This is a genomic window from Salinivibrio sp. IB282 (assembly GCF_001995685.1).
Classification (GTDB): Bacteria; Pseudomonadota; Gammaproteobacteria; order Enterobacterales; family Vibrionaceae; genus Salinivibrio; species Salinivibrio kushneri.
On record NZ_MUET01000002.1, the window covers coordinates 1 to 56,707 of the forward strand.

General features: G+C 51.6%; 59 protein-coding genes, 3 tRNA genes and 1 pseudogene. 42 read left to right on the forward strand and 21 right to left on the reverse strand.

Going from position 1 to position 56,707, the window contains the following annotated elements; genetic code table 11:
- Together BZG14_RS00550 and BZG14_RS00555 are read left to right on the forward strand one after the other, a co-directional pair.
- Window positions 1–187, forward strand: a pseudogene (locus tag BZG14_RS00550) (hypothetical protein); the annotation flags it as partial.
- Between the two features lie 50 nt (window positions 188–237).
- Window positions 238–504, forward strand: coding sequence for a hypothetical protein (locus BZG14_RS00555; RefSeq protein WP_241824597.1), 267 nt, complete (start codon window positions 238–240; stop codon window positions 502–504).
- A gap of 108 nt (window positions 505–612) precedes the next feature.
- On the opposite strand, the gene kdsA is transcribed toward BZG14_RS00555, so the two are convergent.
- The 6 genes from kdsA to hemA are packed head-to-tail and all read right to left on the reverse strand — an operon-like array spanning window position 613 to window position 5,927.
- Window positions 613–1,464 (reverse strand): 3-deoxy-8-phosphooctulonate synthase, encoded by an 852-nt coding sequence (gene kdsA, locus BZG14_RS00560; RefSeq protein WP_069361079.1) that lies wholly within the window; start codon window positions 1,462–1,464, stop codon window positions 613–615.
- 31 nt (window positions 1,465–1,495) lie between these two features.
- Window positions 1,496–2,305, reverse strand: a complete 810-nt coding sequence (locus BZG14_RS00565; protein WP_077456901.1) for a SirB1 family protein — start codon at window positions 2,303–2,305, stop codon at window positions 1,496–1,498.
- Between the two features lie 2 nt (window positions 2,306–2,307).
- Window positions 2,308–2,691, reverse strand: a complete 384-nt coding sequence (locus BZG14_RS00570) for a SirB2 family protein (protein WP_069361178.1) — start codon at window positions 2,689–2,691, stop codon at window positions 2,308–2,310.
- A 31-nt stretch (window positions 2,692–2,722) separates the two neighbouring features.
- A complete protein-coding gene (prmC, locus tag BZG14_RS00575) occupies window positions 2,723–3,568 on the reverse strand; it encodes a peptide chain release factor N(5)-glutamine methyltransferase (RefSeq protein ID WP_077607687.1) in 846 nt (281 codons plus the stop codon).
- Window positions 3,568–4,656, reverse strand: coding sequence for a peptide chain release factor 1 (prfA, locus tag BZG14_RS00580; protein WP_069361082.1), 1,089 nt, complete (start codon window positions 4,654–4,656; stop codon window positions 3,568–3,570). Before prfA ends, prmC begins: the two co-directional genes overlap by 1 nt.
- An 11-nt stretch (window positions 4,657–4,667) precedes the next feature.
- A complete protein-coding gene (hemA, locus tag BZG14_RS00585) occupies window positions 4,668–5,927 on the reverse strand; it encodes a glutamyl-tRNA reductase (RefSeq protein WP_077607688.1) in 1,260 nt (419 codons plus the stop codon).
- 298 nt (window positions 5,928–6,225) lie between these two features.
- Between hemA and lolB the strand changes: the two genes are divergently transcribed.
- The 8 genes from lolB (at window position 6,226) to BZG14_RS00625 (ending at window position 11,123) form a co-directional block, all read left to right on the forward strand.
- A complete protein-coding gene (gene lolB / locus BZG14_RS00590; protein ID WP_077485390.1) occupies window positions 6,226–6,816 on the forward strand; it encodes a lipoprotein insertase outer membrane protein LolB in 591 nt (196 codons plus the stop codon).
- Complete coding sequence (gene ispE / locus BZG14_RS00595; RefSeq protein WP_077607689.1) at window positions 6,809–7,666, forward strand: 4-(cytidine 5'-diphospho)-2-C-methyl-D-erythritol kinase; 858 nt, start codon at window positions 6,809–6,811, stop codon at window positions 7,664–7,666. The genes lolB and ispE overlap by 8 nt, the downstream gene beginning before the upstream one ends.
- Before the next feature lie 32 nt (window positions 7,667–7,698).
- Window positions 7,699–8,646 carry a ribose-phosphate pyrophosphokinase gene (locus tag BZG14_RS00600; RefSeq protein ID WP_046073862.1) on the forward strand — a complete coding sequence of 316 codons (948 nt, stop codon included), beginning with the start codon at window positions 7,699–7,701 and terminating at the stop codon, window positions 8,644–8,646.
- A gap of 193 nt (window positions 8,647–8,839) precedes the next feature.
- The gene (gene pth / locus BZG14_RS00605; protein WP_077607690.1) at window positions 8,840–9,430 is read left to right on the forward strand and encodes an aminoacyl-tRNA hydrolase; all 591 of its coding nucleotides are present in this window, start codon (window positions 8,840–8,842) and stop codon (window positions 9,428–9,430) included.
- 24 nt (window positions 9,431–9,454) lie between these two features.
- The gene (gene ychF / locus BZG14_RS00610) at window positions 9,455–10,546 is read left to right on the forward strand and encodes a redox-regulated ATPase YchF (protein WP_069361086.1); all 1,092 of its coding nucleotides are present in this window, start codon (window positions 9,455–9,457) and stop codon (window positions 10,544–10,546) included.
- A 270-nt stretch (window positions 10,547–10,816) separates the two neighbouring features.
- Window positions 10,817–10,893 (forward strand) — tRNA-Met (locus tag BZG14_RS00615).
- 51 nt (window positions 10,894–10,944) lie between these two features.
- Window positions 10,945–11,031: transfer RNA gene (locus BZG14_RS00620), tRNA-Leu, on the forward strand.
- A 17-nt stretch (window positions 11,032–11,048) separates the two neighbouring features.
- Window positions 11,049–11,123, forward strand: a tRNA-Gln gene (locus BZG14_RS00625).
- Between the two features lie 61 nt (window positions 11,124–11,184).
- Here the strand turns inward: BZG14_RS00625 and BZG14_RS00630 are convergent.
- Both BZG14_RS00630 and BZG14_RS00635 read right to left on the reverse strand, forming a co-directional pair.
- Window positions 11,185–11,796: an HAD family hydrolase gene (locus BZG14_RS00630; protein ID WP_077485396.1), complete on the reverse strand. Its 612-nt coding sequence runs from the start codon at window positions 11,794–11,796 to the stop codon at window positions 11,185–11,187.
- A 21-nt stretch (window positions 11,797–11,817) separates the two neighbouring features.
- Window positions 11,818–12,978, reverse strand: a complete 1,161-nt coding sequence (locus BZG14_RS00635) for a 2-octaprenyl-3-methyl-6-methoxy-1,4-benzoquinol hydroxylase (RefSeq protein ID WP_077485398.1) — start codon at window positions 12,976–12,978, stop codon at window positions 11,818–11,820.
- A gap of 283 nt (window positions 12,979–13,261) precedes the next feature.
- Between BZG14_RS00635 and miaB the strand changes: the two genes are divergently transcribed.
- The 6 genes from miaB (at window position 13,262) to BZG14_RS00665 (ending at window position 19,388) form a co-directional block, all read left to right on the forward strand.
- Entirely contained in the window at window positions 13,262–14,686 is a 1,425-nt protein-coding gene (gene miaB, locus BZG14_RS00640) for a tRNA (N6-isopentenyl adenosine(37)-C2)-methylthiotransferase MiaB (RefSeq protein ID WP_046073700.1), read from the forward strand.
- A gap of 54 nt (window positions 14,687–14,740) precedes the next feature.
- Window positions 14,741–15,826 (forward strand): PhoH family protein, encoded by a 1,086-nt coding sequence (locus BZG14_RS00645; RefSeq protein ID WP_077485401.1) that lies wholly within the window; start codon window positions 14,741–14,743, stop codon window positions 15,824–15,826.
- Window positions 15,823–16,293 (forward strand): rRNA maturation RNase YbeY, encoded by a 471-nt coding sequence (ybeY, locus tag BZG14_RS00650; RefSeq protein WP_077456919.1) that lies wholly within the window; start codon window positions 15,823–15,825, stop codon window positions 16,291–16,293. Before BZG14_RS00645 ends, ybeY begins: the two co-directional genes overlap by 4 nt.
- A gap of 18 nt (window positions 16,294–16,311) precedes the next feature.
- Window positions 16,312–17,184, forward strand: coding sequence for a CNNM family magnesium/cobalt transport protein CorC (corC, locus tag BZG14_RS00655; protein WP_069361092.1), 873 nt, complete (start codon window positions 16,312–16,314; stop codon window positions 17,182–17,184).
- Window positions 17,171–18,736: an apolipoprotein N-acyltransferase gene (gene lnt, locus BZG14_RS00660; protein WP_077607691.1), complete on the forward strand. Its 1,566-nt coding sequence runs from the start codon at window positions 17,171–17,173 to the stop codon at window positions 18,734–18,736. The genes corC and lnt overlap by 14 nt, the downstream gene beginning before the upstream one ends.
- Before the next feature lie 73 nt (window positions 18,737–18,809).
- Complete coding sequence (locus BZG14_RS00665; protein WP_077485406.1) at window positions 18,810–19,388, forward strand: YSC84-related protein; 579 nt, start codon at window positions 18,810–18,812, stop codon at window positions 19,386–19,388.
- A gap of 96 nt (window positions 19,389–19,484) precedes the next feature.
- Here the strand turns inward: BZG14_RS00665 and BZG14_RS00670 are convergent, their stop codons facing one another.
- Complete coding sequence (locus tag BZG14_RS00670; RefSeq protein ID WP_077607692.1) at window positions 19,485–20,654, reverse strand: DUF2066 domain-containing protein; 1,170 nt, start codon at window positions 20,652–20,654, stop codon at window positions 19,485–19,487.
- A gap of 259 nt (window positions 20,655–20,913) precedes the next feature.
- Between BZG14_RS00670 and BZG14_RS00675 the strand changes: the two genes are divergently transcribed.
- Window positions 20,914–22,164, forward strand: coding sequence for a uracil-xanthine permease family protein (locus tag BZG14_RS00675; RefSeq protein ID WP_077485411.1), 1,251 nt, complete (start codon window positions 20,914–20,916; stop codon window positions 22,162–22,164).
- A gap of 72 nt (window positions 22,165–22,236) precedes the next feature.
- Here BZG14_RS00675 and gltX read toward each other — a convergent pair whose 3' ends face one another.
- The 3 genes from gltX to zipA all read right to left on the reverse strand — a co-directional run bounded on the left by gltX (window position 22,237) and on the right by zipA (window position 26,911).
- The gene (gene gltX / locus BZG14_RS00680) at window positions 22,237–23,661 is read right to left on the reverse strand and encodes a glutamate--tRNA ligase (RefSeq protein ID WP_077485413.1); all 1,425 of its coding nucleotides are present in this window, start codon (window positions 23,659–23,661) and stop codon (window positions 22,237–22,239) included.
- Between the two features lie 166 nt (window positions 23,662–23,827).
- A complete protein-coding gene (gene ligA, locus BZG14_RS00685) occupies window positions 23,828–25,837 on the reverse strand; it encodes an NAD-dependent DNA ligase LigA (RefSeq protein ID WP_077607693.1) in 2,010 nt (669 codons plus the stop codon).
- Between the two features lie 111 nt (window positions 25,838–25,948).
- Window positions 25,949–26,911 (reverse strand): cell division protein ZipA, encoded by a 963-nt coding sequence (gene zipA / locus BZG14_RS00690; protein WP_077485419.1) that lies wholly within the window; start codon window positions 26,909–26,911, stop codon window positions 25,949–25,951.
- Window positions 26,912–27,218: 307 nt separating this feature from the next.
- Here zipA and cysZ point away from each other — a divergent pair, with 307 nt between their 5' ends.
- From cysZ to crr, 5 genes are all read left to right on the forward strand, one after another.
- Window positions 27,219–27,977, forward strand: coding sequence for a sulfate transporter CysZ (gene cysZ, locus BZG14_RS00695; RefSeq protein ID WP_077485422.1), 759 nt, complete (start codon window positions 27,219–27,221; stop codon window positions 27,975–27,977).
- Window positions 27,978–28,148: 171 nt separating this feature from the next.
- Entirely contained in the window at window positions 28,149–29,117 is a 969-nt protein-coding gene (cysK, locus tag BZG14_RS00700) for a cysteine synthase A (protein ID WP_077607694.1), read from the forward strand.
- 317 nt (window positions 29,118–29,434) lie between these two features.
- Window positions 29,435–29,692 carry a phosphocarrier protein Hpr gene (ptsH, locus tag BZG14_RS00705; RefSeq protein WP_069361102.1) on the forward strand — a complete coding sequence of 86 codons (258 nt, stop codon included), beginning with the start codon at window positions 29,435–29,437 and terminating at the stop codon, window positions 29,690–29,692.
- 50 nt (window positions 29,693–29,742) lie between these two features.
- The gene (gene ptsI, locus BZG14_RS00710; protein WP_077607695.1) at window positions 29,743–31,470 is read left to right on the forward strand and encodes a phosphoenolpyruvate-protein phosphotransferase PtsI; all 1,728 of its coding nucleotides are present in this window, start codon (window positions 29,743–29,745) and stop codon (window positions 31,468–31,470) included.
- A gap of 39 nt (window positions 31,471–31,509) precedes the next feature.
- Window positions 31,510–32,019, forward strand: a complete 510-nt coding sequence (gene crr / locus BZG14_RS00715) for a PTS glucose transporter subunit IIA (protein WP_069361104.1) — start codon at window positions 31,510–31,512, stop codon at window positions 32,017–32,019.
- Between the two features lie 68 nt (window positions 32,020–32,087).
- Here crr and BZG14_RS00720 read toward each other — a convergent pair whose 3' ends face one another.
- A complete protein-coding gene (locus tag BZG14_RS00720; RefSeq protein ID WP_158011715.1) occupies window positions 32,088–32,537 on the reverse strand; it encodes a DUF2919 family protein in 450 nt (149 codons plus the stop codon).
- Between the two features lie 121 nt (window positions 32,538–32,658).
- Between BZG14_RS00720 and BZG14_RS00725 the strand changes: the two genes are divergently transcribed.
- Window positions 32,659–33,003 (forward strand): DUF2956 domain-containing protein, encoded by a 345-nt coding sequence (locus BZG14_RS00725; RefSeq protein ID WP_077485430.1) that lies wholly within the window; start codon window positions 32,659–32,661, stop codon window positions 33,001–33,003.
- A gap of 65 nt (window positions 33,004–33,068) precedes the next feature.
- Entirely contained in the window at window positions 33,069–33,449 is a 381-nt protein-coding gene (locus BZG14_RS00730) for a DUF1499 domain-containing protein (RefSeq protein ID WP_158011716.1), read from the forward strand.
- Here the strand turns inward: BZG14_RS00730 and BZG14_RS00735 are convergent.
- Window positions 33,446–33,724, reverse strand: coding sequence for a winged helix-turn-helix domain-containing protein (locus BZG14_RS00735; protein ID WP_025740011.1), 279 nt, complete (start codon window positions 33,722–33,724; stop codon window positions 33,446–33,448). The two genes, BZG14_RS00730 and BZG14_RS00735, sit on opposite strands and share 4 nt — an antisense overlap.
- Window positions 33,725–33,948: 224 nt before the next feature.
- On the opposite strand from BZG14_RS00735, the gene BZG14_RS00740 reads away from it, so the two are divergent.
- Genes BZG14_RS00740 through BZG14_RS00755 form a run of 4 tightly spaced genes read left to right on the forward strand, consistent with a single transcriptional unit; the run spans window position 33,949 to window position 36,342 of the window.
- Complete coding sequence (locus tag BZG14_RS00740) at window positions 33,949–34,293, forward strand: ArsC family reductase (RefSeq protein WP_077485435.1); 345 nt, start codon at window positions 33,949–33,951, stop codon at window positions 34,291–34,293.
- Window positions 34,294–34,331: 38 nt separating this feature from the next.
- The gene (gene dapE / locus BZG14_RS00745; protein ID WP_069361109.1) at window positions 34,332–35,465 is read left to right on the forward strand and encodes a succinyl-diaminopimelate desuccinylase; all 1,134 of its coding nucleotides are present in this window, start codon (window positions 34,332–34,334) and stop codon (window positions 35,463–35,465) included.
- A complete protein-coding gene (locus tag BZG14_RS00750; RefSeq protein WP_077485437.1) occupies window positions 35,465–36,160 on the forward strand; it encodes a M15 family metallopeptidase in 696 nt (231 codons plus the stop codon). The genes dapE and BZG14_RS00750 overlap by 1 nt, the downstream gene beginning before the upstream one ends.
- The gene (locus tag BZG14_RS00755) at window positions 36,148–36,342 is read left to right on the forward strand and encodes a DUF2897 family protein (RefSeq protein ID WP_077485440.1); all 195 of its coding nucleotides are present in this window, start codon (window positions 36,148–36,150) and stop codon (window positions 36,340–36,342) included. The genes BZG14_RS00750 and BZG14_RS00755 overlap by 13 nt, the downstream gene beginning before the upstream one ends.
- Window positions 36,343–36,411: 69 nt before the next feature.
- On the opposite strand, the gene purC is transcribed toward BZG14_RS00755, so the two are convergent.
- From purC to dapA, 3 genes are read right to left on the reverse strand one after another with little or no spacing between them, the layout of a single operon-like run.
- Window positions 36,412–37,125, reverse strand: a complete 714-nt coding sequence (gene purC, locus BZG14_RS00760; RefSeq protein ID WP_077485443.1) for a phosphoribosylaminoimidazolesuccinocarboxamide synthase — start codon at window positions 37,123–37,125, stop codon at window positions 36,412–36,414.
- A 58-nt stretch (window positions 37,126–37,183) separates the two neighbouring features.
- Complete coding sequence (bamC, locus tag BZG14_RS00765; RefSeq protein WP_077485446.1) at window positions 37,184–38,212, reverse strand: outer membrane protein assembly factor BamC; 1,029 nt, start codon at window positions 38,210–38,212, stop codon at window positions 37,184–37,186.
- 15 nt (window positions 38,213–38,227) lie between these two features.
- The gene (dapA, locus tag BZG14_RS00770) at window positions 38,228–39,106 is read right to left on the reverse strand and encodes a 4-hydroxy-tetrahydrodipicolinate synthase (protein ID WP_069361114.1); all 879 of its coding nucleotides are present in this window, start codon (window positions 39,104–39,106) and stop codon (window positions 38,228–38,230) included.
- Between the two features lie 267 nt (window positions 39,107–39,373).
- Here dapA and bcp point away from each other — a divergent pair, with 267 nt between their 5' ends.
- Window positions 39,374–39,844 carry a thioredoxin-dependent thiol peroxidase gene (bcp, locus tag BZG14_RS00775; protein WP_046073724.1) on the forward strand — a complete coding sequence of 157 codons (471 nt, stop codon included), beginning with the start codon at window positions 39,374–39,376 and terminating at the stop codon, window positions 39,842–39,844.
- Window positions 39,845–39,922: 78 nt separating this feature from the next.
- Here the strand turns inward: bcp and BZG14_RS00780 are convergent, their stop codons facing one another.
- From BZG14_RS00780 to BZG14_RS00790, 3 genes are all read right to left on the reverse strand, one after another.
- On the reverse strand, window positions 39,923–41,359 hold the full coding sequence (locus tag BZG14_RS00780; RefSeq protein WP_077485452.1) for an FAD-dependent oxidoreductase: 1,437 nt from the start codon (window positions 41,357–41,359) through the stop codon (window positions 39,923–39,925).
- Between the two features lie 106 nt (window positions 41,360–41,465).
- A complete protein-coding gene (locus BZG14_RS00785; protein ID WP_069361116.1) occupies window positions 41,466–42,545 on the reverse strand; it encodes an AI-2E family transporter in 1,080 nt (359 codons plus the stop codon).
- 10 nt (window positions 42,546–42,555) lie between these two features.
- Entirely contained in the window at window positions 42,556–42,774 is a 219-nt protein-coding gene (locus tag BZG14_RS00790) for a sulfurtransferase TusA family protein (protein ID WP_077599593.1), read from the reverse strand.
- Window positions 42,775–42,899: 125 nt separating this feature from the next.
- Here BZG14_RS00790 and BZG14_RS00795 point away from each other — a divergent pair, with 125 nt between their 5' ends.
- Genes BZG14_RS00795 through BZG14_RS00810 form a run of 4 tightly spaced genes read left to right on the forward strand, consistent with a single transcriptional unit; the run spans window position 42,900 to window position 45,816 of the window.
- Window positions 42,900–44,399: a beta-barrel assembly-enhancing protease gene (locus BZG14_RS00795; protein ID WP_077485454.1), complete on the forward strand. Its 1,500-nt coding sequence runs from the start codon at window positions 42,900–42,902 to the stop codon at window positions 44,397–44,399.
- Between the two features lie 23 nt (window positions 44,400–44,422).
- Complete coding sequence (arsC, locus tag BZG14_RS00800; protein WP_069361118.1) at window positions 44,423–44,779, forward strand: arsenate reductase (glutaredoxin); 357 nt, start codon at window positions 44,423–44,425, stop codon at window positions 44,777–44,779.
- A complete protein-coding gene (wrbA, locus tag BZG14_RS00805) occupies window positions 44,776–45,366 on the forward strand; it encodes an NAD(P)H:quinone oxidoreductase (protein ID WP_077456951.1) in 591 nt (196 codons plus the stop codon). Before arsC ends, wrbA begins: the two co-directional genes overlap by 4 nt.
- Window positions 45,367–45,402: 36 nt before the next feature.
- Window positions 45,403–45,816 carry a DUF2069 domain-containing protein gene (locus BZG14_RS00810; RefSeq protein WP_069361120.1) on the forward strand — a complete coding sequence of 138 codons (414 nt, stop codon included), beginning with the start codon at window positions 45,403–45,405 and terminating at the stop codon, window positions 45,814–45,816.
- 66 nt (window positions 45,817–45,882) lie between these two features.
- On the opposite strand, the gene BZG14_RS00815 is transcribed toward BZG14_RS00810, so the two are convergent.
- Window positions 45,883–46,368: a zinc ribbon-containing protein gene (locus BZG14_RS00815; protein ID WP_069361121.1), complete on the reverse strand. Its 486-nt coding sequence runs from the start codon at window positions 46,366–46,368 to the stop codon at window positions 45,883–45,885.
- 106 nt (window positions 46,369–46,474) lie between these two features.
- On the opposite strand from BZG14_RS00815, the gene leuS reads away from it, so the two are divergent.
- The 9 genes from leuS (at window position 46,475) to BZG14_RS00860 (ending at window position 56,664) form a co-directional block, all read left to right on the forward strand.
- Complete coding sequence (gene leuS / locus BZG14_RS00820) at window positions 46,475–49,051, forward strand: leucine--tRNA ligase (RefSeq protein WP_077607697.1); 2,577 nt, start codon at window positions 46,475–46,477, stop codon at window positions 49,049–49,051.
- A gap of 14 nt (window positions 49,052–49,065) precedes the next feature.
- Entirely contained in the window at window positions 49,066–49,689 is a 624-nt protein-coding gene (locus tag BZG14_RS00825) for an LPS-assembly lipoprotein LptE (RefSeq protein WP_241824599.1), read from the forward strand.
- Window positions 49,689–50,711: a DNA polymerase III subunit delta gene (gene holA / locus BZG14_RS00830; RefSeq protein WP_077607726.1), complete on the forward strand. Its 1,023-nt coding sequence runs from the start codon at window positions 49,689–49,691 to the stop codon at window positions 50,709–50,711. Before BZG14_RS00825 ends, holA begins: the two co-directional genes overlap by 1 nt.
- A 68-nt stretch (window positions 50,712–50,779) precedes the next feature.
- Window positions 50,780–51,097 carry a ribosome silencing factor gene (gene rsfS, locus BZG14_RS00835; protein WP_046073734.1) on the forward strand — a complete coding sequence of 106 codons (318 nt, stop codon included), beginning with the start codon at window positions 50,780–50,782 and terminating at the stop codon, window positions 51,095–51,097.
- Between the two features lie 6 nt (window positions 51,098–51,103).
- Window positions 51,104–51,574, forward strand: coding sequence for a 23S rRNA (pseudouridine(1915)-N(3))-methyltransferase RlmH (gene rlmH / locus BZG14_RS00840; RefSeq protein WP_069361124.1), 471 nt, complete (start codon window positions 51,104–51,106; stop codon window positions 51,572–51,574).
- A gap of 6 nt (window positions 51,575–51,580) precedes the next feature.
- Window positions 51,581–53,461, forward strand: coding sequence for a penicillin-binding protein 2 (mrdA, locus tag BZG14_RS00845; protein WP_077607698.1), 1,881 nt, complete (start codon window positions 51,581–51,583; stop codon window positions 53,459–53,461).
- On the forward strand, window positions 53,458–54,576 hold the full coding sequence (rodA, locus tag BZG14_RS00850; RefSeq protein ID WP_069361126.1) for a rod shape-determining protein RodA: 1,119 nt from the start codon (window positions 53,458–53,460) through the stop codon (window positions 54,574–54,576). Before mrdA ends, rodA begins: the two co-directional genes overlap by 4 nt.
- 2 nt (window positions 54,577–54,578) lie before the next feature.
- Entirely contained in the window at window positions 54,579–55,400 is an 822-nt protein-coding gene (locus BZG14_RS00855) for a septal ring lytic transglycosylase RlpA family protein (RefSeq protein ID WP_077607699.1), read from the forward strand.
- 112 nt (window positions 55,401–55,512) lie between these two features.
- The gene (locus tag BZG14_RS00860) at window positions 55,513–56,664 is read left to right on the forward strand and encodes a serine hydrolase (protein WP_369795687.1); all 1,152 of its coding nucleotides are present in this window, start codon (window positions 55,513–55,515) and stop codon (window positions 56,662–56,664) included.
- The last annotated feature ends 43 nt before the right edge of the window (window positions 56,665–56,707 follow it).

The window sequence follows — 56,707 nt, forward strand, 5'->3', positions numbered from 1 at the left end:
ATTCTATCTTGGCTATACCAAAGAAGGCCTAATCATGTTGTTAGCCTTCCTGTTTGGTTTTATCTTGCTGGGTATCCCTAGCATAATTATCGGGATTATTGCTTTTGTTGAATTCATCATTTACCTGATCAAAACAGATAAAGAGTTTGAAGCGACCTATGTAAATGCCCACAAAGGCTGGTTTTAACAGTACTCTCTGACTAAGCGTTACCTACTTTTGCAAAACCATGTTTACTAATGATCAAAAAAAGCTGCCATTTCGGCAGCTTTCTTATCGGTATCGATCGACCGCTAATTAGCGGATATCAATCTCTTCAATTCTATCTTGGCTATACCAAAGAAGGCCTAATCATGTTGTTAGCCTTCCTGTTTGGTTTTATCTTGCTGGGTATCCCTAGCATAATTATCGGGATTATTGCTTTTGTTGAATTCATCATTTACCTGATCAAAACAGATAAAGAGTTTGAAGCGACCTATGTAAATGCCCACAAAGGCTGGTTTTAACAGTACTCTCTGACTAAGCGTTACCTACTTTTGCAAAACCATGTTTACTAATGATCAAAAAAAGCTGCCATTTCGGCAGCTTTCTTATCGGTATCGATCGACCGCTAATTAGCGGATATCAATCTCTTCAAAGTTTTTAATCACATCATCCAGCGCTTTCATTTGTGCCAGGAAAGGCTCAAGCTTGTCCAGTGGTAGCGCTGACGGCCCGTCACAACGGGCATTGTCTGGGTCTGGGTGCGCTTCGATAAACAAACCGGCAATTTTGGTGCCTAAACCTGCACGGGCCAAATCAACCGTTTGCTGACGACGTCCACCAGAGGCGGCACCTTGTGGATCACGGCATTGCAACGCGTGGGTGACATCAAAAATAATCGGGCTGCCGTTTGAGGCCTTTTTCATCACATCAAAGCCGAGCATATCCACCACCAAGTTATCATAGCCATGGCAGCTACCACGTTCACACAAGATCACTTTCTCGTTGCCACACTCGGCAAATTTGTCGACGATGTTACCCACTTGTCCAGGGCTCATAAACTGAGGTTTTTTAACGTTAATAACCGCATCGGTTTTTGCCATGGCTTCAACCAAATCGGTTTGGCGCGCTAAGAAGGCAGGCAATTGAATCACATCCGCCACTTCCGCCACCGGTGCCGCTTGATATTGCTCGTGGATGTCAGTAATCACTTTGACGCCGAAGGTGCTTTTTAGCTCTTCAAAGATTTTGAGCCCCTCTTCCATGCCCGGGCCACGGTAAGAATGCACTGATGAGCGGTTCGCTTTGTCGAATGAAGCTTTGAAAACATAGGGAATGCCAAGCTTGTCGGTCACCTTGACGTAATGCTCACAAATTTGCATGGCCAAATCGCGTGATTCCAGCACGTTCATGCCAGCAAACAAGGTAAACGGGCGATCGTTGGCAACAGGAGTGTCACCAATGTGGACGGTTTTTTGCGTCATACAGGTATCCTTAGTCATGCGTGATCACGCATCAATGTAACGTCGGTTGCTCTTCGTTAAGCGCTTTTACTTGCATTTTTAGCAGCTCTGCTGCCGGGTCATCCGGGCATTGCTCAATAAAATACTCGTAATCAGTCGCCGCCACACGATCGCAATCCAGTTGTTGGAAAATATAGCCGCGGTCGCGAATCTCGTAAGGATCATCAGGGCTAAAGGTTAGCGCCAGTTCACTACAACGCAGCGCCATGGCGTATTTTTCTTCCCGTAATAGCGCACTTTTCGCCACAGTAAGCCAACGACCGATAATGGTGGGGTTGTCACTTGGCTGCAAGTGCGACGCTTCAAGCTCGGCAAGTGGGCCTTGGCTTCCTTTGAGCCAGCCACGCAAAATGCGCTCGTTAACCCGTTCGCCGTTAAACGGGTTGATGAAAACGGGGGCGTCCTCTAACTCATCAATACGCAGCACCAGCTGGCTGGGGAACGCCATTGGCTTAACCGGCAGCGACAAGCGCTCGCACAGGTATAAGAAGACAGCGCCCAATGAAGCTGGGATCCCAGTTTTACGCTCTAACACCTTATTAATAAAGACATTATCCGATGAAAAGTACTGCTCGATGTCGCCTTTAAATTGCCACTGGTGATAAAAAAGACGACACAGGCCATCCAGTCGTAATGCCATATCGGGCTCGGCACCAAGCTGGTGCTCGGCTTCGTCGGCAAGGCGATCCAGCGACGCTTTAATCTGATGCACATCGACTGACGAGTCGATGGCATGGTTCAGAGTCGCCGCCCCTTCTGCCAGTGTGAGCGTGTCTAATTGTTGATCGGTTAATGGCATCATGTTTATCCCATTACGTGAGGAACTTTGAGTAGTGCAAGGTTCGCCGCGGCATAGGCCCACCCCAATGCGCCTAGAAAGGCCACAGTGCGGAACAGTTTGCCTCGGCTGTAGTGCAAGGCGACAAAGCCCAAGGCAATGTAAGCTAAGACACAGGTCAGCTTTTCTGTCAGCCACGCGCCGGATTCGGTGAAGGGAATAAACCCGGTCACAAAAATCAGCGCCACACCGGTGCTTAGTAATAGGGTATCGACCACATGCGGGGTGACCTTGACCCATTTTTTATTCATCATCTCACTGCCACGCATCACCCAGACAAATCGAATAACGAATAACGAAAGGCTTAACACCACGGTAAGTAAGTGGGTGTGCTTAAGGGCCATGTAGATCATAACGATTCCTGCTTCCTATCAGTGTCAGTTAAAGTCGCTGTGCCAAGGTGATTCTATCGAGCCCAGCGTAATCTTGTTGGGTTTTGGCATCGGGCCAGCCGGCGTCTTTCCATGCCGCCCGGACCGCTTCGCCTTGGTTATAACCATGCTCGACCATCAACCAGCCCCCGTCGACCAGATACTTGGCCGCGGTTTGGCCGATGTGACGAATCGCGGCTAAGCCACTTTCATCAGCGACCAAAGCACTGGCGGGTTCAAAGCGGACATCGCCTTGCTGAAGGTGTGGATCATCGCCGTCAATATACGGTGGGTTACTCACAATCACCTCAAACCGATTCATATCACTGAGTGCGCTGAACCAGTCGCTTTGAATAAAGTGGGCGTTTGAGAGGTGGTTGTCGTGCGCATTTCGGCTTGCCAAGGCAACCGCTTCAGGCATCAGATCAACGCCCACAACGGTGACATCAGGCCGCTCGCTGGCAATGGCTAAAGCCACAGCCCCCGTTCCGGTGCCTAAATCCAGCACACGGCAAGGCGTGGCAGGCAACACGGCCAGCGCTTGTTCCACCAGCAGCTCGGTTTCAGGGCGCGGGATTAAAGTGGTCGGTGACACATTGAGTCGTAGCGTCCAAAAATCGCGGTAACCCAAAATATACGCCACGGGCTCGCCTTGTAGACGACGAGCAAACAACTGACGAAATTGTGCCAATTGTGCGGCGGTGAGTTTGCGCTCTGGCCAAGTGTAAAGATAACTGCTTGGTTGTCCTAACACATGGCAGAGCAACGCCCTAACGTCGACGCCTGCAGCGCCGCCCGATAAAGCGGTCAGCTCTGTGGTGCTATCGGCCAGTAATGCGCTGATCGTCGCTGTCATTATTGCTGCTCAGACAAGGCGGCAAGTTGGTCGGCTTGGTGCTCTTGAATCACAGGATCCACCAAGCTATCCAGATCACCTTGCATGACATCGTCGAGACGATACAAGGTCAGGTTGATGCGGTGATCCGATACCCGCCCTTGCGGATAATTGTAGGTGCGAATACGGTCTGAGCGATCACCCGAGCCTAACAGGTTACGGCGCGTTGACGCTTCTTCTGCGGCGCGCTTTTCTTCTTCCGCTTTAATCAAGCGTGCTGCCAGTACCGACATCGCTTTGGCGCGGTTTTTGTGTTGTGAGCGCTCATCCTGACATTCCACCACAGTGCCAGTCGGCAAGTGAGTAATACGAATGGCAGAATCTGTGGTGTTGACGTGCTGACCACCGGCACCGGATGCACGGAAGGTATCAACTTTCAGATCGGCTGGGTTAATCTCTGGCGCTTCCGCTTCTGGGATTTCTGGCAAGATCGCCACAGTACAGGCCGAGGTATGCACGCGCCCTTGTGATTCTGTTGCGGGCACGCGCTGCACGCGATGGCCGCCAGATTCAAACTTGAGCACACCATACGCACCTTCTCCGGCAACACGGGCAATCACTTCTTTAAAGCCGCCGTGCTCCCCTTCACTGGCACTAATAATTTCTAACTTCCAGCCGCGCTGCTCAGCATAACGGCTATACATGCGGAATAAATCCCCGGCAAAAATCCCGGCTTCATCCCCACCGGCACCGGCGCGAATTTCCAGGAAGCAATTGCGGTCATCGTTCGGATCTTTCGGCAATAGCAAAATCTGGAGCTGATCGGTCAGTGATTCAATGGTTTGTTCAGCCTGCGCGACTTCCTCTTGCGCCATTTCACGCATCTCTGCGTCATCTTCGTTGGCCATCTCTTGGGCAGCCGCCAAGTCTTCTTGCGCTTGCTTGAACTCAGTAAAGCACTTGATCACCTCTTCCAGCTGCGAATACTCTTTCGACAACGCGCGGAATTTGTTCTGATCATTAATGATATCTGGGGTGCCGAGCAGGTGCTGAACTTCTTCGTAGCGCTCAGATAGCGACTCTAGCTTGGCTAATATTGATGCTTTCATATATCTCTTCGTTAGTTGTCACTGTCCAGCCCCAGACAAACACGCATCACCGCCAGTTTATCCGGCTCACCATTTTGTGCAGCTTGCTGCATCGCCTGCGTGGGGGGGTGGATCAGTTTATTGGTCAGACGGTTACTCAGCTGGCGTAATACGCTTTCTGCGTCAGCGCCATTGGCTAGAGCCTGAATGCTTTGCTCCAATTCCGCCTGTTTAATGTGTTCAGACTGTGTGCGGTACTGTTTGATACTGTCTACCGCTTCGCGTGAGCGCAACCAGCGCATAAAATCAGCACTTTCTTCGGTCACAATCGCTTCGGCTTGAATCGCCGCTAACTTTCGCTGCTCGCGGTTGTGCTCCACAATCGACTGTAAGTCATCCACGCTGTATAGGTACGCATCCGCGAGACTGCCCACGTTTTCATCAATGTCACGCGGGACAGCAATATCAATCAGCAACATGGGTTGGTGCCGCCGCTTTTTCAAGGCTTTTTCGACCATCGCCTTTTCAATCAATGGCATGGGCGCGGCCGTCGAGCTAATCACGATGTCGGCCTGGCAGAGTTGCTCTGGGAGCGCCTCAAGCCCCGACACCTTGGCGCCAAATTGTTCGGCAAGTGCCTGCGCGCGTGATTGTGTGCGGTTAGCAAATATAATCTGACTGCATTGATGCTCGCTTAAATGCCTGGCCACCAGCTCAATGGTCTCACCGGCGCCCACTAACAGCGTGGTCACGTCCGATAACGACTCAAAAATTTGGCGCGCCAATGTGCAGGCGGCAAAAGCCACTGATACCGCATTACCGCCAATCTCGGTCTCGGTGCGGATCCGCTTCGCCACCGCAAAGGTTTTATGAAACAATTTCTCCAATGAGCCAGAAATCATTCCCGCGTCACCGGCACTGGCGTACGCTTGCTTGACCTGCCCCAGTATTTGCGGCTCGCCTAACACCAAGGAGTCTAACCCGCACGCGACCCGCATCAGGTGCTTCACCGCAGATTGCTCTTCATGGTAATAAATGCTGGCCATCAGGCTATCGCTACTGAGCTGATGAAAACGCGTTAGCCATTCCACCAATACCCCAACACCCGGCTGATTTAGCTCCGCATAAATCTCAGTGCGGTTGCAGGTTGAAACGATCACGCAACTGCGCACCTGTGGATGCTCGGAAAGCTGCCCTAACGCCTGCTCAAGTTGTTGCGGCGAAAAGGCGACCTTTTCCCGCAGCTCGACGGGGGCCGTTTTGTGATTAATTCCGAGAACTAACAGGCTCATGAAGCGTTGTTACCGACAGCACCAGTAAGGATTGGAGCGGAGGATTTTACTTGATGCCCCCCGCGAATTAAAGCGAACATTGTATCGCAGCATTTTCGTGGCACGGAAATGTGAAGCCTCGCGAAATCGATGTAAAGGTATACAACAGCTAACATGCCTTTATTTCCTCCACACAACCAAGCGCTTGACTGGCTTCTCTCCGTCCGGCGCTTGTGGCAAAGTAGCGTTACACAGCGATTGGAGTCGGCGAACGACAACAAGCGGTCGGTTGACGAAAACAAAAAGGATACTCGGTTTAATGTTCTCCTCTATACGCGTGAGCGTCTTGGCACTGTTTTTAACGCTACTTGCGGGGTGTGCCACTGCCCCAGCCCCAACGACTGAGTGGCAGAGTCATCGCGACGCCTTGGTATCGGTGGATAGCTACACCGCACGGGGTAAAGTCGCGTTTATTGCCCCGAGCACGCGTTTTTCTGCCAATTTGTACTGGCGGTATTCGCCCGCCCAATCTCAACTGCGGCTCACCAACTTTCTCGGCACCACCTTGCTGTCGTTAACCATGAATGAACAAGGTGCGGTCTTAATTGATGACCAAGGTGAGCGTTATCAAGATACCGACCCGGCCCGTTTGGTCGCCTATTTGACTGGTGCACACTTGCCTATCGACGCGCTTGCCCCTTGGCTCATTGGACTACCACGCGCACAAGATAGCTTTTCGCTGGGGCCAGATAACCGTGTTGCGACCCTCAACGGGGCGCAAGGCTGGGACATTGACTATCAAGACTACAGCGCTGACACGCAGCCTGCGCTCCCCACACGTATTACCCTGACCCGAGACCAGCAAACCGTTAAATTGTTGATTTCTGATTGGACGCTCGATAATGACTGAACCCACCTTTTGGCCCGCGCCTGCCAAACTAAACTTATTTCTCTACATCACCGGCCGTCGCGACAATGGCTATCATGAGCTGCAAACCCTGTTTCAGTTTCTCGACCATGGCGACACATTGGCTATTACGCCGAACGCGAGTGGTAAGATCAGCCTCAGCCCCGTGATAGAGGGGGTGAGTGAAAATGACAACTTGATTGTCAAAGCCGCGAAAGCGTTGCAGCAGCATACAGGATGCCAACAAGGCGCGCACATCGATGTGGAAAAGCGCCTTCCTATGGGCGGCGGTCTGGGCGGTGGGTCATCCGATGCGGCCACCACGCTGGTCGCACTCAATCATCTGTGGCAAACCCAAGTAAGCCAACAAACGCTGGCGCAACTCGGCCTGACGCTAGGTGCCGATGTGCCGATTTTCATTTATGGGCAGGCGGCAGTCGCAGAAGGCATTGGAGAAGTCTTTACGCCCGTTGCGCCACGCGAGAAATACTACTTGGTGGTGAAGCCTGACGTGTCTATTTCCACCGCAGCCATTTTCACTCACCCTCAGTTGCAACGAAACACGCCAAAGCGCACAGTTTCTGCGCTTATGGCACAAAAATACGAAAACGATTGCGAAAAGATAGCCCGTAAACAATTCCCCGAGGTTGATAAGGCTGTTTCGTGGCTGCTAGAATACGCGCCGTCTAGGATGACTGGGACAGGCGCGTGCGTGTTTGCCGAGTTTGACACTGCACAAGATGCCCAGGCCACACTCGACACTATGCCTAACTGGCTGACAGGGTTTGTTGCACGTGGGTTGAATCGTTCACCCCTACTTGATGCGCTGCAGCAACAAACCGTCGGTCAGTGACTACTAAATGGATGCAACCCGAGGTTTCCACCGTGCCTGATATGAAGCTGTTCGCTGGTAACGCGACACCCGTTCTCGCCCAACGTATCGCAAACCGTCTTTACATGTCACTGGGTGACGCCACTGTAGGCCGTTTTTCTGACGGTGAAGTGTGCGTTCAGATTAACGAGAATGTGCGCGGTAGTGACGTGTTCGTCCTCCAGTCCACCTGCGCCCCGACCAATGACAACTTAATGGAACTGGTCGTCATGATAGACGCGTTTCGACGTGCATCGGCTGGCCGCATAACCGCTGTTATCCCCTACTTTGGTTATGCTCGTCAAGATCGCCGCGTCCGCTCCTCTCGTGTTCCTATCACCGCAAAAGTCATTGCAGATTTCCTTTCTAACGTGGGTGTTGACCGCGTCCTGACCGTTGATCTCCACGCTGAACAAATCCAAGGCTTCTTCGACGTGCCGGTCGATAACATCTTTGGTACCCCTGTTCTGCTTGAAGACATGCTGGCGAAGAACCTGGAAGACCCTGTGGTTGTGTCTCCTGACATTGGCGGCGTGGTCCGCGCGCGTGCCACTGCGAAGCTGCTGGATGACACTGACATCGCGATTATCGATAAGCGCCGTCCACGTGCCAACGTCTCACAGGTTATGCACTTGATTGGCGATGTTGAAGGGCGTGACTGCATCATCGTTGATGACATGATTGATACCGGTGGCACCCTGTGTAAAGCGGCCGAAGCGTTGAAAAACCGCGGCGCTAAGCGCGTCTTCGCTTACGCGACTCACCCCGTTTTCTCTGGCGATGCTCCGAAGAATATCGCTGAGTCTGTGATTGATGAAATCGTGGTGACGGACTCTACCCCACTGAGCGCCGAGATCCAGGCCACTGGCCGCGTATCGCAATTAACGCTCTCTGGCATGCTGGCCGAAGCGATTCGCCGCATCAGCAACGAAGAGTCTATCTCTGCGATGTTTAACTCGTAAGTTAGCCACCAGGCATTGAGTTAGCCACAGCAACCGCGCCTAAGCGCCCTGCCTTTGTGCAGGGTGTTTTTTTATCGGCCATTTACCGGTGCTGGCTCGACCCTTTAGTCACAACAATGGTAGGATATGTCGCCTTTTTGCGTGGGCGCGATGCTCACCGGCTACGATGAGTAGACAGATAGCGAGAAACGTCGTGAGTAATCAGATCCGCTTACTAGTTGGATTGGCCAATCCAGGGCCAGAATATGCCCAAACACGCCACAACGCGGGCGCTTGGGTCGTGCAAGAGCTTGCGCGGATCCACAATGCACCGTTAAAAGAAGAAAAAAAATTCTTTGGTTTGACGGGCCGTATCAATGTCCACGGGCAAGATCTGCGTTTGTTGATCCCAACCACGTATATGAATTTGTCCGGGAAGGCCGTGCAAGCACTGGCGAACTTTTACAATATTCCCGTCGACGCCATCATGGTGGCGCATGACGAACTAGACTTACCACCCGGTGTGGCCAAGTTTAAACAAGATGGTGGGCACGGTGGCCATAATGGCCTGCGTGACATCATCAGCAAACTGGCAAATGATAAATCATTTTATCGACTTCGGATTGGTGTTGGCCATCCGGGTCACAAGGATAAGGTGGCGGGATATGTGCTTACCAAAGCCCCCGCCAATGAGCAGAGTCTGTTAGAACAGGCCACTGATGAGGCGGTTCGCAGCCTTGAAATACTGCTCAAAGACGATCTTGCTAAAGCGCAAAATCGTTTACATACCTTCAAAGCACAGTAATTTTGATTAAAGGGTTACCATCTCATGGGTTTTAAATGTGGCATCGTGGGCCTACCAAACGTAGGTAAATCCACACTATTTAACGCACTGACCAAAGCGGGCATTGACGCCGCTAACTTTCCATTTTGTACCATCGAGCCAAACACGGGCGTGGTGCCTGTGCCTGACTTACGCTTGGATGCGTTAGCCAAGATTGTGAACCCACAAAAAGTGCTACCGACCACCATGGAGTTTGTCGATATCGCCGGTTTGGTCGCGGGTGCATCACGCGGTGAAGGCCTGGGTAACAAATTCCTGGCCAACATCCGTGAAACCGACGCCATTGGCCATGTGGTGCGCTGTTTTGAGAATGACAATATTGTCCATGTGTCGGGCAAAGTCGATCCTGCTGATGACATTGCCGTGATTAACACCGAACTGGCGCTCGCCGATTTGGAAAGCTGTGAGCGCGCGATGCAGCGCAACGCTAAAAAAGCCAAAGGCGGCGACAAAGACGCCAAGTTTGAGCTGACGGTATTGGAAAAACTGCTGCCTGTACTAGAAGAAGGCAACATGTTGCGCTCGGTCGAGTTGAGCAAAGAAGAAGAAGCGGCGGTGCAATACCTCAACTTCTTGACGCTCAAGCCCACCATGTACATTGCCAACGTCAACGACGATGGCTTTGAAAATAACCCGTACTTGGATCAAGTGCGCGACATCGCCGCTAAAGAAGGCGCGACCGTGGTGGCTGTGTGCGCCGAAATTGAAGGCGAAATTGCCGAACTGGACGCCGAAGAAGCGGCCGCGTTCTTAGATGAAATGGGTCTAGAAGAGCCGGGCCTAAACCGCGTCATTCGCGCCGGTTACGAGCTGCTAACCTTGCATACCTATTTCACCGCAGGGGTGAAAGAAGTGCGTGCTTGGACGGTGCCGATCGGCTCTACCGCGCCACAAGCGGCAGGTAAAATCCACACCGACTTTGAAAAAGGCTTTATCCGCGCCGAAGTGGTTGGCTATGATGATTACATTGCTAACAATGGCGAAAGCGGTGCCAAAGATGCCGGTAAGTGGCGTCTGGAAGGCAAAGAGTACATTGTTAAAGACGGCGATGTCATTCACTTCCGTTTCAACGTTTAACGCGCAAGCGTTAAGCCCCCATGGGTGTGTTGTCGAGACCCCACCCTATTGATTTTGAGCCAGCCTGCGGGCTGGCTTTTTTTTATTTGAATCGCGCTAACCACAGGCTAAGCGTCAGTCTTGGGCGCATATTGTTGGCAAAACCAGCACAAACTGGTGATTATTGCAGCCAACGAGATGAAAATAATAAAAAAATGGCCAGCCATACTTGACGCTCTAGCTCTCTATCCGCATAATCCGTTTCGTCTTAAGGCTTTCGCCTTACAGCGTGGCTACGTAGCTCAGTTGGTTAGAGCACATCACTCATAATGATGGGGTCACAGGTTCGAATCCCGTCGTAGCCACCATTTATTTTTGTAATTTGGCAGCGTTTTTTATTGCCGAGTTACCCACCTTTTGCGGAGGTGGCGGAATTGGTAGACGCGCTAGCTTCAGGTGCTAGTGTCCGAAAGGACGTGAGGGTTCAAGTCCCTCTCTCCGCACCAAGTTAGGCAACGCCTACTGGGGTATCGCCAAGCGGTAAGGCAACGGGTTTTGATCTCGTCATTCCCAGGTTCGAATCCTGGTACCCCAGCCATATTAAAAAGCCCACATCATGTGGGCTTTTTTGCGTTTAGCGTTCATGTTTACCGCATCCACTACACCACGACCCCCATCTTGGCCAGTTCTGCGCGACCTTGCTGTGCATCGGTAAAGGGGATGCCCGCCATGCCGAGTGCTTTCGCGCCCTCGACGTTCGCCGTCCTGTCATCCAAAAACACACATGAAACTGGGTCAAGGTGATAATCATCCAACAAGCGTTGATAAATAGCAGGTTCGGGTTTCAAACAGCCCACTTCCGCTGACACAATCGCACCATCAAACAGCGACCAAAACGCGTAGCGCTGTTTTAAGAACGCCACGATTTCGCGCACATTATCGGTTAACGCATAAACCCCGTATCCGGCCTCTTTGGCCGATCGAAGCAAATCCACACTGCCGTAAAGACAAATTTGAGTCTGTTTGATGTAATAAAACAGCACTTCAAGCTGCGCGAGGCTTAGCGCCGTGTCATCGGCAAAACGCTGCTTGGCTTGCGCCTCGGTGAGCGTGCCACGATTCAGCGCTTGCCAGGTATCGCTCTGGAAGATTTGATTGGCATGCGCGTGGGCATCCGCCGCGTCCCCTAAGGTTAAGCGGATAATTTCTTCTGGTGACCAACGCACGATCACATTGCCAATATCAAAAATAATGTTCTGGTAGCCCGTCATGTCAACTCCTTGTCACCAAGACTAAAGCCCTAGTGCATACTTCAACACCTGCTTTTTCACCGGACCACTGTGTTCAGCCAGTTTAAACACCGCATTACGTGCCAGTTTTAAAGGCGTCACTTGGTTACTGAACGCGGTATAAAACACATCCATACCCGTTTGCATCATCATGTTATCGGTGCGGCGTGCTTTTTCGTATGCCGCTAACGTTGACTCCGCTTGCCATTCTGCGCCCGCATCGGCACAGGCATCCAGCAATGCGGCGACATCTTTAAAGCCTAAGTTCACCCCTTGCCCTGCCAGCGGGTTGATGGTGTGGGCGGCATCACCAATCACCACGACCCCATTACGATGGTACTGCTGAGCATGACGGCGTGTTAGTGGAAACGCGCCCCAATTGATGGGAGTGACGTCGCCCACTTGTGGTGGGAAATGGCTCACTATCTCGGCTTTGAGCTGTTCGGCATTGAGCTGGCACAACTGTTTAACTCGCGCTGGGCTGTCGTACCACACTAGCGAGGCGTTGTGGCCACAAAGCGGCAACAGCGAGCGTGGCCCAGTGTGGAAAAACTGCTGCCAGGTAATGTCTTGTTGGGGGGCGGCCGTTTCAACATGGATGAGCATGCAGTGCTGGCGATAATCCCAGCTGGTAAGGCCGATTTGCGCGTAATCTCTCACTTTGGAGTGGGCACCGTCTGCGCCGATAAGCCAAGGAGCACTCAGAGTATCACCACTGTCTAATTGGACTTGATGCAGCTCGCCCGCCTGCGTCATACCCGTGATCGAGGCCGGTGAGACGAGGTGCAAATTGTCAAAACGAGCAAACTGTTGCCACAGACCAAGTTGAATCAAGCGGTTCTCGACCATATATCCTAATTGTGGCAAGTCGAGTTGGTCAGCACTGAAACACACACGGCTGTCTTCCGCTTCCCAAGTTTCTAGGCGGCGGTACGGGCAAACACGCATGGCTTCAACACTGGCCCACGCACCGAGATCCTTGAGCAAGCTCACCGATGCCTGAGAAATCGCCGAAACGCGCAAATCCATCGGTTGTGAAGGTTCAAAAGGCTCTGGCGGCTGGCGCTCAATTAACGCCACCTGGCGGCCTTGGCGAGCAAGCCCAAGTGCCGCCGCAGCGCCAACCATGCCACCGCCGACTATAATAACTTCAAATTGATTCATGACCGTCTCTTTGTGCCGTTGATGCAAGCATTCTACTGAAGGTAAACGAGAATTCGATATCAATCCGATCAAAGTGAGGGCAAATTCGCTTTTCCGAGCGGGCCTTTGTCGCGTCCGCTCAAACGTTTAGCCGGATCGACGTGATTTCTCCGAACCTGTGATCTGGTCAGCGATATTGGAAAGCAGTACAATACGCGGCTTGCCAAGCTGATTGACTGATTAAAAACCATACAGCTTGAAAGGGTAATGTCGTCCATAAGATTAACAATGAGCGTGAAGTTACATGGCTAAGAAACTGCTGATCAAAACCTGGGGTTGCCAAATGAATGAGTATGACTCATCCAAAATGGCAGATCTGCTCAATTCTGCCGGTGGCTATGAGCTGACCGAACAACCAGAAGACGCAGACGTTCTCCTTCTCAATACTTGCTCGATTCGAGAAAAGGCACAAGAAAAGGTATTCCATCAACTCGGGCGTTGGAAAACCCTCAAAGACAAAAACCCAGAGCTGGTGATCGGTGTCGGTGGCTGTGTGGCAACTCAAGAAGGCGACCATATTCGTGAGCGTGCGCCTTATGTGGATGTAATTTTTGGCCCGCAGACCTTGCACCGCCTACCGGAGATGATCAAGCAGTCACGCTCGGATCATGCGCCAGTGATGGACATTACCTTCCCAGAGATCGAAAAATTCGATCGTCTGCCTGAGCCTCGTGCAGAAGGGCCGACCGCCTTCGTCTCGATCATGGAAGGCTGCTCCAAATACTGTACGTTCTGCGTGGTGCCTTACACCCGTGGCGAAGAAGTCAGCCGCCCGCTGGATGACGTATTGTTCGAAATTGCACAGCTGGCTGAACAAGGTGTGCGTGAAGTTAACTTGTTGGGACAAAACGTAAACGCCTACCGCGGCGACACTCACGACGGTGATGTGTGCACGTTTGCAGAGTTGCTGCGTTATGTCGCGGCCATTGACGGTATTGACCGTATCCGTTACACCACCAGCCATCCGGTGGAATTTACCGATGATATTATTGAGGTGTATCGTGATACCCCTGAGGTTGCAAGCTTCTTGCACCTGCCGGTACAAAGCGGCTCAGACCGGATYTTGACCATGATGAAACGCCCGCACACGGCGATTGAGTACAAATCAAAAATCCGTAAGTTGCGTCAGGCGCGTCCTGATATCACTATCAGTTCTGACTTTATCGTCGGCTTTCCTGGCGAAACCGAGCAAGATTTTGAAGCGACCATGAAATTGATTAAAGATGTCGATTTCGATATGAGCTTTAGCTTTGTTTACTCATCTCGTCCAGGCACACCGGCTGCCGATATGCCTGACGATACGCCAGAGCAAGTGAAAAAAGAGCGCTTGTACCGCTTGCAACAACAAGTGAATAGCCAAGCCATGCGCTACTCGCGCATGATGCTAGATACCGAACAACGTATCTTGGTTGAAGGCCCATCACGCAAAAACCTGATGGAGTTGCGTGGTCGTACCGAGAACAACCGAGTGGTCAACTTTGAAGGCTCWGTCGATTTGATTGGCCAATTTGTTGACGTCAAAATAACTGAAGTGATGCCAAACTCGCTGCGCGGCGAGCTGGTTCGTACCGAAAAAGATATGGACTTGCGTGTCGCCGTCTCGCCAACCGAAATCATGGCGAAGACGCGCAATGAAAACGAGCTTGGTGTTGGTGTTTTCACGCCATAACGCGTTCATCAATTCAACGGCGCCGGGTAACTGGCGCCGAAAGCGAGGATAATCTTGTCTAAAATCATCTCTCTTGACCTGAACCTAGAACCTGCCGACAACACCCGTCTTGCCAACTTATGTGGCCCGTTTGACGATAATATCAAACAGCTTGAGCGCCGCTTGGGGGTGGAAATTAGCCACCGCCATAATGCATTTACTGTGATGGGTAAGCCCCATACAGCCAATGCCGCGGTTGATATTTTAAAACGCTTATACGTTGACACCGCCCCGGTGCGAGGCAGCTCTCCAGACATTGAGCCAGAAGCGATTCATTTGGCGATCAAAGAGTCGGGCGTGTTGGAGCAAAACACCGAGTCGAGCATTCCTTACGGTAAAGAAATCAACATCAAGACCAAAAAAGGGGTGATTAAACCGCGTACGCCCAACCAAGCGCAGTACATCGCCAACATGGTCAACCATGACATCACCTTTGGTATCGGCCCTGCGGGGACGGGGAAAACCTACCTTGCTGTCGCGGCGGCGGTGGATGCGCTTGAGCGTCAAGAGATCCGTCGTATCCTCCTGACCCGTCCTGCGGTTGAAGCTGGTGAGAAGCTAGGCTTTTTGCCTGGTGACTTGAGCCAAAAGGTCGACCCTTACTTGCGTCCGCTTTACGATGCGCTATTTGAAATGCTCGGCTTTGAACGGGTCGAGAAATTGATCGATCGTAACGTGATCGAGGTGGCACCTCTTGCTTATATGCGTGGCCGAACCTTGAACGATGCCTTTATTATCTTGGATGAGAGCCAGAACACCACAGTCGAGCAGATGAAAATGTTCTTGACGCGGATTGGCTTTAATTCACGGGCAGTGATCACCGGTGACGTGACTCAGGTCGACTTACCGCGCAATGCGCGCTCAGGCCTGCGCCATGCGATTGAGGTACTCGCGGACGTGAACGAAATTAGCTTCCACTTTTTCCAAGCCGATGATGTCGTCCGCCACCATGTGGTCACCCGCATTGTTCAAGCCTACGATAAGTGGGAAGCGGAAGACGCCAAAGCGCGAAAAGAAGCCGAGGCACGTCGTCGAGAAGCGCGTGAAGCCCAGCAAGTGGCTGCGCAGCCTGCCACCACTGACTCACAGGATCCGTCATGAGCTACTATGTCGATGTGCAAATTGCCTGTGAAAGCGAACAAGGCTTGCCCAGTGACGATCAGCTCCAAGCTTGGTTTGAGCAGGCGGTGCGCACCGCTCGGCCCCAAGCAGAAGTGACGATACGCATCGTCGATGAGGGCGAGAGCCAAAGCCTTAATCGCGATTATCGCGGCAAAGATAAACCCACAAATGTGTTATCTTTTCCGTTTGATGCCCCTCCTGGGGTGGAGATTGATTTACTCGGTGATTTGGTCGTGTGTCGCCAAGTTGTTGAACAAGAAGCACAACAACAAGGCAAAGCACTAATGGATCATTGGGCACATATGGTTGTCCATGGTAGCTTACACTTACTGGGTTACGACCATATTGAGGATGATGAAGCCGAGCAAATGGAGGCGCTGGAGCGAGAGCTTCTCGCCGCTATGGGGGTCAGTGACCCTTATGCTAACGACTTCATCGAGCGTTAACCAACTGAATGAAATTGAATGAACGACGATAATTCGCAAAACTCAGACGGTCCGAGTAGGAAGACCTTCTTCGAGCGGCTGGGTCAGTTTTTCCAAGCTGACCCAAAAGACAGACAAGAACTGGTGGACTTGTTTCGAGACTCAGAGCAAAACGCCCTGATCGATCATGACACTCGGGACATGCTGGAAGGTGTAATGCAAATCTCTGACATGCGTGTGAGAGATATCATGATACCCCGTTCGCAGATGGTAATCGTTGAACGATCGCAGTCATTGGAAGCGATCATTAATATTATTATTGATGCCCAACACTCTCGTTATCCTGTGATCAGTGATGACAAAGATCATGTTGAAGGCATTTTGCTTGCGAAAGATTTGTTGCGCTACCTGCGCCCAGATGCCGAAGACTTTGACATCGAAAAAGTGTTACGCCCCGTGGTGGTGGTACCTGAGAGTAAACGCGTGGATCGTTTGCTCAAAGAGTTCCAAGAAGAGCGCTATCACATGGCGATTGTCATTGACGAGTTTGGGGGCGTGTCAGGGGTCGTAACCATTGAAGACATTCTCGAAGAGATCGTCGGTGAGATCGAAGACGAGTACGACGACGAAGACGAGCAGGAAATTCGCCAGCTCAGCCGTCATACATTCTCGGTCAAAGCCCTGACGACCCTGGAAGACTTTAATGAGCATTTCGGTGCTCAATTCCAAGACGATGTGGTAGACACCATCGGTGGTCTGGTGATGACCAGCTTTGGTCATCTCCCTGATCGCGGTGAAGAAGTCGACATTGGTGATTATCACTTTAAAGTGACGGCCGCCGATAGTCGTCGTATCATTCAGCTACAAGTCACTATCCCAGACAGTAGCGAAGTTAACAGTGAAAACGCCTAACCGTTTATACCAAAGCGGGCAGTCATTACTGGCTGCCGCTTTTGGTGCCTCCGCCACCCTCGCTTTTTCTCCCTTCTCGTACTGGCCATTGATGCTGGTTGCTTTGTGGGGCTTATTCACCCTGCTACAAAACGCCTCGCCTAAGCGCAGTGCGTGGTTGGGATTTTGCTGGGGACTGGGCCAATTTACCACCGGCGTTAGCTGGGTTTACGTCAGCATCGATCATTTTGGTGGCATGCCTGCCATCGCCGGCTTGTCGTTGATGGCACTGCTGATTGCTTATCTATCCCTCTACCCAGCATTATTCGGGGCATTGGTCAACAAACTGCCCATTCGTCAGCCCGGTATCAAGTGGTTAATCCTCGCCCCCGCCTTATGGCTGGTGATTGATTGGCTTCGAGGCTGGGTGTTTACCGGCTTTCCTTGGTTATGGCCTGGCTACAGCCAAATCGACAGCCCACTGGCTGGCATTGCTCCTGTGCTCGGGGTACAGGGGATCACACTCGTCTTGGTCGTACTGGCTGGCCTGCTCGCACTCATCACGCCTCGCTGGGGTCACTGGCAAGGACAAGCACGTTATGGTGCCGTCGCCGCGGGGTTAGGGCTGGTCGCGGTCAGCTATGGCCTCGGCAGCATTAACTGGGTCACAAAAACCGACCAACAACAGCAAATTTCGTTAATTCAAGGCAATGTGCCGCAAGCGCTGAAATGGCGCCCCGATCAGCGCTGGCCAACGTTGATGAAGTACTTGGATTTAACCCGCCAGCATTGGGACAGTGATGTCATTATTTGGCCAGAGGCCGCCGTTCCCGCTCTAGAGCGCGAACTGCCCCGTTTTTTCTCCCAGCTTGATCAAGCCGCCAAGCATAATCAAACCACGGTGATCACTGGCGCGCTCGACCAAAATGAGCAGGGCGCGTACTTTAACAATGTACTGGCTCTGGGCGCAGGGACGCCAGCGTATCGCTACCCGGCCCCCACCCAATACAGCAAGCATCACTTGCTACCGTTTGGCGAGTTTGTGCCCTTTGAGGGGCTATTACGCCCGCTCGCGCCGCTGTTTAACCTGCCAATGTCATCATTTTCACCAGGTGAGCCGGTTCAGCCCGCCCTGCCCGCCAACGGCTGGGACTACATTACCGCGCTTTGCTATGAAATAGCCTTTCCCGCGCAAATCCGCGACAACTTGAACACGGACAGCGACGCAATTATTACGCTATCGAATGATGCGTGGTTTGGTCGCTCAATTGGCCCTTGGCAACACCTTGAAATTGCTCGAATGCGCGCACTTGAATTTGGCCTACCAGTGATACGGGCCACCAACAACGGTGTCACGGCCTTGGTGGATGAGCACGGCAAGCTTGAAGCGACGCTGCCTCAGTTTGAAACCCAGGTGCTGACCACGCAGATAACCGGGACGGAAGGCATCACGCCTTACCGCCAATGGGGCAATACGCCGCTGTGGCTTTGGGTCATGATCAGTGGCTGTTTGGGCGTAATGGTTTGGCGTCGCGATACCCGTAAACCAAGTAAAATCTCAACAAACCTCTGACATTGGCAGCAAGAGACTGACGTAACCTGATTGTGCTTTTGGTCATTTAGATTAACGCCATAAGGAGATAACCATGTTACGTCGTTCTCATCGCTGGTTTGCATTGGTCATTGTCGCACTGACGGCATTGACCGGTTGCGCGACCAGCTCGCAGCAAGACCAGGTGCGTCAAGCCAACCTCGCACGCGAACAATTTAAGCAGTACCCACAAACCCAACCTTTTTTTGATAACGCCTACGGCTATGCCGTCTTTCCTTCTGTCGGCAAAGGGGGTTTTTGGGTAGGTGGTGCCTATGGTAAGGGCGTCGTTTATCGTCAAGATGCGCCGGTCAGTGCCGCGGCGCTCAAACAGGTATCGGTCGGGCTGACCTTTGGTGGCCAAGCATTCAGTGAAATTGTTTTCTTTAAAGACAAACCAGCGTATGACCGCTTTATGCAAGGGCAAGTGGAACTCGGCGCGCAAGCGTCTGCCACCGCATTGACCGAGGGGGCATCGGCGCAAACCGGTACCTCTGGCACCTCAGCCTCCACCAGTAACCGTCAGTCGAAAGCCTATTACGTCAATGGCCTGACTGTCTTTACCCATGCAAAGGGAGGACTGATGGTAGAAGCCGCCCTCGCCGGTCAACAATTTACTCCTACCAACTGGTAGTCACTGACGCGTACAGAGCGTAAAACGCCTTATCTGCGCATCAAAAAGGCTAGCCGTGTTGGCTAGCCTTTTTAGCTTGGCGTTGCCAGTACATCGTTACGGCTGCCAAACAAACCACAGACGCTTTTCCGCCGACGGTTGTGGCTCGGGAGCAAGCGTTTGTGTGCTATCGCTCTCCCCCTGTTCGAGCGCCTGATCACCTTGTTCCAGCTCAACAGCCGGCTCGGTATTTGCCGCCTCGCTGGCGGTTGGCGATGTGCTTGCCGTATAAGCCTCTTGCTCCTGCATAGTCATTAACCGCACTTCTCGGTTGGCGGTTAGCTCTTTAATCAGAGCTTGCTGTGACGCGGCCAACTGCGCATCGAATACTAGGGTGTCATCATTAAGCTTGCGTAAATGTACACCTTGTACCGCATTCAAGTTTACCAGTGTTTTCTCGAGTGCGACGTAATCATCTCCGCTCTCAATGCCGCCAATCGCAATAACCACAGACGCACTGTCTTCGTCTTGATCCAGGATGACGCCGGTTTGCTGCGCGTAATAGTCGGCCAATGAATGAATCATTGCGCTGGCATCGCTTGCCTGGCCGCGCGTTTGATTGGTTTGCATTTGGTTTGCTTCAGGAAAAAGCTGCCAGCGAACCCCCTGGTCGGTCAGTTTGGCAATAACGATACCGTCTGGTTGGTAACGCTCACTGGCCTGTTCAACGGGCTGAATAAACCCGCCCCACAAATCACTGCTCGAAATCGCCATCAGGTCATCAAAATCGCCCACAGGAATAAGTACAGGCAACCCACGTAATGCCGCCGCTTGGCGCAGCTCATCTATCACTGGTCGCTCACTTTGCTCCCAAATAATTTGCCGTTCAAGGCCGCGATCATCCACCAGCCACACCAGCACCGACGGGCGCGGACTTCCCCACAAAGGGAGCCCCGCTTGACGCAATATTTCGCGCACCTGCTGGCTATCAAACCCAACTTCTAACGTGCGCTGCGTCGCGCCATCCGCCCCTTGCTCATGTTCACCATAACCAAGCTGGGTGATTAGGCTATCTACCTCTTGCAGCGCTTGTTTAACCGCTGGGTTGTCAGACAAGTTCCGCTGACCGGACACCTTAGTCAGAACGGCACTTAACCCTTGTTTTTTTGCCGCTTGTTGGGAGGTTTGCGCGCCATTATCAAGCGGAATGCTGGCGTGATAAAGGTCGTTTGCCAGCGCGCTAGGCAACCATAAACAGGCAATGAAGGCCAACACAAATCGATTCATAGTCTTTCCACATGGATAAATGGGAGTCCAGCGATCATAAGCTGACAGCTCTAGGTTCAGCAATCCTCATTTGTAAAAAAGATAGAGCAAACGCGATATAGTGATAGGTGCCACTGTAAAACGGTCTATTTCACGATTCCGTTCGATCAATGAAATCCGTTACATCATTTATTTGCTATCGGTCTCACATTTAAAAACATGACAGGAATCACAGAAACGCTTTGTGCTAACATTGCGCGATTTTTTTGGAGGTGAGATCATGATGCAAGTTTTACAAGGGGCACAAATGCTGTTCGTCGCATTTGGAGCCTTGGTGTTAGTCCCGCTTTTAACCGGGCTTGACCCAAACGTCGCACTTTTTGGTGCCGGAATCGGTACCCTAATCTTTCAAGTTATTACCCGCCGCTCTGTTCCTATTTTTCTCGCCTCTTCTTTTGCCTTTATTGCTCCCATTCTGTACGGCGTTAACAATTTCGGTATTCCCGCCACCATGGGTGGACTAATGGCCGCCGGGGTTATCTACCTCATCATGGGGGGAATTATTCGCCTCAAAGGCGTAGACATTATTCACAAATTGCTTCCTCCCGTGGTGGTAGGCCCTGTGATTATGGTGATTGGGCTTGGTTTGGCCCCTACCGCCGTCAATATGGCGCTGGGTAAAAGTGGCGACGGCAGTGAGCAACTCATCGCCGGTGATATCGCTATCTGGATTTCCCTGCTTTCATTACTCACCACCATTGCGGTCAGTGTCTTTGCCAAGGGCTTTTTCAAATTGGTCCCCATTATGGCCGGTATTGCGGTTGGCTATGTGGCCAGCCTAGTGATGGGCATTGTCGACTTTACCCAAGTAGCCAATGCCAGCTGGTTGATGATGCCTGCCTTTACCTTGCCAGAATTTAACATCAACGCCATTTTATTTATGATTCCCGTAGCCATCGCCCCCGCGGTGGAGCATGTGGGCGATATGCTGGCAATTTCCAATGTCACCCGTAAAGACTACCTGAAAAAGCCCGGTTTGCACCGCACCATGGCAGGTGACGGCGCGGCGACGATCGCCGCCTCCATGTTTGGTGCTCCGCCCAATACCACCTACAGTGAAGTCACCGGCGCGGTGATGCTCACCAAAGCATTTAATCCTAAAATAATGACCTACGCGGCGATCACCGCCATTGTGCTGGCGTTCGTGGGTAAACTGGGAGCCCTACTACTGACCATTCCTTTGCCGGTGATGGGCGGCATTATGATCCTACTGTTTGGCTCTATCGCTACCGTGGGTCTGAATACTTTGATTCGCAATCAAGTTGACCTTCACGACTCGCGCAACCTCGCGATTGTCGGGGTCACCTTGGTCTTTGGGATTGGCGGGATGGCCTTTGGCATTGGCGATTTCAGCTTACAAGGCATCAGCTTGTGTGGCTTGGTCGCCATCGTGCTTAACTGGGTGCTGCCTCGTCAAATGGGCGAGAACCACATCGTTGATAGCGCGCAGATGGAAGAAGAGTCGCATTAAGACAGGCGATGACACACTTAAAAAGGGCGCCGCAGCGCCCTTTTTTGATTGTGCCGCGGTTTGGCGACTTTTTTAACTTTGTGCGGCTCGAGCTTCAACCACTTTGATGGCTTGTTCGATACGCGCCAATACGCGGTCTTTACCAATCAGGTGCATCACCGCATCCACTGAGGGTGATTGACCACCGCCAGTGACTGCAACACGCAATGGCATACCGACTTTACCCATACCAACATCGAGATCGGCACAGGTATCCGCGATCACAGCTTTTAGGGCATCTACTGTCCACTCATCCAATGCTTCAATCTTGCCTTTGGCTACTTGCAATGGCTCAAGCGCGACTGGACGCAGGTGCTTCTTGGCGGCGGTTGCCTCAATCTCATCAAAGTCTTGATAGAAGTAACGGCTTTGCTCGGCCAGTTCCACCAAGGTGTCACAACGCTCACCCACCAGCTGGATCACGTCAGTCAGAGCCGGTCCTGTGGACGCATCAATACCCTGTTGATCCAGGTGCCACTGCAAGTGTGACGCGACCTCAGCCGGATCACCATTTTTGATGTAATGGTTGTTCAGCCAACGCAATTTTTCCGTATTAAAGGCAGAGGCTGACTTACTGATCGCTTCTAGGGAGAAGAAATCAATCATCTCCTCCATCGAGAAGATTTCTTGGTCGCCGTGAGACCAGCCCAGACGCACTAAATAATTACGCAGTGCTTGTGGCAAGAAACCTTGATCGCGGTATTGCATGACGCTCACTGCACCATGACGTTTAGACAGCTTGGCACCATCATCGCCGAGGATCATCGAGCAATGGGCAAACTCAGGGACAGGCGCGCCCAGCGCTTCATAAATATTAATCTGACGCGGGGTGTTGTTAATGTGGTCTTCGCCACGCACCACTTGGGTGATCCCCATATCCCAATCATCAACCACCACACAGAAGTTGTAGGTTGGGCTGCCGTCGGTACGGCGGATGATCAAGTCATCAAGCTCGCTGTTCGCAATTTCAATCCGACCGCGGATCTTATCGTCAAACACCACCTTGCCCTCTTTGGGGTTGCGGAAGCGGATCACGTGTGGGTCGTCAGCGTTGGCTTGGCTGTTGGCCGCCATCACTTTAGGATGATTGGCATCGTAGCGTGCTTTCAAGCCATTCGCTTTTTGCTCTTCACGAATTTCTTCTAGCAGCTCTTTGGGGGCATAACACTTGTAGGCTTTGTCTTCTGCCAACAGCTGATCAACAAGCTCGTTATAGCGATCAAAGCGTTTCGTTTGGTAGTACGGCCCTTCATCCCAATCAAGGCCCAGCCACTTCATGCCTTCTAGAATGGCATCAATGGCTTCTTGGGTTGAACGTTCGATATCTGTATCTTCAATACGCAACACAAATTGACCACCTTGGCTGCGTGCTGCCAGCCAAGAGTAAAGTGCGGTACGCGCGCCACCAACATGCAAAAAGCCGGTTGGGCTGGGGGCAAAGCGGGTTTTAATCGTCATTAGGATCCCTATCCCAGTGCTGAGAATAATATGTAACGGTTAGTTTACCAGTACAGGTAAATTCCACAATCCGGCCATGCTCAGACACGGAACATGGCCATGTAAACTATTGCACCTGTGCGCGATGATTCGCTCGAGTCGCTCGCACACAGCGTGATGGATAAAGTTACTGATTAAGCATGGCAATCATTTGATCTTCATCGAGTACAGTGACGCCCAGATCTTGCGCTTTGGTGAGTTTGGAGCCTGCGGCCTCCCCCGCCACTAACATGTCGGTTTTTGCCGAGACACTGCCCGTCACTTTCGCGCCCAACGCCTGTAACGCCGCTTTGGCATCACTGCGAGACATTTGMGATAAGGTGCCCGTCAGGACAATGGTTTTACCCGCCAACGGTTGCGCATCTGGCTCTGACGGCGCGCTGATTTCGGGCCAGTGGATCCCAGTTGCCAGTAGGGCTTCTAGCACATTCTGGTTGTGCGGCTCGGCAAAGAAGCGAACGATGTGGCCTGCGACAATCGCCCCCACGTCCGGCACGTTAATGAGAGCCTCTTCATCGGCCGCGCGCAACGCGTCGAGGGTATGAAAGTGCAAAGCGAGATTTTGCGCGGTCGCCTCGCCCACTTCACGAATGCCCAACGAATAAATAAAGCGTGGCAAGGTGGTGGCTTTGGCTTTTTCCAGTGCATCAACCAAGTTTTGCGCTGATTTTGGCCCCATTCTGTCGAGCTTCGTCACCCGACCGGGCGTCAAGGTAAAGAGATCGGCTGGCGTCTCAATCAGTTCTTTTTCGATTAACTGCTCGACGATTTTATCGCCCAAGCCATCAATATCCATGGCTTTACGAGACGCAAAGTGTTTAATCGCTTCTTTGCGCTGTGCCAGACAAATTAATCCGCCGGTGCAGCGTGCGACCGCTTCCCCATCGATACGGGTCACCGCTGAGTCACAGACCGGACACGCAWCGGGAAACACTATTGGTTGTGCCTGCTCAGGACGCCGACTTTCCACCACGCCAACAACCTGAGGGATGACGTCACCGGCACGGCGGATCACCACGGTGTCACCAATATGAACGCCTAACCGTTCGATTTCATCACCGTTGTGCAAGGTGGCATTACTGACCGTGACGCCGCCCACGAACACAGGCTCAAGCTTGGCAACTGGCGTAATGGCCCCAGTGCGGCCCACTTGGAACTCCACATCGTTGACAGTGGTGATTTCTTCTTGCGCCGGGAATTTGTAAGCTATCGCCCAACGCGGCGCGCGCGCGACAAACCCTAACCGTTCTTGGCTGGCAATGCTGTCAACTTTGATGACGACACCGTCTATTTCGTAGGGCAGTGCATCACGGCGCGCCATAATGTCTTGGTAGTAGGCTTTCACGCCGTCTAGCCCTTCCACCCGTTTCACTTCTGGGCTGAGCGCTAGGCCCCACTGCTTGAGCTTCTGTAAGCGCTCACTTTGCCCTTGGCCGAAGGGGGTCGACATCACGCCCACCGCATAGGCATAGAAACTCAATGGTCGGTTAGCGGCGATTTTGGGGTCAAGTTGACGCAGGCTGCCTGCCGCCGCATTGCGCGGGTTGGCAAAGGTTTTATCGCCTTTTTTAAGCGCGGCCTCGTTAAGTGCCTCGAAGCCCGCTTTCGGCATGAAGACCTCACCACGCACTTCGAGCCGCGTTGGCCAATCCCCTTTCTGTAAGGTAAGGGGGACGTTGCGAATGGTTTTGACGTTGTGGGTGATGTTCTCGCCGGTGGTGCCATCTCCCCGCGTCGCAGCTTGAACCAGCTCACCATTTTCGTAAATCAGGCTCACCGCTAAGCCATCGAGCTTGGGCTCACAGGTGTAGGTGACCGGCTCGCCATCACCAAGTCTATCTTTAACACGGCGTTCAAAGTCAGCCAGATCGTCATCACTGAAGGCATTCCCCAAAGATAACATCGCCAACTCGTGGGTGACCGTTTCAAACGCGCTAAGCGGTGCGCCACCGACTCGCTGACTCGGTGAGTCGCTGGTTACCCATTCAGGGTGTGCCGCCTCAATGGCCAATAAGTCTTGCATCAGGCGGTCGTACTCGGCATCGGGCAGCTCTGGGCTGTCTTCGACGTAGTACCGGTAGGCGTGATAGTTAAGCTGGTGCTTTAAATCATCGAGTTGTTGTTTGCTGTAAGCCATGTTTGATTCGTCGTCTGAGCGGAGTCGGTTGCGGGCAAGTATATCGATAAATCACAGACAGCGGGAGCCATGTCCCGCTGTATGCTTAAACCGTGGTCGCGTTAGCGCAGGCTATTTGGCCATAAAGGCTTTGACGCGCTCGCGATATTCATCCAATCGTGACGGGGTCATCATGGTGCGTGAATCATCCAGCACTAATCCGCCCAGCTCGTCCGCAATTTGCTGGGCCGTTTGCAGCATAAGCTTAAAGTTTTGCTCTGGCTCACCGTAACACGGCAGGGTCATGAAAAAGCTAATACCCGGCGTTTCAAAGCTTTCGCTATGGCTTACATCGAAGGTACCGGGTTTGACCATATTGGCCACACTGAATAAGACTTTTCCACTCCCCGATAGATCAGAGTGGCGATGATAAATACCCATATCACCAAAACGGAGGCCGTATTGCTCAAGGATCGGGATCAGTTCAAGGCCAGTGAATACGTCACTATTGTTCGCGTGCACATGCAAAACCAGCACTTCTGTCTCATCCGCGGCTTCATCCGCCTGTGGCGATTCATCACTGTGTTGCGACTCGCCCTGCTCAACCGTCTCTGTATCACCTTGACGCGCGCTTTGCGCTGGCGCTAATGGCTCATCATCAGACATGGTCGCGTGTGCCTGCGGCATCTCTGGTTCTTCATTATCGTGATTTGCCGCTTGCGGGGTGGCGGCTGAAAACGAAGGCTCATCGTCAGTGGCGGACATTGAAGGATACAGGGGTTGTTCAGGTTCAGACTGGGGGCCAGGTTGCCCAGCGAACAAGGGGTCGACGTCAGGTTTCTCCCCAAAGTTCATCGCTGGCTCTTGGCGCACAGGTTTGTCGCTTTCGCTTTTAGCGCGACTGACGACTCTGACGGCGCCAATACCATCTTGGTCAAACTTTTGATCGTCACTGTCGTCATCCAGCTTTCCCAACGGCTTTTCACCAAACTTGGTCGTCTTTTCTTTCTTGTTTGTCCAGAGGCCATGCAAAAGCAAAGCTGCGATTGCTAGTGCCCCCAACACAATCAGTACAAGGCGCAATTCCTGCATCATCGATTCTCAAATCTATCTATGTTCAGCGTTTTGATTCGCTTATGTCACAACGCCAACCAGGTTGCAAAGGTTAGTGCGATCATAAGCGGGGCCTGTTGGCTGACGCAATGCGTTAATGGTCAACTTAGTTAACTGTATCAAAAGTTGGGGAGAATTTAACGAATCAAGACACACAAATCGTTAAACTTTCCCATTATTGGGTCGTTGTCATCGCAATGATTCCCCCCGTAATATAGCGCACACCGTTATTTTTGTATCGACCGCATATGCGGCTTGTTGTGACCGACATTGTTCTCAAGGAGATATCATGGCGAATTATGCTCGCCCTCGCCCCCAAAGTGGTGCTGGTTATCTGTTCCAAGGCTTTTCTCTGATGATGGCACCCGGCTTACGCCGGTTTGTGATCATTCCTATTTTGATCAATGTGTTGCTGCTGGGCGGCGCGTTCATCTATTTGCTTTCGCAGGTGGGTGACTGGATCGACCATTGGATGGCCAGTCTACCTGAGTGGTTGTCCTGGCTCTCTTTTTTGATTTGGCCTTTAGTGGTGATTGCTATCTTGGTCGTGTTCTCCTACGTTTTCAGCACACTGGCAAACTGGATCGCCGCGCCCTTTAATGGCTTCCTGGCCGAGCATGTGGAGGCAAAGCTGTCAGGCACACGGGCACCGGATGATGGCTTGGCTGGTATCATTAAAGATATCCCGCGGGTGATGAAACGAGAGTGGCAAAAACTCGCCTACTACATCCCCAGAGCATTAGGCTTTTTACTGCTGCTATGGATCCCCGCGGTTGGACAAACCGTGGGGCCAGTGATCTGGTTTTTGTTTAGCGCGTGGATGATGGCGATTCAATACTGTGATTATCCGTTCGATAATCACAAGGTGTCGTTTCCCGCCATGCGCCAGACGTTAAACCAACAACGGGGCGCATCGCTTAGCTTTGGCGCAATAGTCATGCTGTTTACCATGACTCCTTTTCTCAACCTACTGGTGATGCCTGCGGCAGTATGCGGCGCAACCGCTATGTGGGTGGATAAACACAAATCCTCATTGGGGCGCAATTAATCTGTGATCGTCTACGCGAAAGCTCACATCCACAATGTGGGCTTTTTTCGTTTAACCAATCAGTTATTGGTTAATGTCACAATAAGATATAACCAACCGATCCTTTCAAAACCAAGCAGCAGAGATATGCTTGGAGGGTGATTAAAATCGGTGTCATGAAGGAACGATACAATGGGCAAGATTTACGAAGACAATACACAAACCATCGGAAACACACCGCTAGTTCGCCTAAACCGCGTGGCGAAGACAAACGTGCTGGCCAAAGTTGAAGCACGCAACCCAAGCTTTAGCGTCAAGTGCCGTATCGGTGCCAATATGATCTGGGATGCAGAGAAAAAAGGCACCCTCAAACCCGGTATCGAATTGATTGAGCCGACCAGTGGTAACACGGGTATCGCGCTTGCCTATGTCGCGGCAGCACGTGGTTATAAGCTGACCCTAACCATGCCGGAGTCAATGAGCCTTGAGCGCCGTAAACTGCTCAAAGCCATGGGCGCGAAGCTGGTGCTGACCGAAGCGCCAAAAGGCATGAAAGGCGCGATTGCCAAAGCGGAAGAAATCATGGCAGCAGAGCCAGGTAAATATCTGATGCTGCAACAGTTCGACAACCCCGCCAACCCTGAAATCCATGAAAAGACCACTGGGCCTGAAATCTGGGAAGACACTGACGGCGAAATCGATGTGTTTGTATCCGGTGTTGGCACTGGTGGCACCCTAACTGGTGTCAGCCGCTACATTAAAAACACCCAAGGCAAAGCCATTACCACAGTCGCCGTCGAGCCTGCCGAGTCGCCAGTGATTGCGCAAACCATCGCGGGACAAGACGTGCAACCTGCCCCTCACAAAATCCAAGGTATTGGCGCGGGCTTTGTGCCGAAAAACTTGGATGTCACGCTTGTTGACCAAGTGGTGTCTGTCAGCTCAGACGAAGCCATTGCCATGGCTCGCCGCCTGATGGAAGAAGAAGGCATCTTGGGCGGGATTTCTTCAGGTGCCGCAGTGGTTGCGGCTAACAAAATTGCCGAGCTTCCCGATTTTGCAAATAAGAAGATCGTCACAATTTTGCCAAGTGCAGCAGAGCGTTATCTCAGCTCGCCACTGTTTGCTGGCATGTTCACCGAGCTGGAAACTGAGCAGTAACAGCAGGTTAGCCAACAAGCCTTTACAACCCCCTATTCGCAAAGGCCCAAATTGGGCCTTTTTTGTTTGATTTTTATATTAAGCTTTAGTAAAACACATCTGCCTTTTTATTTTCCGCATCAAAATAAAAGCCCTCGCGCCTAATGAGTGGAAGGTCAAAAATGGCAAAAAGATGACACGAAATTGACATGGATTAAGCTATCAGGTCGATTTCTTGGTTAGGTTAGCGTCAACGGATAGCGAAGTCGCCCGTTAGCGGTTAAGCTAACCTTATATTTAATACATAGATTTAAAAAAATACAGAAACGGGGTGAATCATGTATCAGAAGCAAGTTGAGATTACTGCAGAAAACGGCCTACACACTCGTCCAGCGGCGCAGTTCGTTAAAGAAGCGAAAAGCTACGACGCTGACATCACTGTTGAATCTAACGGTAAGAGCGCGAGCGCAAAAAGCCTATTTAAACTTCAAACCCTTGGCTTGACCAAAGGCACTATGGTGACTATTTCTGCTGAAGGTGCGCAAGCACAACAAGCCGTTGATCACCTAGTAAAACTGATGGACGAGCTGGAGTAATCCGGCTCTTTTTCTATCGGTTTTAAGTTGGATAAACGTAAGGTAAAGCTATGATTTCAGGCATCCTGGCATCACCTGGTATTGCTTTTGGTAAAGCACTGCTGCTGCAAGAAGAAGACGTTGTTATCAGTAAAGATAAGATTGCTGCGTCTCAAATCGATCAAGAAATTCAGCGCGTATTGGATGCTCGCGAACAGTCTAAGACGCAACTCGAAGCGATCAAGGACAAAGCAAGGGAGACCTTCGGCGAAGAGAAAGAAGCTATCTTCGAGGGTCATATCATGCTACTTGAAGATGAAGAACTCGAAGAAGAGATCGTCAGCTTCATCAAGTCAAACCTAGCGACCGCCGATAACGCTATCTATAGCGTTATCGAAGAACAAGCGGTCACGCTTGAGTCACTCGACGACGATTATCTGAAAGAGCGTGCCGCGGATATCCGTGACATCGGTTCACGCTTCGTCAAAAACGCACTTGGCATCAATATGGTGTCGTTGAGCGCTATCAACGAAGAAGTGATCCTGGTTGCAAACGACCTGACGCCTTCAGAAACAGCACAGGTTGACCTGAATTATGTGCTTGGTTTCATCACCGACATTGGTGGTCGCACTTCACACTCCTCAATCATGGCACGCTCGCTTGAGTTGCCAGCGATTGTAGGCACCAATGATGCGACCAACAAAATACAAAATGGCGACATGCTGGTGCTTGATGCGATTAACAACCAAATCGTTGTCAACCCTTCAGACGAAGAACTCAGCAAATTCAAAGTGATTCGTGACCAACACATCGCCGAGAAAGCGGAACTGGCGAAGCTTAAAGATCTGCCAGCCATTACGCTTGACGGTCACCAAGTCGAAGTGTGCGGTAACGTAGGCACGGTCAAAGACTGTGACGGCGTAAACCGTAACGGCGGTGAAGGTGTGGGGCTTTATCGCACCGAGTTCCTGTTTATGGACCGCGACGCGCTTCCGACTGAAGAAGAGCAATACCAAGCTTACAAAGCGGTAGCGAAAGCGATTGATGGCCATCCTGTGATCATCCGCACCATGGATATCGGCGGTGACAAAGATCTGCCTTATATGAACTTGCCGGAAGAAATGAACCCATTCTTGGGTTGGCGTGCAGTTCGTATTAGCCTCGATCGTCGCGAAATTCTTCGCGATCAGCTTCGTGCTATTCTTCGTGCTTCGGCGCACGGTAAAATCCGTGTGATGTTCCCGATGATCATTTCTGTCGAAGAAATCCGAGAGCTGAAAGAAGCGATCGAGACCTACAAAGCAGAACTGCGCCAAGAAGGTCACGACTTCGACGCCGATCTGGAAATCGGTGTAATGGTTGAGACGCCAGCCGCGGCTGCGATCGCTCACCACCTCGCGAAAGAAGTGGAATTCTTCAGCATTGGCACCAACGATTTGACTCAGTATACCTTGGCGGTCGATCGTGGTAATGAGCTGATTTCGCACCTGTATAACCCTCTGTCTCCTGCTGTATTGACGGTTATCAAGCAAGTGATTGATGCCTCACATGCGGAAGGTAAATGGACCGGGATGTGCGGAGAGCTTGCAGGTGACGAGAAAGCAACGTTACTATTGATGGGAATGGGTTTGGATGAGTTTAGTATGAGTGCCATCTCTATCCCTCGCATCAAGAAGATTATCCGTAATGCCAACTTTGCTGATGTGAAAGCGATGGCCGACAAAGCACTCACTTTGCCAACTGCGGCAGAAATCGAGGCCTATGTCGAAAAATTTATTGCGGAAAAAACCGCTTGCTAATATACAATCAGCAAAGAATCACTGCTTAGGAGCAACACTATGGGTCTGTTCGACAAACTGAAGAAGTTGGTGTCTGAAGACGGCAACGACGCAAGTGCCATTGAAATTATCGCCCCATTGTCGGGTGAGATCGTCAACATCGAAGACGTACCTGACGTTGTGTTTGCTGAGAAAATCGTCGGTGATGGTGTTGCGATTAAACCATCAGGCGACAAGATGGTTGCGCCAGTTAACGGCACTATCGGTAAGATTTTCGAAACCAACCACGCTTTTTCAATTGAGTCAGATGACGGCGTTGAGCTGTTCGTACACTTTGGTATCGACACCGTCGAGCTAAAAGGCGAAGGTTTCAAACGCATTGCGGAAGAAGGTCAAACGGTGAAAGCCGGTGATACCGTGATCGAATTTGATTTAGGCATGCTCGAAGAGAAAGCCAAATCAACACTGACACCAGTGGTTATCTCTAACATGGACGAAATCAAAGAGCTAACTAAGCTCTCTGGTGCCGTCACTGTGGGCGAAACCTCTGTATTGCGCGTCACTAAGTAATTCAGATTTCTTAGTGAAGAAAAACGCAGCCTCGTGCTGCGTTTTTTTATGCCCGATGCTTGTCCTGTTTATGTGAACTGGTAAAAAAAGCGCTTCACCCGCCGGCTTCTCAGCCAATAAAGACTCGCCCACACTAACCAAAGCCCATGCAAGGCAAGCAACCAATCAAACCGTCCCCCCGTCATCGTGAGCGTATGCGCCACTTGATAGGCTTCCCACGTCCACAACAGCCATACCCACCAATAACCCAAGTGCCAATGCTGTGTTAACCATTCAGGCGCCTTGTCGCAGTTTCCCACCAACAGTAATAGCGCAAGCGACACTAAACCAATCACTAAGCTGAGATAAAACGCAGACGTGTCAGGATAAACCAGCGCGAGCAGCTCGCTGCCCTGCTCTCGGCTCACTCCAGCCATCGCCAGTAGCCACCATGCGCGACTTAACAGTAGTAGGCACAACACGGCGATCTGGGGCGCTTTGATGTACCCTTTGTCGTCGAAATGATCAAACGTGTCCATAAGATTTTTGATTGAGAAGTCACGCATTTACCATGGCGACATGCGATAAAAACTGCAAGCGCAAAAGCAAAATTTGTTATCCTAGGGGCGAGCCATTTATTTAGCGTTATATGGAGCCTTCATGGCCAAAGCAAAAGCAACGATTTCGCCCGAGACGCAACAAGACGCCATGCGCGTTGCCAAAGCCACGCAAAAGCCCGGACAAACCAAGGCTCAGACAAAACTGATCGCTCAGGGGATTGAGAAAGGGATTGCGCAGTACAAAAAAGAACAAAAGGTAAAGGCGCGAGCACAGGATAAAGCACGAAAGAAACAGCAAAAGGCGACACCGGCGGTCGAGCAACCTCGCGAGCCTGCGCCTTCCTCTCAGCCACCCGCACAGGATAAAGGCTACCGCCATTTACCTTGGCTTTTACTCGTCGTAAGCTGGATAGGATTTATTGGTTACGCACTCGTGGGGGCATAATGGGAAAAAATCTGCTCGGCCTCATTGTCGTTTTTACGCTGTTCGGCTGCTCAAAAGGAGGCCCCATGGCAAAACAACCGCCTGTCACTGCCTGTGGTGACAGCCCTAATTGTGTTTCAACAGAAGACACGCGCGCGACGTTTCAGTTAGCGCCTTTGCGGCTGGCTAACACCGACGTTGCCTTGGCTAACATTGTCGAGAAAATTGCCTCAATGCCCCATGCAGAACTCGTTTCAGCCCAAGACAACTACGCACACTTACGCTTCACCACCCGGGTGCTGCGCTTTGTCGATGATGTTGAAGTCTCACTCAACGGAGACCAGATTGCGCTTCGCTCTGCCTCTCGTGTCGGCTATTACGACTTTGGCGCAAACCGTCGGCGTGCAGATGCTATTCGCCGTACACTCATTGAGGCGAAATTAGTCACACCCTCTGGTACGTATTAGTTGATATAAGAGCGAATATCTCGCTTTTTATCCTCGACCCAATCGCGACGAAACGGGCCCCAGTCTTTTAGCTGGTAATAACCATCGTTATGGCGCTTGCCATCTTGGATAAATGTCATATCAATGCCTAGCCCTGACAACGATTTGAGCACATCCTGGATCGTGCGGCGTGGCCAGCCTGTTGCCTCAATCAAACGCGGCACGTTTGGGCGCTCCATCTCTTCTACCAGTGCGGCGAGATACAAGCGCCGAGCAAATACCGGGTTGAGTTCCATATGAACCTCCAACAATTACGAATGATCCCATTATTCATGGTGCCTACTAAGAGGCTTTGCGTTTGATCAAAACGCCATCAAATCGACGTGCTGCAGGCGCATTTACCTACGCATTTCACATATTCTTGGGCCATCAAATGACGCACATGCCTGCCGCGCTAGGTGTTGCGTTCATTAACCAGCAGTGTCACTCTTAAACCTTTGCCAACAAGCACGATAAGACCATGACAACTGTATTTGGGATCAAAAACTGCGACACCCTAAAAAAAGCCCTAAAGTGGTTGGATAACCAAGGTATCGACTATCAATATCACGACTATCGAAAAGATGGCCTAGACGCACAAATGCTGCAGACGTTTGTCTCAGCACTCGGCTGGGAAGCGCTAGTCAACAAACGTGGCACCACCTACCGCCAATTGAGTGATGAGCAAAAAGCCAATTTAGATCAAACCCGCGCAATCGCGATCATGCTTGATAATCCAGCGATCATTAAGCGCCCATTGCTCGTACACAACGGTAGCTATTATCTCGGCTTCAAAGAGAATCAATACGCTGATATTTTCGCGTAATGTGATAGCCGATTCATTTTTGTTGTAAGGAAACCCTGATGACTGACTCTGCCACGCTGGCTTTAGCGAAAGATCTGATAAACCGAGAATCGGTCACGCCGGAAGATGCCGGCTGCCAAGATCAAATGATTGCGCGATTAGAAGCCTTGGGCTTCACCATTGAGACCATGGTGTTTGAAGATACCACTAATCTGTGGGCCAGACGGGGAACGGAAGGCCCTCTTTTTGCTTTTGCCGGCCACACCGATGTGGTTCCCTCAGGGCCGCACGAACAATGGCACACACCGCCGTTTGAAGCGACGGTGATTGATGATCATCTCCACGGACGTGGCGCCGCCGACATGAAAGGCTCACTGGCCGCCATGGTTGTGGCCGTTGAACGTTTTATTGCCGAGCACCCAGACCACTCTGGCTCACTGGCGTTTTTAATCACCTCTGATGAAGAAGGCCCGTTTATCAATGGCACTACCCGTGTGGTCGATACTCTAATGGCGCGCGGCGAAAAGATTGACATGTGTATTGTCGGTGAGCCGTCCAGCACCCACCATGTCGGTGATGTAGTGAAAAACGGCCGTCGCGGATCCATCACAGGGGATCTCTACGTCAAAGGCACACAAGGGCATGTTGCCTACCCTCACCTTGCGACTAACCCGGTGCATCAGGCGATGCCAGCACTCACCGAGCTTGCGCAAACACTGTGGGATAAAGGCAATGCGTTTTTCCCGCCCACAAGCTTTCAAATCCCCAACATCAAGGCCGGCACGGGCGCGGCCAATGTCATTCCGGGGGAGTGCCATGCACAGTTTAACTTCCGCTTTAGTACAGAGTTGGACAGTGAAACCATCAAAAAGCGGGTTTACTCGATTTTAGACGCCCATGGGCTCGACTATACCCTTGAGTGGACGCACAGTGGTGACCCTTTCCTAACCGATAAAGGCACGTTACTGGATGCAGTGGTGGCTGCGGTGGAAGAGGTGAACCATCAAACACCAGAATTGCTGACCACTGGCGGCACCTCCGACGGACGTTTTATTGCGCAAATGGGGGCGCAAGTGATTGAGCTGGGTCCGGTGAATGCCACTATCCACAAGGTCAATGAGTGTGTGAGCATCCCAGATTTAGAAAAGCTGACTGACATGTATCAAAAGGTCTTGGAGAAAGCACTCCCTTGATGCCGACACCCGCACAGCTCACAGGGCAAGACGCCTCCGCGCTAACACCGATTAACAGCCGACCTAATGCGCCCTGCTTGCACCAAGCGGTACTCGCCGACTTTGCCGCCTTACAACAGGCGGCATCGCAAGCGGGGTTCGCGCTCATGATTGCCAGCGGCTATCGCTCGTTTGCGCACCAGTTAGCCATTTGGAACGGTAAATTTAATGGCGAAAAGCCAGTGTTAGATACTGAGAGTCGACCGTTAGATGTGTCAACATTGTCAGAGGCAGCGCGGGTCAAAGCGATACTGCGCTGGTCAGCCTTGCCAGGGGCAAGCCGCCACCATTGGGGCACAGACATAGACGTGTATGACAAGCGCGCACTGGGGCCGGATCAAAGGTTGGCGCTAACTCCACCAGAATATGATGATGGCCCTCAAGCGGCCTTCTCACAATGGCTCAAAGTGCATGCCCCCAATTGGGGGTTCTTCCTGCCTTATGCCGAAGATAAAGGTGGGGTTGCGAGAGAGCCTTGGCATATCAGCCATATCGCCACCAGCGCCGCCCTCTTGTCAGCATTGAGCCAAGACATGCTTGCCAGCGCGATCAGCAATGCGCCTATTTGTGGTAAAGAGACTATTCTTGAGCAGTTGGATTGGATATATTCAACCTACGTCACTAACTTGTGCGAGGTGGAACAATGGAATGGCTAACCAACCCTTATGTCATTATTGCCATCGTGGTTGCCGTGGTGGTCAGCAATATCATGGCGCTCAAATATACCGCCAACGCAAAATTTGGCCTTAAGTATAAAGACAAGCCAGACAAAACCGCGTCATCCAAGGAACACGATGCGGATAGCAAGCCATCGCTGTCTGATGAACACAAAGACTAAAATAGCGCCACGTTAATGGCGCTATTTTTCTCACTCAAAAAGCAAACGTTTGCTTTTTGAGTCCAAAAATTACAGGGTAAGGCCGATACGCTTTGCCACCTCGATGTAAGCATCCACAACACCACCTAGGCCTTGGCGGAAGCGGTCTTTATCCAGTTTTTCTCGGGTATTGGCATCCCACAATCGACAACCGTCGGGGCTAAACTCGTCACCCAGAACAATATTGCCTTGATGATCAACACCAAACTCAAGTTTGTAATCGACCAGCAATAAGTCACCGTCGGCAAACAAGGCTTTGAGAACATCATTCACCTTATAGGTCAGTGATTTCATCGTCGCCAGCTGTGCTTGTGTCGCGTAGCCCAAAGACTCACACAGGGATTCATTGACCATAGGATCGTGCAGTGCGTCGTTTTTTAAAAACAGTTCAAAGGTCGGTGGCGTCAATGCCGTACCTTCTTCGACGCCGAGGCGACGGCAAAGCGATCCGGCCGCGATGTTGCGCACCACACACTCTACTGGGATCATATCTAGCTTTTTCACCACGCACTCGGTATCGGACAATAATTGGTCCATTTGGGTGGGGATGCCCGCCTGCTCAAGCTTTTGCATGATGAAGTGATTAAATTTGTTATTCACTTCACCTTTTCGCTCAAGCTGCTCGACATGTTCGCCATCAAACGCAGACGTGTCATTGCGAAAGTGCAGAACAAAGCGGTGCTCATCCTCTGTGGCATAGACAGATTTTGCCTTACCGCGATACAACTCAGCACGTTTTTCCATTACCTATACTCTCCATTAGGCGCTAAAAGTAAGGGACGCTCACCGCGTCCCTATAAAATTACTCTGATACTTGACTCACTTGGGCAATGACCGCTTTTAGCGCTGGACTCAGCGCTTCTAACGTCGCCTCATCAACGGGTTTGCCATCGCTGTTGGTGACGTTAAGTGATGTGCGGTTGCCGAGATCGCCTAGCAACAAGGTATAGCTGTTGTCTGGGAACGAAATCGGATCAACGCCAAGAGATTGCCAACGCTCATCACTTGGCGCAACGTGACGGGTTTTTACCGTGCCCTGCGACTGGTTACGACCTTCTACCGTGAACCCTAAAGGCTTAATGATGGCTGGCAGCTTTTCCCACACTACATCATAGGGCGCACGAGCAATAATCACTGGCAGGCCACTGCGATCGGTACCAAAGCTAATCGGAATATCTGCTTGACGTTGCTCGGCCAGACGGCGCGCTTCGGCACGCAAGGCCGCATCGTGACTGACCGTGATAAGGTTGGTCATCAAGGTGTTGTAGCGCTCACGCAACGCAGGCGTGAGTGGCTCATCGCTGGCTTTCGCGCGCGAGTCAATCATATTCACCCCTAGCGCAAAACGGCGACCTTGCTCAAGACGCGATAGACGGAAGCGTGCTTGATGGGCGCTGTCTTCTTTTTCCCAAGCAATCCAACCGGTTTCTACTTGGTCTGCGGTTTGTGAGGCCACTGGAATGGTCTGCTCGCTGACCAAACGCTCCACCGTTTGCCACACTTTATCGAGTTGCTTTTCATTGGCAACCGCAAGGGTGACACCGCGGCTATCACGTTGTATCCGTGCGCCCGGGATTAAGTCCAGCACTTGGCGCGGCGGACGAATATCAACGTTCTGACCCACTTCACCATTAAAGTCTTGTGTCGGGATCTGATAATTGGTGGAAAAATACGGCGCTTGATCCGGCAAGGTTTGCCATGGCGACAACGGGGTTGTTTGCAAGTAGCCAAAGTCATCTTTGGCTTGACGACGCTGCTCGACGCCACCACTGCAGGCCACCACACTGGTGGCCATGATGGCACAAAGGCCGAGCTTAAATACTGGTTTCATTGACACTCCAACGGCTTACACCGCACCTGCTACACGCAGTGCTTCTCGCACATCTGGACGCAAGTGCTCGCTTAATTCAGTTAATGGCAGACGAAGGTGTCCATCCGCAATCAAGCCCATTTCGCGGACTGCCCACTTCACTGGGATCGGATTGGCTTCGTCAAACAGGTGGCGATGTAGGGGGATCAAGGTTTCGTTGATGGCATGTGCTTGCTCTGCGTCACCCGCGCGCGCCAGTTTGATCATTTTCGCCATTTGCGCCGCTGCCACATTATTGGTCACAGAGATAACGCCATGCCCCCCAGCCAAGACAAAATCTAGGCCCGTTAAATCATCGCCACTGAATAAGAGGAAATCATCGCCACAAAGTTCCCGATGGATCGCGACTCGGCTTACATCAGCCGTGGCATCTTTAAGACCAATAATATTGTCAAACTCAGCCAATCGCGCCACTGTCTCCGGTTGAATATCGACCGCCGTACGCCCGGGGACATTATATAAAATTTGCGGCAGGTCAGTGGCTTCAGCAATGGCTTTGTAATGCTGGAACAAGCCTTCCTGAGTCGGTTTGTTGTAATAAGGGGTCACGCTTAGACAGGCCGCCACGCCCGAGCCAGCAAACATTTTACTGAAAGTGATGGCTTCGTGGGTGGCATTAGCACCGGTTCCCGCGATAACCGGAATACGTCCATTAGCAAATTCCAAGGTTTTTAGCACAATTTTAATGTGCTCATCCACGGTTACTGTCGACGACTCACCCGTCGTGCCCACTGCGACAATCGCATCAGTGCCCGATTGGATATGAAACTCGACCAGTTTTTCCAGGCTAACGTAATCAACTTCGCCGTGTGCATCCATTGGTGTGACGAGCGCCACAATGCTTCCAGAAACCATGTTCGTCTCCCTTATTAGTGATGCTTGCAATGTTACTTTTGGCGCTGGGCAAACACAAGAATAACCCTGCGTCTAGGCATGTCTTAATCGACATTTTTTCATCGATAGACAATGTGTCTTAACGTTATAATCGAAGAAGGAGGGAGCCTGCTTCAATGGGCAGTCAAATCCTGTCAAGTCAGTGATCCTATTATCAAAAACTTGCGTAATCTCGAGCACCCTCTATCATCGTGGATTCGGTTGACCGACAAAAAGGAAACGCAGCGCATGCAAACAATCACCGAAGGCGCCCAAGCGCCCGATTTTTCACTGCAAGACCAAAATGGCGACACCGTCACGCTTAGCCAATTCAAAGGCGACAAACGTGTTCTGGTTTATTTCTACCCAAAGGCGATGACACCGGGCTGTACAACGCAGGCCTGCTCATTACGCGATACCAAAGCTGAGTTGGATGCACTTGACACCGTGGTGCTTGGCATAAGCCCCGATCCGGTGAAAAAACTGGCCCGCTTTGTTGAACGTGATGCACTTAACTTCACGCTGTTGAGCGATGAAGATCATGCCGTCGCCGATGCGTTCGGTGTCTGGGGACCGAAAAAATTCATGGGCAAAGAATACGATGGGATTCATCGTCTAAGCTTTTTGGTCGGCAAAGACGGTAAGATAGAACATGTGTTCAATAAGTTTAAAACCAAGGACCACCACCAAGTGGTACTTGATTACTTAAACCAAGCGTAACGTCAGTCCACGTTAGCGTCGGGGGCAGAGCAGCCTACAGACTAGAAGCGCACGGCCACCGTGCGCTTTTTTGTATGATTAACCGACAGGCTTTGCCAACGCCTCCGGATATCCGCGGCGTATCGCAAGCTCGCAAGCGGTATCGATTATTTTCGCGGTGTTGGGGCGCGACAGTGGCTGATAAGAGGTAGGCGAGATCCAACCCGCATCTTCAAATTGCGCCAGTACTTTATTGATGGCCGTCAGCGCCGACGACGCTTTAACAATTTCAAAGCGTGCATAACGCTCACCATCAAACGACACATCCGAGGCACGTAAGGAAGGATCATCCCCGGGGATTTGCTGCGCACCACACAAGGGTTTGCCGCCGACTTCCGCCTGTTTAAATGCCGGTAACCACTGGCCAAAGTGGTCAATCGCGCGATCAGTGCGTTCACACACTTCTTGCCAGTCCCAGCCTTTATCGATGTTTTTCACATAACGTGCATCGACAGTCGGTTGCGCCGACTCCGCAGAGCTTTTCACTAAACCACGCTCAAACAAGGTAACATCTTGGGTCATGCCATGGAGTTGGAAAAAACCATCCGGGTAAGGGGTCAATTGTGCCATCCCTTGTGGCGTGCCCCGCTGGCCATGGACAATAATCTCTGGCCATTGATATTCGGTGCTTGTCCAGTGCGCGATATACGCGGCTTTGTATTCCACCAAACGCTTGCGACCAAACCCGGCCATATCATCGATCGTGCCCGTACGGAATCCAGCCGCATTGATCAGATAATCAACCTCAGTGCTTTGTATCTGGCCAGTCTGGTCTTGATAGGTTACCCGCCACCCTGACGAGATGGGCTGAGTATCCATCACTTTGTGATTGAAATTAAGCTGACAATGCGGCGCGTCAGCAAGGGTCAATTGCGCTTCCGCTGCTAGGCGAAAGACGCTAAGCCCGTATTCTTGCACCAGCACCAGAGGGTATTTCATTGCACTTAAATCGAGCGATTGCGCGACAGGCCACATCCACTGGTCCGCGGCATCGGTCACGCTTTGATAGTTTTGAGCGCGCAGTGCTTCCAATTCCTCTTGCTGATACAAACGGAAATAATCGCTCGGCTCGCCCATGACTTTATTATCGCTATCCAGTTCAACCAATTGCGCGTAGCGCTCGCGCAGGGTTTCTAAACGTGCAATCACACTGTCGAGCGAGCCTGGGTCTTGCTGAGGAACAGCAAGGACTGTCGGTCGACGATTAACCGAATGCGGATACATGCGCACCGTGGCTACCGACTGTTCAAGTAAGATCAGGCATTGATCGAGCGAGATTTCACGATACAAATTGCCGCCCGCGTGCAGATGACAAATCGGCGGCCCACTGACCAAGCCGGTGCCCGCTTCAAACACCTGGGTATCCACGCCGCGCTCAGCCAAGCGCATTGCTGCTGTGGTTCCTGCAACACCGCCACCTATCACCGCGACGCGAAACTTTTCTACTTGCGTTTTTTCTTGCCTGTGTTCTGCCATGCCAACCCTGTTCTCATTACTACTTCTATGGGCCAAACTGATCACGGCGTGTCGATGTTTACCTGCCGCTCAGCCCCTTTAATTAGGGGCGTGAAAACAAGATGGATCACTCAATCTCTGCCTTGGGATCGTCATCCAGCTCAATCACCGGCAGCGCTTGCCACACCGCTTTCACTAAGGTCGCCAATGGAATAGCAAAAAATACGCCCCAAAAGCCCCAGAGTCCACCGAAAACCAGTACGGCTATTATGATGGCGACGGGATGTAAATTCACCGCTTCTGAAAAAAGCACGGGGACGAGCACATTGCCATCCAGCGCTTGGATAACACCATAGGCGATCATCACATACCAAAAGCCAGGCTCGAGTCCCCACTGGAACAAAGCAACAATCGCTATCGGGAGGGTGACAATCGCCGCGCCAATATAAGGCACCAGCACAGAAAAGCCCGTCGCCACACTGAGTAGCACCGCGTAGCGAAGATCTAACAGGCTAAAGGTCAAGTAGCTGGTCACCCCGACGATAATGATTTCAGTCACTTTGCCGCGGATATAGTTGGAGATCTGTTGATTCATCTCATGCCCGACTCGAGAGGCAAGACGACGATTACGCGGCAACAAGCCTTTAAACATCGCCAGCATTTGCGCTTTGTCTTTGAGCAAAAAGAACACCAGCAGCGGCACCAAAATCAGGTATACCGCTACCGCGACTAAGTTGACCAAAGACGCCAATGAACCTTTTACCAGTGTTTCACCAAGGTTAAGCACTTTATTTTGCAAGGTGTCGACAAAGGTGTTGACCATATGCGGATTAATCAGCTCTGGGTAGCGTTCTGGCAAACTCAGCATCAGTGCTTGCATATTGTTAAACATATTTGGCACATCAGCGACCAAACTGACCCCTTGGTTCCATATGGTCGGCACCAACCCAAATAATGCCATCAAGGTTAAGCTGACAAACACAGTCAATACCACCAGCACTGACAACACGCGGGGCAACCCCAACCGACAGAGACGATTGACCGGCCAATCGAGTAGATAGGCCATCACGATCGCCACCAGCAATGGGGCGAGCAAATTGCCAAAAAAGTAGATGGTAATAAAACCAAAAAGGAGGATCGCCACCAGGCTTACCGCATGTGGGTCAGAAAAACGTCGCCGATACCAGCGATGTAACATATCAAACATAAAAAGCCCGCTATTTCTTTGTGATGAGTAGCCGCGAAGCTGGCGTGTCTAACCACTGCATGCTGAAGCCTTCGCGTTTAAAATACTTGGGGATATCGTCTTTCGCCCCTTGATCACCGAGTAAAATCACCAATTGCTCACCTGACGACAATAACGCGGCGGCGCGCTTTGCCAGCAATAGCGCCATTGGGCAAACATGTTCTCGCAAATCAAGTGTTTGAGATTCCATTCTGGCTCACCGGTCGGTATTATCGTCAGTATTGTAATGGACATTAGATAGAACGCCAACGAAACCCTAACGGGTTTTATCGGTCTGTACCTAAGTACACCCTGCATTTAAAGGTCATCATACTTATGTCATCACGCGCACTTGGCTCTCACAAAGGCAGCAAGGCTCGCCGCCTGCTCTGTTATGCATTAGCGGGGGTGTTAGCGAGCGCGCCTGTGTCTGCCCGCGTTGAGTCATACCAAAGTGATTTACCGGATATCGGTACCGCTGCCGTCAGTACCTTATCGGTGGCCAAAGAGAAAGAGTTTGGTGATGCCTATATGCGGATGCTAAGAGCCAGCAAGCCCATCATCAGCGATCCTTTGCTCAACGAGTATATTAACGGCTTAGGTCATCGACTGGTGGCAAATGCCAACGATGTTCGTACACCCTTTCGATTTATTTTAATCGATAATCAGGCAATCAACGCCTTTGCCTTTTTCGGTGGCTACGTGGCCATGCACTCCGGCCTGTTCCTCCATGCAAAAACGGAAAGCGAGCTGGCATCGGTGATGGCCCACGAAATCGCCCATGTCACCCAACGTCATTTGGCGAGAAGCATGGAGGAGCAAGCGCAAACCTCGCCGCTGACCGTCGCCGCCTTAGTGGGGTCATTGATGCTCGCGATTGCAGCGCCTGAAGCAGGGATTGCCGCAGCTCATGCAGCAACGGCGGGGAGTATGCAAAACCAAATCAATTTCACTCGTCGCAATGAAGAAGAAGCCGATCGGATCGGCATTGAAACCCTCGCACGTGCTGATTTTGATGTGCAAGCCATGCCGCGATTTTTCTCACGGCTGGCGGATGAGTACCGTTACGCCAGCCAAATGCCCGAGTACTTCAGCACCCACCCTTTACCGGCTTCACGGATCACTGACTCTCGCGCTCGTGCCCGCCAATACCCACAAAAACGGGTACCTGTCTCGCCCGATTATCAACTTGCGCGCGCGCGGATCGTCGCGCGATATAGTGGCATCGCCAGTCGCTCGGCCATGGACTGGTTTGAACGGCGTCATAAAGAGGCCTCGCCGGCCGAAAAGCAAAGCCTCAACTACGGGATGGCGTTGCTTGATATTGATGCCCGTCGTTTTGACGATGCGCGAGAAAAATTAACCCCACTTATCAAGGCGCAACCTAATAATCGATTTTTCCTTGATGCGATGACCGATTTAAACATCGGTGAGAAACAGTACGACAAGGCATTGACGCGCCTTGAAAACGCATTGAACCATCAGCCTAATAACCGCGTATTATTGCTCAATCGTGCCTATACCCTCGTCAAAGCCAAGCGAGGAGGTGAGGCAATCTCCATGCTGGAGCGATATACACACCAGCATCCAGATGACAGCAACGGTTGGTTTTTGTTACAACAAGCGTACGAAAGTACCGGTACGCATCGAGACGGTGAGCTGGCCGCCCAAGGTGAGCGTTATGCCTTACGCGGACAATGGGACAAAGCCATTCGCAATTATACCCAAGCCGCCCAGCTCGCTGAGTTAGGTAGCTTGGCGCAGGCACGGTATGATGCGCGTCTTGATCAACTACGTCGCCAACAAGCCCGCTTTAAAGCGCTTAGCGACCGTTAATTCACTCAAAAAGGATCATTGTTGTGACCGCTATAACTCTCTACCACAACCCCCGTTGCTCCAAAAGCCGTGAAACTCTCAAGTTGTTGGAGTCCAACGGTGTGACGCCGACTATTATCAAGTATCTCGACAACCCGCTTTCTGCTGAAGCCTTATCGATGTTAAAACAGCAACTCGGGCTCAGCTCGTTTCGGGAGATGATGCGAACCAAAGAAGCGGACTACAAAGCGGCGAACTTGGGCGATGCGTCAGTAGACGAGGCGCAACTACTCGACGCCATGGTCAACAATCCCAAATTGGTCGAACGTCCCATTGCAGTAAAAGGGGAAAAGGCGGTGATTGGTCGTCCCCCTGAGAACGTACTCGCGCTGATAAAATGACAAAGGTATTAGTGCTTTACTACAGTCGATCGGGGAATACACGCAAGCTCGCCCAACAAGTCGCGCGGGGCATCGAAGCACAAGGTGTGGAAGCCGTGTTGCGCACGGTGCCCGAGCTACCCGCTTACCCTGATGGTCAAACCCCGGCCTCGACGGCGAAAGACCCTTTTGTCACCCGGCAAGACTTGTTGGATTGCCACGGTTTGGCGCTTGGCAGCCCGGTGCGCTTTGGTAATATGGCCGCGCCCTTAAAGCAGTTTATCGACAGTACCAGTGGTGAGTGGCTATCAGGTGCACTGATTGATAAACCTGCCGCGGTATTTGGCGCTGGCTCTATGTTGCATGGTGGGCAAGAAACCACCCTGCTCACCATGACGGTGCCGCTGCTTCATCATGGCATGATGCTGCTCGGTGTCCCGCATAGCGAGCGCGCATTACACACCACAGAAGGCGGTGGTTCACCTTATGGTGCGTCGAGTGTGGCTGATGCAAACCAGCCTTTAATCGCCGACGAAAAACAAATCGCCAAAACCTTAGGCCAACGTCTCGCACGTTTTGCACAAACCGTTCACCATCACTTGGGATAAAAGGATAGAATTGTGACTGACTCTCGGCTTGCATTAATGCGTAAGCTTTCGTTGTTGAGTAACCTCGGCCTGATTGCCTGGGTGGTCATCTGGCACGCATCATTGTCGCCCCACCCTCACCTCAATGCCTTGGCGGTGACCATCGGCTGGACGATTCCTCTGCTACTCCCGCTGCCTGGGATCGTGAAAGGCAAGCCCTTTACCCACGCGTGGGCCAACTTTATTTTGATGTTTTACTTTTTGCACGCATTGACTCTTATTTATGTTGATGAAGGGGAGCGCTGGCTCGCCGCGACCGAGCTGGTTTTAGTGACCTTTGCGTTCGCCAGTAACATTGTCTTTGCGCGTTGGATGGGAAAATCACAAGGGCTGAAGCTGCCGCGTCTGTCTCAAGTGGAACGTGAAGAACGCCAACGTTTTGAAGGCAAGGATAACGCCTCGTCTGACTAAGAACTGGCCTTTATCCTCGCCCTTGGTCTGTTGATCTCCTCGGCTAAGCCAAGCCCCGCGCTTGGCTTACACCGGATAAGGGCGGCGAGAAAAGTATCGATGGCCACACTTGCTGCAAGGGGCAATCACATCCACTCGGCTATGGCGTGACTGGTGTTGGCACTGCTCACATTGCAATACGCCCAGCCCCACAATTTCACCCGCTTCATACACACCATGATGCTGAAGGTCATCGAAGACTTCACGCCACTCTAGCTGCGTACGATCAGTGATTTCTGCCAGTTGTTCCCAAATCGAGTTGGCAATCAGGTCGTTAAACACCTGACTGTCCATTTCTTCGGTTTGAGATTTATCATACTGCTCACCAAAGGCTTTCACATCCCGCTTGAAGTACGCCTCAATCAGCGCCCACTCATCTTTGGTCAGATCCGCGGCTGCTTTGAGGTATTGATCAGACAACTCGACCCAGCGAGACAAAGCCTCTGGACTGTTTTCCAGTGCCTCTTTTACCCGCTCAATGATACTTTGTTGCGGTTCTTTCTCTTTATTCATGGTTCCGTCCTGATTCAAGTGTTGTTGCGGTCTCTGCCTTTCGTTATTCTATGACGATATTTCTCTTTCAGGTTTTACCTTTCTCACAGAATCTCGGAAGCCATCGATGCAAGAACAATATAGCCCGCAAGATATTGAACAAAAAGTTCAAGCCCATTGGGATGACAATAAAACCTTTGTGGCTCATGAAGACCCTAACAAAGAAAAGTTTTACTGTCTTTCTATGTTCCCTTACCCCAGTGGTCGACTTCACATGGGGCATGTACGTAATTATACCATCGGTGATGTGATCTCGCGTTATCAGCGCCTGCAAGGCAAGAATGTGATGCAACCTATTGGTTGGGACGCATTTGGTTTGCCAGCCGAAGGGGCCGCTATCAAGAACARAACCGCCCCTGCGCCTTGGACTTACGAAAACATTGATTACATGAAAGGCCAGCTGAAAATGCTGGGCTTCGGTTACGACTGGGATCGCGAAATCGCCACCTGTAGCCCAGATTACTACCGCTGGGAGCAAGAATTCTTCACCACGCTATACAACAAAGGCTTGGTCTACAAAAAGACCTCCTCGGTCAACTGGTGTCCGAATGACCAAACCGTGCTGGCGAACGAGCAGGTGCACGAAGGGTGCTGCTGGCGTTGTGACACCCCGGTTGAGCAAAAAGAAATTCCACAGTGGTTTATTAAAATCACCGATTATGCAGACGAGTTACTGCAAGGCATCGACAAACTGGATGGTTGGCCAGAAATGGTGAAAACCATGCAACGTAACTGGATTGGCCGCTCGGAAGGGGTGGAGCTGACCTTTGACGTGGAAGGTGAGCACCCGGCACTGGATGTGTACACCACCCGTCCCGACACCTTGATGGGTGTCACCTATGTCGGTATTGCGGCTGGCCACCCACTGGCCGATGCCGCGGCCAAAAACAACCCAGCCTTGGCTGAATTTGTCCAAGAGTGCCGTAACACCAAGGTAGCGGAAGCCGAGCTTGCCACCATGGAGAAAAAAGGCATGGCGACGGGCTTGTACGCCATGCATCCATTAAACGGCCGCCGCGTACCTATTTTTGTCGCCAACTTTGTACTGATGGACTACGGTACTGGTGCGGTCATGGCCGTGCCTGCCCACGACCAACGCGATTTTGAATTTGCCAGTAACTACGGCCTCGATATTGAGCCGGTGATCCTGGATGAAAACGGCCATGCGCCTGATTTGTCCGAGCAAGCCTATACAGAAACAGGCAAGCTCTTTAACTCGGGTGAATTTGATGGTTTGGACTTTGATGCCGCGTTTGATGCGATTGCCGCCAAGCTCGAGTCTTTGGGCAAAGGCAAGAAAACCGTTAACTTCCGTCTTCGTGATTGGGGCGTGTCACGCCAACGCTATTGGGGCGCGCCTATCCCCATGCTGAACACCGAAGACGGGGAAGTGGTGCCAGTCCCGACGGATGAGCTGCCCGTGATCCTGCCAGAAGATGTGGTGATGGACGGGGTACAAAGCCCGATAAAAGCAGACAAACAGTGGGCACAAACCCAATACCAAGGCAAGCCTGCACTGCGTGAAACCGACACCTTCGATACCTTTATGGAGTCGTCTTGGTACTATGCGCGCTATTGCTCGCCGCAGGCCGATCAAATGCTCGATCCAAGTGCTGCCAACTACTGGCTGCCTGTGGATCAGTATATCGGCGGCATTGAGCACGCTTGTATGCACCTTCTCTACTCGCGCTTCTTCCACAAGTTGTTGCGTGATGAAAATATGGTTGATAGTGATGAGCCGTTTAAGCAACTACTGTGTCAAGGCATGGTACTGGCTGATGCCTTCTACTATACCGATGACAAAGGCGTGCGCGTGTGGGTATCACCAACCGAGGTGACCGTCGAACGTGACAGTAAAGGGCAAATTGTTAATGCGGTAGACCGCCAAGGCAATGCCGTGGTCCATGCGGGCATGACCAAGATGTCGAAGTCGAAAAACAACGGCATTGATCCGCAGCTTATGGTTGAGAAGTACGGCGCCGACACGGTACGCCTGTTCATGATGTTCGCCGCACCTGCTGATATGACCCTAGAGTGGAAAGAATCAGGGGTTGAGGGCTCACACCGCTTCTTGCGTCGCGTGTGGAAGCTGGTTTACGAGCACAGCCAAAAAGGGCCTGTGGTGGCACTGGATGCAAATGCACTCAACAATGAGCAAAAAGCGGTGCGCCGCGAGGTGCATAAAGCCATTGCCAAAGTCAGTGATGACATGGGACGCCGTCAGACCTTTAACACTGCTATCGCGGCGATTATGGAGCTGATGAACCGATTGGTGAAAGCCCCACAACAAAGCGAGCRAGACCGTGCGGTACTTGATGAAGCCCTCAAAGCTGTGGTGCTCATGCTTTATCCGATCACCCCGCATATCTGCTTTAGCATGTGGCAGGCACTCGGTGAGACTCACATTGATGACGCGGCGTGGCCACAGGCCGACGAAGCAGCCATGGTTGAGGATGAGAAACTGATTATCGTCCAAGTCAACGGTAAACTGCGTGCCAAGATCACCGTCGCTGCAGATGCGGAGAAAGAGGCCGTAGAAGCCCAAGCGATGGCAGATGAAAACGTGGTGAAATTTACCGAAGACAAAACCGTGCGCAAGGTGATTTACGTGCCTGGCAAGCTGGTTAACATTGTTGCCAACTAACAAGGAGCGATGGAGTGAATCTGTTTAAGACAATGCTTCGCTCCCTGCTTGTCGCGATGGTCTGTTTGACCATCGCGTCTTGCGGGTTTGCCTTGCGCGGCAGCTACAATCTGCCCGATGAAGTGGATAAGGTCTCATTGACCAGCTTTGACCCTTATGGCGAGTTAACCCGACAAATGCGAAATGCCTTGCGTCAACACAAGGTCGATCTTGTCTCCCCTTCCCAGGAGGTGGCTAATATCCACTTGCTCGGGGAAAGCAATAGCGAACAAACGCTATCGCTTTATCAAAACAGCCGTGTGGCGGAGAAAGAATTTCGCTATGTCGCCCGTTATCGCGTCACCGTACCCGATAAAGGCAGTTATACCTATAACACCACCTTGAGTCGTAACTTCCTTGATAACCCACTGACAGCGTTGGCAAAGTCTGTAGAGGAAGATAAGTTAGTCGCGGAGATGCGTACAGAAGCCACTCGGCAAATTATGCGTCAGCTTTCCCAATTAAAAGGCGATATCGCCGAGTTTGAGCGCCAACAGGCCGAACAAGCGGCAATGGAGACACTCGAGCAAGGTGAAACACCGACTAAGCCTGATGTTATCATTGAAACGCGACAAACCGAGACGAACACCGCGCAATGATGAGAACCTATCCCGACCAATTGGCGCAGCAGCTCAACCAACCGCTGCGCCAAACTTATTTGGTTTTTGGCTCCGACCCATTACTTAAACTCGAAGCACGCGATGCCATTGCACACGCGGCGCGCGCCCAAGGTTTTGAAGAGCATCATAAATTTGTCATTGATGGTCAGCTCGATTGGCAAGAAGTCATCGATTGCTGTCAAGCACTTAGCTTGTTTGCGTCTCGGCAAATTATTGAACTTACCTGCCCTGACAATGGCCTCACCAGCACGCAAGCCAAGCAGCTTACTGAGCTGGCCGCTTATCTGCATCCTGATATCCTCTTATTGGTGCAAGGGGAGWGGCTCAACAAAAAGCAAGAAAGCGCCAAATGGTTTTCAGCGCTCGCCCAACACGGCTTATACGTGGTGTGTAACACCCCGGAAGCTCGTCACTTACCACGCTTTATTGAGCAACGCTGTCGTCACTTGGGACTAAAGCCTGATCAACCTGCGCTACAGCTATTAGCACAATGGCATGAAGGAAACCTCCTCGCCTTAGTGCAAAGTCTGCATATCTTGCAGCTACTTTATCCCGATGGTGCACTCACCTTGCCTCGTATTGAAAGTTCGCTGTCACGCCATCATCACTTTACCCCCTTCCAGCTCACCGATGCGCTGCTAGCCGGGAAGGCACAACGCGCGCAGCGGATACTCGACCAGCTTCGCGCTGAAGGGGAAGAGCCAACACTTCTGTTGCGACTGATTCAAAAAGAGCTTAAGCAGCTGTACAGCATTCAAGAGCAAGGACAAAAAGGCAGGCCGTTGAATGCCATCTTTGATCAGTTCCGTGTGTGGCAAACCCGTCGTCCCATGCTCACAGCCGCTCTCAATCGACTCAATAAAGCCCGGTTAACCACACTGCTACGCCGCTTGGCGCAGATAGAAATCAGGCTAAAAACGGACTTTGGTAGCGATCCTTGGCCGGATCTGCAGTATTTTTGTGCACTCATGACCCAAGCGTCCGAACCACTCACGCCCTAGCGTGTCCAAAGCGGTAGCAAGTGGTATACTGCCCAGATAAAACCAAGAGCAAAACACAGAGGTTTTCTTTGCAAGCGAACGAGTTAAAACAGTTTGTGACCGATAAGGTCGATGAGTTAAAAGCCAGCGATATTGTGACCCTGGATGTCCGCGACAAATCATGCATTACCGACTTTTTAGTGCTGTGCACCGGCAACTCTCGCCGTCATGTCGCCTCTATTGCCGAGCATGTGTGTGAACAAGCCCAAGCAGTGGATATCGACTCGCTCGGCACGGAAGGCCAAGATGACAGCGAATGGGTGGTCGTCGATTTAGGTGACGTCATGGTGCACGTCATGCAAGAGGAGCAACGCCAACTCTATCAATTGGAAAAGCTCTGGAACTAAACCATCATGAAAATCCAACTGATTGCGGTCGGCAATAAAATGCCCAAATGGGTAGAGCAAGGCTTTGAGGAGTATCAACGCCGCTTTCCAAAAGACATGCCACTCGAGCTAATAGAGGTCCCTGCTGGCAAGCGCAGCAAAAATGCCGATATCGCCCGCATCTTGCAAAAAGAAGGGGACGCCATGTTGGCGGCCGTCAGCCGGGGTAGTCGCATTGTGACACTCGATATTCCCGGCAAGCCTTGGGACACACCACAATTGGCTAATCAGTTGGAAAAGTGGAAACTTGATGGCCGCGATGTCGCTATTTTGATCGGTGGGCCAGAGGGGCTTGCGCCACAGTGTAAGGCTGCTGCGGAGCAAAGCTGGTCGCTGTCACCACTGACTCTGCCTCACCCATTAGTTCGGGTTATCATGGCGGAGAGCCTTTACCGCGCGTGGAGTGTCACCACCAATCATCCGTACCATCGAGAATAAGTTGAGATGAAGCGCCAACGAGTTGAAATACGAGACCACAGCGCCGAGGCGGCCTTGTTTGTGCGTCGCGCTATCGTCTGCTTTGTCGGTATTATGGCGTTGGTCGGGGTGCTGCTGACTAACCTTTATCATATTCAGGTGACCGAGCACCAAGACTACCAAACCCGCTCGAACGATAACCGTATCAAGGTCGTTCCCGTCGCCCCTAACCGTGGCCTTATTTATGATCGCAATGGAAAGTTACTAGCGGAAAATCGTCCCGTTTATCACCTAGAAGTGACCCCTGAGCAAGTCGATGATATGCCGGCGACCCTCGCCCAGCTAAAAGACTTACTTTCATTGACCGACAAAGACATTGCCCGCTTTCAAAAAGAGCGTCGCCGCTCGCGACGGTTTAATGCCGTCGCACTAAAAACTCAGCTCACCGATAAAGAAGTTGCCATTTTTTCCGCGCACCAGCATCAGTTTTCTGGGGTGGAAATAAAAGCCTACTTAAAACGCCATTACCCTTACGGCGATGCACTGACCCATGTGCTCGGCTATGTCGCCAAAATCAATGATCGCGATATTGCCAAGCTAAGACAAAAAGGGGTGCTGAACAACTACAAAGCAACCCGAGACATCGGCAAGCTGGGGATCGAGAAGTACTACGAGTCAACGCTGCATGGTAAAGCCGGCTACCAAGAAGTTGAGGTGAACAGCCGTGGCCGCGTGATACGCACGCTCAAATATGTGCCCCCGCAGCCAGGCAAAGACCTTATCCTCAACCTCGATATTGATCTGCAGCTCTATGTGCGTGGGATCCTTGGTGACCGACGAGGCGCGGTGGTGGTGGTCGATCCTGACACCTCAGGCGTACTGGCGATGGTCTCTACCCCAAGCTATGACCCTAACTTATTTGTCCATGGCATCTCTGGCAAGCAATACCGGCAGCTGCTCAATGATAAAGATCGTCCCTTGGTCAATCGCGCCACTCTCGGTATTTATCCCCCCGCCTCGACGGTGAAGCCTTTCATTGCCGTTGCCGCGCTCGAAGAAGGCGTGATCACCACCAAGACCACGCGTAACGACCCGGGTTATTGGCGGATCCCCAACTCGGATACGCGCCCCTTCCGCGATTGGCTCCCTTGGGGGCACGGACGGGTCAACATCGTGCAATCGATCGAGGAGTCGGTCGATACCTTCTTCTATCAAATCGCTTATGACATGGGGATCGATAAACTCTCTATGTGGATGGAAAAATTTGGCTTTGGCCAATACACGGGCATCGACATTCAAGAAGAAAGTAGCGCTAATATGCCTAACCGCGAATGGAAAATGAGTCGCTACCGCCAACCCTGGTATAAAGGTGACACGATTCCCGTCGGGATTGGGCAAGGTTATTGGACCGCCACCCCGATGCAAATCGTCAAAGCCTTGACCGTGCTACTCAACCGTGGCGACGTCAAAGCACCCAAACTATTAAACAAAACGCGCGATGAACATGGCACCCACAAACCCGACGCCGAGCCATTTCCACCGATTAAAGGAGTCGACGATAAATATTGGGATGTCGGCCTTAAAGGTATGCAACTGGTTAACCACGGTCGCAAAGGAACCGCGCGCCGTTCATTCCGTTCTGCAGAGTATTTGTCTGGCGGAAAATCAGGGACCGCTCAGGTATTTGGGCTGGGTGAAGACGAAGAATACAACGCGGATGAAATTGCTGAACATCTACGTGATCACGCACTTTTCATGGGCTTTGCGCCCTTTGAAAACCCAGAAGTCGCTGTCTCTATGGTACTGGAAAACGCAGGCGGTGGCTCGAGCAACGGCGGCCCTATTGCCCGTCGCATCTTCGACCATATTTTGTTAGAAGACAAAGAGACAAACGAGGCCAAACAATGAGTTCACTTGCCCAAGTTAGCGCGAAACGCTCTTTGTTCGATCGCTTACACCTCGACCTGCCGATGCTGGTTGGCATTTTGTTACTGATGGGCTTCGGCCTTGTGGTGATGTATAGCGCCAGTGGTCAAAGTATGGTGATGATGGAACGTCAGGCGATCCGCATGCTGTTGGCGCTCGCGGTCATGTTTGCCCTCGCTCAAGTACCACCTCGCCATTATGAGTTCTGGGCGCCCTATTTGTATGCCGTGGGCGTGGTCTTACTAGCAGCCGTTCTATTGGTTGGCGAAACCGCAAAGGGTGCTCAGCGCTGGCTCGATCTCGGGGTGGTGACCTTCCAGCCATCAGAAATCATAAAACTTGCGGTACCGCTCATGCTGGCCCGCTATATTGGCAAAGATCCGCTTCCTCCCAAATTCACCCACTTACTCATCGCTCTGGTGTTACTGTTTGTCCCCACCATTATGATTGCTAAGCAACCCGATTTAGGCACATCCATACTGATTGCCGCCTCTGGAGTGTTTGTACTGTTTTTGGCCGGGATCAGTTGGAAAATTATTATTGCTGCCGTCGTCGCGCTCGCCAGTTTTGTCCCTGTACTCTGGTTTTTCCTAATGCATGATTATCAGCGTACCCGCGTGCTGACCTTGTTTAACCCAGAATCCGATCCCTTGGGCGCAGGCTATCACATCATTCAATCTAAAATTGCCATTGGCTCTGGTGGCTTAAGCGGCAAAGGCTGGCTGCAAGGGACACAGTCCCAATTGGAGTTTCTCCCTGAGCGACACACAGACTTTATTTTCGCCGTTATCGCTGAAGAATGGGGGTTGATCGGTGTCTGTGTACTGCTGGCCCTGTACCTCTTTTTGATTGGCCGCGGGCTAATGCTCGCCAGCCGTGCCCAAACGGCGTTTGGCCGGATGATGGCTGGCAGCATCGTGTTAAGCTTTTTTGTTTATGTATTTGTCAATATTGGCATGGTCAGCGGCATTCTTCCTGTGGTTGGGGTACCCTTACCACTTATCAGTTATGGCGGCACCTCGATGGTCACACTGATGGCCGGTTTTGGCATTCTGATGTCTATTCACACTCATCGTAAAATGTTATCCAGGGCATAAACATGCGAGCTATTATCGTTTCTAGCGCTATCGTCTTATTWAGTGCATGCAGCAGCCAGCAAGGCCGCTACGACATGCACAGTGATAAAGCACCCGAGACGGTGCCACCGGTTATTCACGCAGAAAACGCGCAACCCAGATATGAGCCCTACAGCCTCGCGGGTAACAAAGATTACACGTTAAAGGGTCAGCGCTATCAAATTTTACGCGATCCAAAAGGCTACCAAGAAGCRGGCATTGCTTCATGGTACGGGGAAAAATTTCATGGCCATCGCACCTCTAATGGCGAAGTGTACGATATGTACTCTATGTCAGCCGCGCACAAAACCCTTCCCCTGCCCAGTTACGTGGAAGTGACCAACCAAAATAATGGTAAAAAAGCCATTGTGCGCGTCAATGATCGCGGCCCCTTTCACAATCAACGCTTGATAGACCTAAGCTACGCTGCCGCCAAAAAACTAGATGTATTAAAAACAGGCACAGCGCCCGTATCACTGCGTCTACTCTCACCGAGTAAGCCTGCGGATGACGAGTGGCACTCCGCGCGCCATCATGCTTATTATGTACAACTCGCCGCGCTATCTGATGGCCTTAAAGCCAATCAAAAAGCGGAACAATTGGCGAAGGCCCATGGTCTACCGACACATATCGCCCGCCGTGATACCGTGTATCGTGTTCGCTTTGGACCTTTTTACGATAGAGACCAAGCACAGCAAGCGATGCGCACGGCAAAGCAGCATCAGTTGCCAGGGGCATTTATCGTTACCGAAGCACTTGTGAATGGTGACACATCTGTCACAGGTGCTAAAACAAACAATCAATAAGTTAAAGAAATCGAGCCTGTCCCTCTATCCGCAATTTGGTATAGTGAGGGCACAGTATCGACATCGATAACCGACATAAGTACTAACAATGATGAATAAAACCGTTTTCCGCATGCGTACACTGCTTTCTGCAGCCCTGTTCGCCTCTGCGACTGCTCAAGCCGCGCCTGCTGTTGTGCCTGATGCGCCGCAAATTGCCGCCAAAGGCTACGTATTGATGGATTATCATTCCGGCGAGGTGCTGGCGGAAAATAACGCCTATCAACGCCTTAATCCTGCGAGTTTGACCAAAATGATGACCAGTTACGTGATTGGTCAGGAAGTTGAGCGTGGCAATATCTCGATGGATGATGACGTTGTCATTAGTGAGAATGCGTGGGCCAAAAACTTCCCCGGCTCCTCGAAGATGTTTATCGAAGTCGGCACCACGGTCAAAGCGGCAGATCTCAATCGTGGCATTATTATCCAGTCAGGCAACGATGCCTGTGTGGCGATGGCTGAACATGTTGCCGGCTCAGAAGACGCCTTTGTCGATCTGATGAACCGCTGGGGCGAAACCCTGGGCATGGACAGCTCTCACTTTTCTAATGTTCACGGTTTGGACTCCAAAGATCTTTACACCACGCCGTACGATATGGCGCTACTCGGCCAAGCCCTTATTCGTGATGTACCGGCGGAATACCGTATTTATAAAGAGAAAGCCTTCACCTATAACGGCATCACGCAATACAACCGTAATGGTTTGCTGTGGGATAAGAGCCTCAACGTCGATGGTATTAAAACCGGCCACACTGACGGTGCTGGCTACAACCTTGTCACCTCTGCCACCGAGGGCGACATGCGTCTTATCTCGGTGGTCATGGGCACCAAAAGCGCCAATGCCCGCAAAGCAGAGAGCAAGAAACTACTCAACTATGGTTTCCGCTTCTTTGAAACCGTCGCGCCTCACAAAGCCAACGAAACCTTTGTGACTGAGAAGGTCTGGATGGGTGATACAGACGAAGTCGCGCTGGGCGTGACAGAAGACACCTTTGTCACGCTTCCCCGTGGCAAGGCGCAAGATCTGAAAGCCAGTTTTGTCCTCGACAACACCTTGGAAGCCCCGATCAGTAAAGGTGATGTTGTGGGTAAACTTTTCTATCAAGTAGATGATGAGGATGTGGCGGAATACCCACTTGTCGCTCTAAACGATGTTGAAAAAGGTGGGCTTTTTAGTCGCTTAATAGATTACATCGTGATGATGTTTAAAAACCTCGTCGGTTAATCCCTCTCTGTGCCGCCCACCAACTTGGTGGGCGGCTTGTTTT

Excerpts from the sequence above, each read along its gene's own strand:
- BZG14_RS00555 (WP_241824597.1), top strand. The coding sequence starts at position 238 with ATGATCAAAAAAAGCTGCCATTTCGGCAGCTTTCTTATCGGTATCGAT.
- kdsA (WP_069361079.1), bottom strand. The coding sequence starts at position 1,464 with ATGACGCAAAAAACCGTCCACATTGGTGACACTCCTGTTGCCAACGAT.
- BZG14_RS00565 (WP_077456901.1), bottom strand. The coding sequence starts at position 2,305 with ATGATGCCATTAACCGATCAACAATTAGACACGCTCACACTGGCAGAA.
- prmC (WP_077607687.1), bottom strand. The coding sequence starts at position 3,568 with ATGACAGCGACGATCAGCGCATTACTGGCCGATAGCACCACAGAGCTG.
- prfA (WP_069361082.1), bottom strand. The coding sequence starts at position 4,656 with ATGAAAGCATCAATATTAGCCAAGCTAGAGTCGCTATCTGAGCGCTAC.
- hemA (WP_077607688.1), bottom strand. The coding sequence starts at position 5,927 with ATGAGCCTGTTAGTTCTCGGAATTAATCACAAAACGGCCCCCGTCGAG.
- lolB (WP_077485390.1), top strand. The coding sequence starts at position 6,226 with ATGTTCTCCTCTATACGCGTGAGCGTCTTGGCACTGTTTTTAACGCTA.
- ispE (WP_077607689.1), top strand. The coding sequence starts at position 6,809 with ATGACTGAACCCACCTTTTGGCCCGCGCCTGCCAAACTAAACTTATTT.
- ychF (WP_069361086.1), top strand. The coding sequence starts at position 9,455 with ATGGGTTTTAAATGTGGCATCGTGGGCCTACCAAACGTAGGTAAATCC.
- BZG14_RS00630 (WP_077485396.1), bottom strand. The coding sequence starts at position 11,796 with ATGACGGGCTACCAGAACATTATTTTTGATATTGGCAATGTGATCGTG.
- BZG14_RS00635 (WP_077485398.1), bottom strand. The coding sequence starts at position 12,978 with ATGAATCAATTTGAAGTTATTATAGTCGGCGGTGGCATGGTTGGCGCT.
- ybeY (WP_077456919.1), top strand. The coding sequence starts at position 15,823 with ATGAGCTACTATGTCGATGTGCAAATTGCCTGTGAAAGCGAACAAGGC.
- corC (WP_069361092.1), top strand. The coding sequence starts at position 16,312 with ATGAACGACGATAATTCGCAAAACTCAGACGGTCCGAGTAGGAAGACC.
- BZG14_RS00665 (WP_077485406.1), top strand. The coding sequence starts at position 18,810 with ATGTTACGTCGTTCTCATCGCTGGTTTGCATTGGTCATTGTCGCACTG.
- BZG14_RS00670 (WP_077607692.1), bottom strand. The coding sequence starts at position 20,654 with ATGAATCGATTTGTGTTGGCCTTCATTGCCTGTTTATGGTTGCCTAGC.
- BZG14_RS00675 (WP_077485411.1), top strand. The coding sequence starts at position 20,914 with ATGATGCAAGTTTTACAAGGGGCACAAATGCTGTTCGTCGCATTTGGA.
- gltX (WP_077485413.1), bottom strand. The coding sequence starts at position 23,661 with ATGACGATTAAAACCCGCTTTGCCCCCAGCCCAACCGGCTTTTTGCAT.
- zipA (WP_077485419.1), bottom strand. The coding sequence starts at position 26,911 with ATGATGCAGGAATTGCGCCTTGTACTGATTGTGTTGGGGGCACTAGCA.
- cysZ (WP_077485422.1), top strand. The coding sequence starts at position 27,219 with ATGGCGAATTATGCTCGCCCTCGCCCCCAAAGTGGTGCTGGTTATCTG.
- cysK (WP_077607694.1), top strand. The coding sequence starts at position 28,149 with ATGGGCAAGATTTACGAAGACAATACACAAACCATCGGAAACACACCG.
- ptsH (WP_069361102.1), top strand. The coding sequence starts at position 29,435 with ATGTATCAGAAGCAAGTTGAGATTACTGCAGAAAACGGCCTACACACT.
- ptsI (WP_077607695.1), top strand. The coding sequence starts at position 29,743 with ATGATTTCAGGCATCCTGGCATCACCTGGTATTGCTTTTGGTAAAGCA.
- crr (WP_069361104.1), top strand. The coding sequence starts at position 31,510 with ATGGGTCTGTTCGACAAACTGAAGAAGTTGGTGTCTGAAGACGGCAAC.
- BZG14_RS00720 (WP_158011715.1), bottom strand. The coding sequence starts at position 32,537 with ATGGACACGTTTGATCATTTCGACGACAAAGGGTACATCAAAGCGCCC.
- BZG14_RS00725 (WP_077485430.1), top strand. The coding sequence starts at position 32,659 with ATGGCCAAAGCAAAAGCAACGATTTCGCCCGAGACGCAACAAGACGCC.
- BZG14_RS00730 (WP_158011716.1), top strand. The coding sequence starts at position 33,069 with ATGGCAAAACAACCGCCTGTCACTGCCTGTGGTGACAGCCCTAATTGT.
- BZG14_RS00735 (WP_025740011.1), bottom strand. The coding sequence starts at position 33,724 with ATGGAACTCAACCCGGTATTTGCTCGGCGCTTGTATCTCGCCGCACTG.
- BZG14_RS00740 (WP_077485435.1), top strand. The coding sequence starts at position 33,949 with ATGACAACTGTATTTGGGATCAAAAACTGCGACACCCTAAAAAAAGCC.
- dapE (WP_069361109.1), top strand. The coding sequence starts at position 34,332 with ATGACTGACTCTGCCACGCTGGCTTTAGCGAAAGATCTGATAAACCGA.
- BZG14_RS00750 (WP_077485437.1), top strand. The coding sequence starts at position 35,465 with ATGCCGACACCCGCACAGCTCACAGGGCAAGACGCCTCCGCGCTAACA.
- BZG14_RS00755 (WP_077485440.1), top strand. The coding sequence starts at position 36,148 with ATGGAATGGCTAACCAACCCTTATGTCATTATTGCCATCGTGGTTGCC.
- purC (WP_077485443.1), bottom strand. The coding sequence starts at position 37,125 with ATGGAAAAACGTGCTGAGTTGTATCGCGGTAAGGCAAAATCTGTCTAT.
- bamC (WP_077485446.1), bottom strand. The coding sequence starts at position 38,212 with ATGAAACCAGTATTTAAGCTCGGCCTTTGTGCCATCATGGCCACCAGT.
- dapA (WP_069361114.1), bottom strand. The coding sequence starts at position 39,106 with ATGGTTTCTGGAAGCATTGTGGCGCTCGTCACACCAATGGATGCACAC.
- bcp (WP_046073724.1), top strand. The coding sequence starts at position 39,374 with ATGCAAACAATCACCGAAGGCGCCCAAGCGCCCGATTTTTCACTGCAA.
- BZG14_RS00780 (WP_077485452.1), bottom strand. The coding sequence starts at position 41,359 with ATGGCAGAACACAGGCAAGAAAAAACGCAAGTAGAAAAGTTTCGCGTC.
- BZG14_RS00785 (WP_069361116.1), bottom strand. The coding sequence starts at position 42,545 with ATGTTTGATATGTTACATCGCTGGTATCGGCGACGTTTTTCTGACCCA.
- BZG14_RS00790 (WP_077599593.1), bottom strand. The coding sequence starts at position 42,774 with ATGGAATCTCAAACACTTGATTTGCGAGAACATGTTTGCCCAATGGCG.
- BZG14_RS00795 (WP_077485454.1), top strand. The coding sequence starts at position 42,900 with ATGTCATCACGCGCACTTGGCTCTCACAAAGGCAGCAAGGCTCGCCGC.
- wrbA (WP_077456951.1), top strand. The coding sequence starts at position 44,776 with ATGACAAAGGTATTAGTGCTTTACTACAGTCGATCGGGGAATACACGC.
- BZG14_RS00810 (WP_069361120.1), top strand. The coding sequence starts at position 45,403 with ATGCGTAAGCTTTCGTTGTTGAGTAACCTCGGCCTGATTGCCTGGGTG.
- BZG14_RS00815 (WP_069361121.1), bottom strand. The coding sequence starts at position 46,368 with ATGAATAAAGAGAAAGAACCGCAACAAAGTATCATTGAGCGGGTAAAA.
- rlmH (WP_069361124.1), top strand. The coding sequence starts at position 51,104 with ATGAAAATCCAACTGATTGCGGTCGGCAATAAAATGCCCAAATGGGTA.
- mrdA (WP_077607698.1), top strand. The coding sequence starts at position 51,581 with ATGAAGCGCCAACGAGTTGAAATACGAGACCACAGCGCCGAGGCGGCC.
- rodA (WP_069361126.1), top strand. The coding sequence starts at position 53,458 with ATGAGTTCACTTGCCCAAGTTAGCGCGAAACGCTCTTTGTTCGATCGC.
- BZG14_RS00860 (WP_369795687.1), top strand. The coding sequence starts at position 55,513 with ATGCGTACACTGCTTTCTGCAGCCCTGTTCGCCTCTGCGACTGCTCAA.